This window comes from Chryseobacterium aurantiacum, from assembly GCF_003020585.1.
GTDB classification, from domain to species: domain Bacteria; phylum Bacteroidota; class Bacteroidia; order Flavobacteriales; family Weeksellaceae; genus Chryseobacterium; species Chryseobacterium aurantiacum.
On the sequence record NZ_PXUE01000006.1, the window covers coordinates 173,014 to 228,160 of the forward strand.

65 protein-coding genes and 2 tRNA genes (1 of these 67 cut by a window edge) are annotated in these 55,147 nt (G+C 36.4%); 29 read left to right on the forward strand and 38 right to left on the reverse strand.

The window, feature by feature from the left end; genetic code table 11:
* A protein-coding gene (mnmA, locus tag C7D53_RS18190; RefSeq protein WP_106917826.1) for a tRNA 2-thiouridine(34) synthase MnmA crosses the window boundary here: on the reverse strand, positions 1-574 show its start. It extends 614 nt beyond the left edge of the window; the window shows 574 of its 1,188 coding nt (coding positions 1-574); the start codon lies at positions 572-574; its stop codon lies off the left edge, out of view.
* Between the two features lie 212 nt (positions 575-786).
* Here mnmA and C7D53_RS18195 point away from each other — a divergent pair, with 212 nt between their 5' ends.
* Positions 787-1,314, forward strand: a complete 528-nt coding sequence (locus C7D53_RS18195; protein ID WP_106917827.1) for a hypothetical protein — start codon at positions 787-789, stop codon at positions 1,312-1,314.
* A 75-nt stretch (positions 1,315-1,389) separates the two neighbouring features.
* Here C7D53_RS18195 and C7D53_RS18200 read toward each other — a convergent pair whose 3' ends face one another.
* The gene (locus C7D53_RS18200; RefSeq protein WP_106917900.1) at positions 1,390-3,930 is read right to left on the reverse strand and encodes an ATP-dependent Clp protease ATP-binding subunit; all 2,541 of its coding nucleotides are present in this window, start codon (positions 3,928-3,930) and stop codon (positions 1,390-1,392) included.
* Positions 3,931-4,081: 151 nt separating this feature from the next.
* On the opposite strand from C7D53_RS18200, the gene C7D53_RS18205 reads away from it, so the two are divergent.
* From C7D53_RS18205 to C7D53_RS18220, 4 genes are all read left to right on the forward strand, one after another.
* The gene (locus C7D53_RS18205; RefSeq protein WP_106917828.1) at positions 4,082-4,306 is read left to right on the forward strand and encodes a uroporphyrinogen decarboxylase; all 225 of its coding nucleotides are present in this window, start codon (positions 4,082-4,084) and stop codon (positions 4,304-4,306) included.
* Positions 4,306-5,400, forward strand: a complete 1,095-nt coding sequence (locus tag C7D53_RS18210; protein WP_106917829.1) for a glycosyltransferase family 4 protein — start codon at positions 4,306-4,308, stop codon at positions 5,398-5,400. Before C7D53_RS18205 ends, C7D53_RS18210 begins: the two co-directional genes overlap by 1 nt.
* A 130-nt stretch (positions 5,401-5,530) precedes the next feature.
* Positions 5,531-5,950 (forward strand): SufE family protein, encoded by a 420-nt coding sequence (locus C7D53_RS18215; RefSeq protein WP_106917830.1) that lies wholly within the window; start codon positions 5,531-5,533, stop codon positions 5,948-5,950.
* Positions 5,951-5,952: 2 nt separating this feature from the next.
* Positions 5,953-6,924 (forward strand): glycosyltransferase family 9 protein, encoded by a 972-nt coding sequence (locus tag C7D53_RS18220; protein ID WP_228422429.1) that lies wholly within the window; start codon positions 5,953-5,955, stop codon positions 6,922-6,924.
* Here the strand turns inward: C7D53_RS18220 and C7D53_RS18225 are convergent.
* The 4 genes from C7D53_RS18225 to C7D53_RS18240 all read right to left on the reverse strand — a co-directional run bounded on the left by C7D53_RS18225 (position 6,914) and on the right by C7D53_RS18240 (position 9,648).
* The gene (locus C7D53_RS18225) at positions 6,914-8,035 is read right to left on the reverse strand and encodes a glycosyltransferase (RefSeq protein ID WP_106917831.1); all 1,122 of its coding nucleotides are present in this window, start codon (positions 8,033-8,035) and stop codon (positions 6,914-6,916) included. The two genes, C7D53_RS18220 and C7D53_RS18225, sit on opposite strands and share 11 nt — an antisense overlap.
* A 143-nt stretch (positions 8,036-8,178) precedes the next feature.
* Positions 8,179-8,253 (reverse strand) — tRNA-Val (locus C7D53_RS18230).
* Positions 8,254-8,286: 33 nt separating this feature from the next.
* Positions 8,287-8,361, reverse strand: a tRNA-Val gene (locus C7D53_RS18235).
* A 42-nt stretch (positions 8,362-8,403) separates the two neighbouring features.
* Positions 8,404-9,648 (reverse strand): bifunctional folylpolyglutamate synthase/dihydrofolate synthase, encoded by a 1,245-nt coding sequence (locus C7D53_RS18240; RefSeq protein WP_106917832.1) that lies wholly within the window; start codon positions 9,646-9,648, stop codon positions 8,404-8,406.
* Positions 9,649-9,831: 183 nt separating this feature from the next.
* On the opposite strand from C7D53_RS18240, the gene C7D53_RS18245 reads away from it, so the two are divergent.
* From C7D53_RS18245 to C7D53_RS18265, 5 genes are read left to right on the forward strand one after another with little or no spacing between them, the layout of a single operon-like run.
* The gene (locus C7D53_RS18245; RefSeq protein WP_106917833.1) at positions 9,832-11,154 is read left to right on the forward strand and encodes a TolC family protein; all 1,323 of its coding nucleotides are present in this window, start codon (positions 9,832-9,834) and stop codon (positions 11,152-11,154) included.
* Between the two features lies 1 nt (position 11,155).
* Positions 11,156-11,746, forward strand: coding sequence for a SprT-like domain-containing protein (locus C7D53_RS18250; RefSeq protein WP_106917834.1), 591 nt, complete (start codon positions 11,156-11,158; stop codon positions 11,744-11,746).
* Between the two features lie 2 nt (positions 11,747-11,748).
* A complete protein-coding gene (locus C7D53_RS18255) occupies positions 11,749-12,831 on the forward strand; it encodes a mannose-1-phosphate guanylyltransferase (protein ID WP_228422431.1) in 1,083 nt (360 codons plus the stop codon).
* Positions 12,832-12,863: 32 nt separating this feature from the next.
* Positions 12,864-13,529, forward strand: a complete 666-nt coding sequence (locus C7D53_RS18260) for a hypothetical protein (protein ID WP_106917835.1) — start codon at positions 12,864-12,866, stop codon at positions 13,527-13,529.
* Positions 13,498-14,031, forward strand: a complete 534-nt coding sequence (locus tag C7D53_RS18265) for a GNAT family N-acetyltransferase (protein WP_106917836.1) — start codon at positions 13,498-13,500, stop codon at positions 14,029-14,031. Before C7D53_RS18260 ends, C7D53_RS18265 begins: the two co-directional genes overlap by 32 nt.
* Positions 14,032-14,113: 82 nt before the next feature.
* Here the strand turns inward: C7D53_RS18265 and bcp are convergent, their stop codons facing one another.
* Positions 14,114-14,563, reverse strand: a complete 450-nt coding sequence (bcp, locus tag C7D53_RS18270) for a thioredoxin-dependent thiol peroxidase (RefSeq protein ID WP_106917837.1) — start codon at positions 14,561-14,563, stop codon at positions 14,114-14,116.
* Between the two features lie 33 nt (positions 14,564-14,596).
* Here bcp and C7D53_RS18275 point away from each other — a divergent pair, with 33 nt between their 5' ends.
* Entirely contained in the window at positions 14,597-15,217 is a 621-nt protein-coding gene (locus tag C7D53_RS18275; RefSeq protein ID WP_106917838.1) for an endonuclease III domain-containing protein, read from the forward strand.
* A gap of 135 nt (positions 15,218-15,352) precedes the next feature.
* On the opposite strand, the gene C7D53_RS18280 is transcribed toward C7D53_RS18275, so the two are convergent.
* Together C7D53_RS18280 and C7D53_RS18285 are read right to left on the reverse strand one after the other, a co-directional pair.
* Positions 15,353-15,802 (reverse strand): DinB family protein, encoded by a 450-nt coding sequence (locus C7D53_RS18280; protein ID WP_185126713.1) that lies wholly within the window; start codon positions 15,800-15,802, stop codon positions 15,353-15,355.
* 176 nt (positions 15,803-15,978) lie between these two features.
* A complete protein-coding gene (locus tag C7D53_RS18285) occupies positions 15,979-17,775 on the reverse strand; it encodes a DUF885 domain-containing protein (protein ID WP_106917839.1) in 1,797 nt (598 codons plus the stop codon).
* 169 nt (positions 17,776-17,944) lie between these two features.
* On the opposite strand from C7D53_RS18285, the gene C7D53_RS18290 reads away from it, so the two are divergent.
* From C7D53_RS18290 to C7D53_RS18305, 4 genes are all read left to right on the forward strand, one after another.
* Entirely contained in the window at positions 17,945-18,406 is a 462-nt protein-coding gene (locus C7D53_RS18290) for a hypothetical protein (protein ID WP_106917840.1), read from the forward strand.
* Positions 18,407-18,581: 175 nt separating this feature from the next.
* Positions 18,582-19,286, forward strand: a complete 705-nt coding sequence (locus C7D53_RS18295; protein WP_076352931.1) for a MotA/TolQ/ExbB proton channel family protein — start codon at positions 18,582-18,584, stop codon at positions 19,284-19,286.
* 94 nt (positions 19,287-19,380) lie between these two features.
* The gene (locus tag C7D53_RS18300; RefSeq protein WP_106917841.1) at positions 19,381-19,779 is read left to right on the forward strand and encodes an ExbD/TolR family protein; all 399 of its coding nucleotides are present in this window, start codon (positions 19,381-19,383) and stop codon (positions 19,777-19,779) included.
* Between the two features lie 23 nt (positions 19,780-19,802).
* A complete protein-coding gene (locus C7D53_RS18305; RefSeq protein ID WP_106917842.1) occupies positions 19,803-20,693 on the forward strand; it encodes a ferric siderophore ABC transporter substrate-binding protein in 891 nt (296 codons plus the stop codon).
* A 15-nt stretch (positions 20,694-20,708) separates the two neighbouring features.
* Here the strand turns inward: C7D53_RS18305 and C7D53_RS18310 are convergent, their stop codons facing one another.
* The 9 genes from C7D53_RS18310 to C7D53_RS18350 form a co-directional block, all read right to left on the reverse strand.
* Complete coding sequence (locus C7D53_RS18310) at positions 20,709-21,101, reverse strand: hypothetical protein (protein WP_106917843.1); 393 nt, start codon at positions 21,099-21,101, stop codon at positions 20,709-20,711.
* A 64-nt stretch (positions 21,102-21,165) separates the two neighbouring features.
* Positions 21,166-22,569, reverse strand: coding sequence for a nucleoside recognition domain-containing protein (locus tag C7D53_RS18315; protein WP_106917844.1), 1,404 nt, complete (start codon positions 22,567-22,569; stop codon positions 21,166-21,168).
* 301 nt (positions 22,570-22,870) lie between these two features.
* Positions 22,871-23,380 (reverse strand): DUF6973 domain-containing protein, encoded by a 510-nt coding sequence (locus tag C7D53_RS18320; RefSeq protein WP_106917845.1) that lies wholly within the window; start codon positions 23,378-23,380, stop codon positions 22,871-22,873.
* A gap of 54 nt (positions 23,381-23,434) precedes the next feature.
* Positions 23,435-24,289 carry an acetyl-CoA carboxylase, carboxyltransferase subunit beta gene (gene accD, locus C7D53_RS18325; RefSeq protein WP_106917846.1) on the reverse strand — a complete coding sequence of 285 codons (855 nt, stop codon included), beginning with the start codon at positions 24,287-24,289 and terminating at the stop codon, positions 23,435-23,437.
* Positions 24,290-24,387: 98 nt separating this feature from the next.
* Positions 24,388-25,458 (reverse strand): class II fructose-bisphosphate aldolase, encoded by a 1,071-nt coding sequence (fbaA, locus tag C7D53_RS18330; RefSeq protein WP_106917847.1) that lies wholly within the window; start codon positions 25,456-25,458, stop codon positions 24,388-24,390.
* Positions 25,459-25,527: 69 nt separating this feature from the next.
* Positions 25,528-26,394 carry an NAD kinase gene (locus C7D53_RS18335; RefSeq protein WP_106917848.1) on the reverse strand — a complete coding sequence of 289 codons (867 nt, stop codon included), beginning with the start codon at positions 26,392-26,394 and terminating at the stop codon, positions 25,528-25,530.
* Between the two features lies 1 nt (position 26,395).
* Positions 26,396-27,049: a CBS domain-containing protein gene (locus C7D53_RS18340; protein WP_106917849.1), complete on the reverse strand. Its 654-nt coding sequence runs from the start codon at positions 27,047-27,049 to the stop codon at positions 26,396-26,398.
* A 187-nt stretch (positions 27,050-27,236) separates the two neighbouring features.
* On the reverse strand, positions 27,237-27,767 hold the full coding sequence (locus tag C7D53_RS18345; protein WP_076352942.1) for an RNA methyltransferase: 531 nt from the start codon (positions 27,765-27,767) through the stop codon (positions 27,237-27,239).
* A gap of 358 nt (positions 27,768-28,125) precedes the next feature.
* On the reverse strand, positions 28,126-29,022 hold the full coding sequence (locus C7D53_RS18350; protein ID WP_228422433.1) for a bestrophin family protein: 897 nt from the start codon (positions 29,020-29,022) through the stop codon (positions 28,126-28,128).
* A 182-nt stretch (positions 29,023-29,204) separates the two neighbouring features.
* Between C7D53_RS18350 and C7D53_RS18355 the strand changes: the two genes are divergently transcribed.
* Positions 29,205-30,083, forward strand: a complete 879-nt coding sequence (locus C7D53_RS18355) for a cupin-like domain-containing protein (RefSeq protein WP_106917851.1) — start codon at positions 29,205-29,207, stop codon at positions 30,081-30,083.
* A 3-nt stretch (positions 30,084-30,086) separates the two neighbouring features.
* Here C7D53_RS18355 and C7D53_RS18360 read toward each other — a convergent pair whose 3' ends face one another.
* Positions 30,087-30,617 carry a GNAT family N-acetyltransferase gene (locus C7D53_RS18360; protein WP_106917852.1) on the reverse strand — a complete coding sequence of 177 codons (531 nt, stop codon included), beginning with the start codon at positions 30,615-30,617 and terminating at the stop codon, positions 30,087-30,089.
* A gap of 124 nt (positions 30,618-30,741) precedes the next feature.
* Between C7D53_RS18360 and mutS the strand changes: the two genes are divergently transcribed.
* Entirely contained in the window at positions 30,742-33,333 is a 2,592-nt protein-coding gene (gene mutS, locus C7D53_RS18365) for a DNA mismatch repair protein MutS (RefSeq protein ID WP_106917853.1), read from the forward strand.
* Positions 33,334-33,369: 36 nt separating this feature from the next.
* Here the strand turns inward: mutS and C7D53_RS21035 are convergent, their stop codons facing one another.
* Genes C7D53_RS21035 through C7D53_RS18380 form a run of 4 tightly spaced genes read right to left on the reverse strand, consistent with a single transcriptional unit; the run spans position 33,370 to position 34,122 of the window.
* Positions 33,370-33,528, reverse strand: a complete 159-nt coding sequence (locus C7D53_RS21035) for a hypothetical protein (protein WP_162926218.1) — start codon at positions 33,526-33,528, stop codon at positions 33,370-33,372.
* Between the two features lie 29 nt (positions 33,529-33,557).
* Positions 33,558-33,722 (reverse strand): bacteriocin, encoded by a 165-nt coding sequence (locus C7D53_RS18370; RefSeq protein WP_106917854.1) that lies wholly within the window; start codon positions 33,720-33,722, stop codon positions 33,558-33,560.
* A 46-nt stretch (positions 33,723-33,768) separates the two neighbouring features.
* Complete coding sequence (locus C7D53_RS18375) at positions 33,769-33,930, reverse strand: bacteriocin (protein WP_106917855.1); 162 nt, start codon at positions 33,928-33,930, stop codon at positions 33,769-33,771.
* Between the two features lie 33 nt (positions 33,931-33,963).
* Complete coding sequence (locus C7D53_RS18380; RefSeq protein ID WP_162926219.1) at positions 33,964-34,122, reverse strand: hypothetical protein; 159 nt, start codon at positions 34,120-34,122, stop codon at positions 33,964-33,966.
* Positions 34,123-34,272: 150 nt separating this feature from the next.
* Here C7D53_RS18380 and C7D53_RS18385 point away from each other — a divergent pair, with 150 nt between their 5' ends.
* The 3 genes from C7D53_RS18385 to C7D53_RS18395 all read left to right on the forward strand — a co-directional run bounded on the left by C7D53_RS18385 (position 34,273) and on the right by C7D53_RS18395 (position 35,900).
* Positions 34,273-34,761: a TlpA family protein disulfide reductase gene (locus C7D53_RS18385; protein WP_106917904.1), complete on the forward strand. Its 489-nt coding sequence runs from the start codon at positions 34,273-34,275 to the stop codon at positions 34,759-34,761.
* An 8-nt stretch (positions 34,762-34,769) separates the two neighbouring features.
* On the forward strand, positions 34,770-35,426 hold the full coding sequence (locus C7D53_RS18390) for a thioredoxin family protein (protein WP_106917857.1): 657 nt from the start codon (positions 34,770-34,772) through the stop codon (positions 35,424-35,426).
* A 78-nt stretch (positions 35,427-35,504) separates the two neighbouring features.
* Positions 35,505-35,900 carry a ribosomal maturation YjgA family protein gene (locus tag C7D53_RS18395; RefSeq protein ID WP_185126714.1) on the forward strand — a complete coding sequence of 132 codons (396 nt, stop codon included), beginning with the start codon at positions 35,505-35,507 and terminating at the stop codon, positions 35,898-35,900.
* 10 nt (positions 35,901-35,910) lie between these two features.
* Here C7D53_RS18395 and C7D53_RS18400 read toward each other — a convergent pair whose 3' ends face one another.
* From C7D53_RS18400 to C7D53_RS18415, 4 genes are read right to left on the reverse strand one after another with little or no spacing between them, the layout of a single operon-like run.
* Positions 35,911-36,828, reverse strand: a complete 918-nt coding sequence (locus C7D53_RS18400; protein WP_106917858.1) for a YARHG domain-containing protein — start codon at positions 36,826-36,828, stop codon at positions 35,911-35,913.
* Entirely contained in the window at positions 36,825-37,463 is a 639-nt protein-coding gene (locus C7D53_RS18405) for a DUF2306 domain-containing protein (RefSeq protein WP_106917859.1), read from the reverse strand. The genes C7D53_RS18400 and C7D53_RS18405 overlap by 4 nt, the downstream gene beginning before the upstream one ends.
* 1 nt (position 37,464) lies before the next feature.
* Positions 37,465-37,869, reverse strand: coding sequence for an energy transducer TonB (locus C7D53_RS18410; protein WP_106917860.1), 405 nt, complete (start codon positions 37,867-37,869; stop codon positions 37,465-37,467).
* A 31-nt stretch (positions 37,870-37,900) separates the two neighbouring features.
* The gene (locus tag C7D53_RS18415; RefSeq protein ID WP_106917861.1) at positions 37,901-39,103 is read right to left on the reverse strand and encodes a BaiN/RdsA family NAD(P)/FAD-dependent oxidoreductase; all 1,203 of its coding nucleotides are present in this window, start codon (positions 39,101-39,103) and stop codon (positions 37,901-37,903) included.
* A gap of 114 nt (positions 39,104-39,217) precedes the next feature.
* Here C7D53_RS18415 and C7D53_RS18420 point away from each other — a divergent pair, with 114 nt between their 5' ends.
* The 5 genes from C7D53_RS18420 to C7D53_RS18440 all read left to right on the forward strand — a co-directional run bounded on the left by C7D53_RS18420 (position 39,218) and on the right by C7D53_RS18440 (position 44,191).
* The gene (locus tag C7D53_RS18420) at positions 39,218-39,712 is read left to right on the forward strand and encodes an acyl-CoA thioesterase (protein WP_106917906.1); all 495 of its coding nucleotides are present in this window, start codon (positions 39,218-39,220) and stop codon (positions 39,710-39,712) included.
* Positions 39,713-39,803: 91 nt separating this feature from the next.
* Positions 39,804-40,856, forward strand: coding sequence for a thiamine-phosphate kinase (thiL, locus tag C7D53_RS18425; RefSeq protein WP_106917907.1), 1,053 nt, complete (start codon positions 39,804-39,806; stop codon positions 40,854-40,856).
* A gap of 91 nt (positions 40,857-40,947) precedes the next feature.
* On the forward strand, positions 40,948-41,769 hold the full coding sequence (locus C7D53_RS18430) for a helix-turn-helix domain-containing protein (protein WP_106917862.1): 822 nt from the start codon (positions 40,948-40,950) through the stop codon (positions 41,767-41,769).
* Positions 41,770-41,948: 179 nt separating this feature from the next.
* Positions 41,949-43,145, forward strand: a complete 1,197-nt coding sequence (locus tag C7D53_RS18435; protein ID WP_106917863.1) for a multidrug effflux MFS transporter — start codon at positions 41,949-41,951, stop codon at positions 43,143-43,145.
* Between the two features lie 137 nt (positions 43,146-43,282).
* Entirely contained in the window at positions 43,283-44,191 is a 909-nt protein-coding gene (locus tag C7D53_RS18440) for a DUF6268 family outer membrane beta-barrel protein (RefSeq protein ID WP_106917864.1), read from the forward strand.
* Positions 44,192-44,271: 80 nt separating this feature from the next.
* Here the strand turns inward: C7D53_RS18440 and C7D53_RS18445 are convergent, their stop codons facing one another.
* From C7D53_RS18445 to pepT, 5 genes are all read right to left on the reverse strand, one after another.
* Positions 44,272-45,006 carry a LytR/AlgR family response regulator transcription factor gene (locus C7D53_RS18445; protein ID WP_106917865.1) on the reverse strand — a complete coding sequence of 245 codons (735 nt, stop codon included), beginning with the start codon at positions 45,004-45,006 and terminating at the stop codon, positions 44,272-44,274.
* Positions 44,999-46,057 (reverse strand): sensor histidine kinase, encoded by a 1,059-nt coding sequence (locus C7D53_RS18450; protein WP_106917866.1) that lies wholly within the window; start codon positions 46,055-46,057, stop codon positions 44,999-45,001. The genes C7D53_RS18445 and C7D53_RS18450 overlap by 8 nt, the downstream gene beginning before the upstream one ends.
* A 77-nt stretch (positions 46,058-46,134) precedes the next feature.
* Positions 46,135-46,749: a porin family protein gene (locus C7D53_RS18455; RefSeq protein ID WP_106917867.1), complete on the reverse strand. Its 615-nt coding sequence runs from the start codon at positions 46,747-46,749 to the stop codon at positions 46,135-46,137.
* 183 nt (positions 46,750-46,932) lie between these two features.
* On the reverse strand, positions 46,933-47,499 hold the full coding sequence (locus tag C7D53_RS18460) for an energy transducer TonB (protein WP_106917868.1): 567 nt from the start codon (positions 47,497-47,499) through the stop codon (positions 46,933-46,935).
* A 5-nt stretch (positions 47,500-47,504) separates the two neighbouring features.
* A complete protein-coding gene (pepT, locus tag C7D53_RS18465; RefSeq protein WP_106917908.1) occupies positions 47,505-48,752 on the reverse strand; it encodes a peptidase T in 1,248 nt (415 codons plus the stop codon).
* A gap of 189 nt (positions 48,753-48,941) precedes the next feature.
* Here pepT and C7D53_RS18470 point away from each other — a divergent pair, with 189 nt between their 5' ends.
* Both C7D53_RS18470 and C7D53_RS18475 read left to right on the forward strand, forming a co-directional pair.
* On the forward strand, positions 48,942-49,790 hold the full coding sequence (locus tag C7D53_RS18470) for a hydroxymethylglutaryl-CoA lyase (protein WP_106917869.1): 849 nt from the start codon (positions 48,942-48,944) through the stop codon (positions 49,788-49,790).
* 154 nt (positions 49,791-49,944) lie between these two features.
* Positions 49,945-50,781, forward strand: a complete 837-nt coding sequence (locus C7D53_RS18475; RefSeq protein ID WP_106917870.1) for a sulfurtransferase — start codon at positions 49,945-49,947, stop codon at positions 50,779-50,781.
* Positions 50,782-50,877: 96 nt separating this feature from the next.
* Here C7D53_RS18475 and C7D53_RS21040 read toward each other — a convergent pair whose 3' ends face one another.
* The 5 genes from C7D53_RS21040 to C7D53_RS18495 are packed head-to-tail and all read right to left on the reverse strand — an operon-like array spanning position 50,878 to position 52,978.
* The gene (locus C7D53_RS21040) at positions 50,878-51,021 is read right to left on the reverse strand and encodes a hypothetical protein (protein ID WP_162926220.1); all 144 of its coding nucleotides are present in this window, start codon (positions 51,019-51,021) and stop codon (positions 50,878-50,880) included.
* A gap of 55 nt (positions 51,022-51,076) precedes the next feature.
* On the reverse strand, positions 51,077-51,403 hold the full coding sequence (locus C7D53_RS18480; RefSeq protein WP_076352964.1) for an SUF system Fe-S cluster assembly protein: 327 nt from the start codon (positions 51,401-51,403) through the stop codon (positions 51,077-51,079).
* Positions 51,404-51,406: 3 nt separating this feature from the next.
* The gene (locus C7D53_RS18485) at positions 51,407-52,108 is read right to left on the reverse strand and encodes a 3'-5' exonuclease (RefSeq protein WP_106917871.1); all 702 of its coding nucleotides are present in this window, start codon (positions 52,106-52,108) and stop codon (positions 51,407-51,409) included.
* Between the two features lie 16 nt (positions 52,109-52,124).
* Positions 52,125-52,472, reverse strand: coding sequence for a tRNA-binding protein (locus C7D53_RS18490; RefSeq protein ID WP_106917872.1), 348 nt, complete (start codon positions 52,470-52,472; stop codon positions 52,125-52,127).
* A complete protein-coding gene (locus tag C7D53_RS18495) occupies positions 52,469-52,978 on the reverse strand; it encodes a hypothetical protein (protein ID WP_106917873.1) in 510 nt (169 codons plus the stop codon). Before C7D53_RS18495 ends, C7D53_RS18490 begins: the two co-directional genes overlap by 4 nt.
* A 212-nt stretch (positions 52,979-53,190) precedes the next feature.
* Here C7D53_RS18495 and C7D53_RS18500 point away from each other — a divergent pair, with 212 nt between their 5' ends.
* Together C7D53_RS18500 and C7D53_RS18505 are read left to right on the forward strand one after the other, a co-directional pair.
* A complete protein-coding gene (locus tag C7D53_RS18500; protein WP_106917874.1) occupies positions 53,191-53,607 on the forward strand; it encodes an acyl-CoA thioesterase in 417 nt (138 codons plus the stop codon).
* A gap of 124 nt (positions 53,608-53,731) precedes the next feature.
* Positions 53,732-54,601, forward strand: a complete 870-nt coding sequence (locus C7D53_RS18505; RefSeq protein ID WP_162926221.1) for an ATP-grasp domain-containing protein — start codon at positions 53,732-53,734, stop codon at positions 54,599-54,601.
* A gap of 46 nt (positions 54,602-54,647) precedes the next feature.
* Here C7D53_RS18505 and C7D53_RS18510 read toward each other — a convergent pair whose 3' ends face one another.
* Positions 54,648-55,124: a hypothetical protein gene (locus C7D53_RS18510; protein WP_106917876.1), complete on the reverse strand. Its 477-nt coding sequence runs from the start codon at positions 55,122-55,124 to the stop codon at positions 54,648-54,650.
* Positions 55,125-55,147 lie beyond the last annotated feature (23 nt).

The window sequence follows — 55,147 nt, forward strand, 5'->3', positions numbered from 1 at the left end:
CAGCCGTTACTAGGCCTATTTCTTTTGCAATTTCTCTTACCTGAGGCTTCGTAAGCTCTCCAATAGGAAATAAGGCTTTAGACAACTGGTCCTGGCTTAGCTGACAAAGAAAATAGGATTGGTCCTTATTATTATCTTTTCCGGCAAGAAGATGAAAAATTTCCTTACCATTTTCATCCGAAGTTGAATTGACTCTTGCATAGTGTCCTGTAGCTACCTTATCGGCACCTAAAGACATTGCCGTTTTCATAAAAACATCGAATTTTACTTCTCTGTTACACAAAACATCAGGATTCGGTGTTCTTCCTTTTTGATACTCATCGAACATATAATCTACAATACGTTCTTTGTAAAGATCGCTCATATCTATAACCTGGAAAGGAATTCCCAGTTTTTGGGCCACCATCAGAGCATCATTGCTATCCTCAATCCAAGGACATTCATCTTCTAATGTTACGGAAGCATCATTCCAGTTTCTCATAAACAAGGCAACTACTTCATGGCCTTGCTGTTGTAGCAAATATGCTGTAACACTTGAATCTACACCTCCAGAGAGGCCTACTACTACTTTCATTGTATTTCAATTTTACGAAACTCTTAACGGGAGTTCTTAGTTTGACCCGGCAAAAATACAACTAAAAAAATTCGTAAAAAAACCATAATTTTAAACATTGATAAAAACGATAGTAGTAGAAAAGATACTATTAACGAAGTTTTCAATGACAGGATGATGGTGAAAATGATGGTGATGTATCAATATCCTTAGACAAAATAAAATATTTACATATGAAAAAGTTTATTATTTCAATGGTGCTGATGATCTCAGGATCAGTTTTTTCCCAGGTTTCAATAGGTGCTCCGATGCAAGAAAATAACAAATGGACTTTTGGAGGAGGAATCGGTTTGGGGTTTGGAAGTAACAGTTCATTTTATCTGCAGGCTTCTCCAAGAGTAGGATACCGTCTTACTGAAGATCTTGAAGCAGGAGCTGTGGGAAGTATTTCTTGGCAGACTTCAGATTATTATAGATCCACCATGTTTGGGATAGGACCTTTTGTCAACTACTATATTGCGCGCTCGTTTTATTTAAGTGCGAACTTCCAACATTACTTCATCAATTATAATGATAAGTATTATGATTACAAGTATAACAGAGAAGAAAATGCATTATACCTTGGTGGAGGCTACATGCAGAGAATAGGAAATAACTCCTTTATGCAGCTGGGATTAATGTATAATGTGCTTTGGAAAGAAAACTCAAGTGTATTTTCAAATGGATTAGTCCCTAATATCGGTTTTGTGGTAGGACTTTAATCATTGCTTTTTGCATATAAAATAAAAAGCACCGGAAATTTTCCGGTGCTTTTCTATTGAAATTAAATTAATTATTTAAGATTGAGAAGACTTTTCAGCTGCTGATGATTTCTTTGGCTTTGAAGTTTTTCCTACCAATCCGTCTTTTGCTTCATTAAGCTCAAGAACTACGGTTTCGCCTTCGTTTAATTGTTTGTTTACCAACATTTCTGCCAATAAATCTTCAATATACTTCTGGATAGCTCTCTTCAGTGGTCTTGCACCGAAGTCTTTATCCCATCCTTTTTCAGAAATAAAGTCTTTCGCTTCCTCAGTTAATTCTACTTTATAACCTAATTTTTCAAGTCTGCCATAAAGCTTGTTCAGTTCAATATCAATGATTTTCTTGATATCATCCTGTACAAGAGAGTTGAAGATCACAATATCATCAATTCTGTTTAAGAATTCCGGAGCAAATGCTTTTTTAAGGGCATTTTCAATAGTACTTCTTGCTCTTGAATCAGACGTTGTCTTTTTAGCTGAAGTTCCGAATCCTACACCATCCCCAAAATCTTTAAGATCTCTTGTTCCAATGTTGGAAGTAAGAATGATGATTGTATTTCTAAAGTCTATCTTTCTGCCTAAACTATCTGTAACGTGTCCTTCATCCAGAATTTGTAAAAGAATATTGAATACATCCGGGTGAGCTTTTTCAATCTCATCCAAAAGAACCACGGCATAAGGCTTTCTTCTTACGGCTTCAGTTAACTGACCCCCTTCTTCGTATCCTACATATCCCGGAGGCGCTCCAACCAATCTTGAAACTGCAAATTTCTCCATGTATTCACTCATATCAATTCGGATCAGAGATTCATCTGATTCAAAAAGTTCTCTCGCCATTACTTTTGCAAGCTCGGTTTTACCAACTCCTGTTGTTCCAAGGAAGATAAATGTACCAATTGGGCGGTTAGGATCCTTAAGACCTGCTCTGTTTCTTTGAATAGCCTTAACTACTTTCTTCACAGCATCTTCCTGACCTATTACTTTTCCGTTCAGTTTCTCATCCATCTGAGCTAATTTATCAAGCTCGTTTTTGCCCACTTTCGTTACAGGAACACCACTCATCATAGAAACCACTTCCGCAACACTTTCTTCACTTACGGTTTCTTTTTTCTCCTTAACATCTTTATCCCATTTTTCCTGAGCAGCATTCAGTTCCATCTGAAGACGTTCCTCTTCATCTTTAAGCTTTCTTGCTTCAAGATAATCCTGAGCTTTTACAGCTTTTTGTTTCAATTCCTTGATGTCTTCAATTTTCTTTTCAAAATCAATGATCTCAGTAGGAACTTTCATGTTTTTAATATAAACTCTGGAACCCGCTTCGTCCATAGCATCAATAGCTTTGTCCGGTAGGAAACGATCCGTAATATATCTTGATGTCAAATTGACACATGCATTAATTGCCTCAGGAGTATAAATTACATTGTGATGTTCTTCATACTTATCCTTAATCTGGTTCAAAATCTGAATAGTTTCCTCAATAGAAGTAGGTTCCACCATTACTTTCTGGAATCTTCTTTCTAAAGCTCCGTCTTTTTCAATGTACTGACGGTATTCATCTAGAGTGGTAGCCCCGATGCATTGAATTTCACCTCTTGCCAAGGCTGGTTTGAACATGTTGGATGCATCCAGACTTCCCGTAGAACTTCCCGCACCTACAATGGTATGAAGCTCATCAATGAATAAGATGACATCTCTGTTTTTCTCCAGCTCAGTCATGATGGCTTTCATTCTTTCCTCAAACTGACCACGGTATTTTGTTCCGGCAACTAAACTTGCAAGATCCAAAGTGATCACTCGTTTTCCGTAAAGAACTCTTGAAACTTTTTTCTGTTGAATTCTTAGTGCTAGCCCCTCCGCAATCGCAGATTTACCAACTCCTGGCTCCCCGATAAGAAGTGGGTTGTTTTTCTTTCTACGCGATAAGATCTGAGAAACTCTCTCAATTTCTTTTTCACGACCGATTACTGGGTCTAATTTTCCATCTCTTGCCAGGGAGGTTAAGTCTCTACCAAAGTTATCCAAAGTTGGAGTTTTGCTTTTTGCAGAGCCTAGATTTCCGGTAGGCTTTCTCATTTGCTCAAAATCCTCTCTTTCATCGTCATCATCATAAGCACTCATTTGTGGTGACTGCCCGGAATTTTTAAGCATAGTTTGGTACTCTTTTGAAACGCCCTCATAGTCTATGTCATAAGCTCCCAAGATATTTGAAGTAGGATCCTCATATTTATAAAGAATACCTAAAAGCAGGTGAACGGTATTAATTTCATTGCTTTTGTATTGTCGGCATTCTAACTCCGCACGTTTAATGGCATGATCTGCCATCTTAGTGAAAGAAATATTGGTAACCTCCTCAGAAATAGGATTAAGACTTGCTGTATTTAGAGTTTCAATTTTTCTTCTGATTTGTGTTAAATCCGCATTAAGGTTTTGAAGGATTTCTTTTGCAGAGTTTTCCGTTTTTATAATACCTAAAAGTAGATGTTCTGTATTGAGAAATTCACTTTTCAGCCTTTTAGCTTCGCTTTTGCTTTGTTTGAACACCTGGCTCAAACCTTGTGAAAACTTATAATCCATAATATATCTCATTAGAATAAAGGCAACATTACCATTTATTCATTATCTAAATTACAAATATTTTACCAAAAATCAATTAATGACTTTATGGCAGAAAAAATTTTATTATCTTATTGAAAATGATTAAGTTTGTTATTCTTAAAATTTTCTCATGAATCCTGAAATAACCACTTACGTCGGATACTCTGCCTCAGTTTTTATCGTACTGAGTTTCATATTGAAAGATGTAAGAAAAATCAGAATTGTTAATATGATCGGCTGTATGTGCTTTGTCATTTATGGTTTTTTTAGTGGACCTTTATGGCCGGTTATCATTCCAAACGGACTTATTTGCTTTATTCAGGTCTATCATTTATTGCTTGGAAAGAGGGAATAATGAAAAAAAAACTAATAACATCTGCTTTCAGTAATTTATATACAGACCAACGTATTGAAAAGGTTTGTCAGACTTTGCATGAAAATGGGTATACTATTGAACTGATTGGAAATGACTGGAAAGGAGCCGAAAAAATGCAGCGTCCTTATTCTTTTTCAAGGATCCATTTAATTTCAAAGAGCTTAAAAACAGCCTATTTTGAGTTTAATTGGAAGTTGTACCATGAATTAAAAAGAAAAGCAGATCAGAATACTATTCTTCATGCCAATGATATTGATGCTTTGTTTCCAAATTATCTTATTGCTAAAAAGCTAAATATTCCGCTGGTTTTTGACAGTCATGAAATTTTTTCAGAAATGCCTGCAGTTCAGGGCAAAATGTCACAAAAATTATGGCGTTATGTCGAAAAAACAGTCATTCCAAAACTTACATGGATGATTACGGCGAGCGGAAGCTATGCAAAATGGTTTCAAAAAACATATGGAATTGATCCGGTTGTGGTTCAAAACGCACCACGAAAAATGAATTTTGACTTCGAAATACCTGAAAATAATCCGAAAATTCTTTTATATCAAGGCGCAATCAATCCTTTTAGGGGAATTGATAAAGTGATTATGGCGATGCATTATTTGGATAATGTAGTGCTAAAAATTGCGGGTGATGGGCCGAGAAAAGAAGAATATGAAAATTTAGTGATCCAAGAAAAGCTCCAGCATAAAGTTCAGTTTTTGGGAAAATTAATGCCCGAGGATTTGAGAAAGGTTACGGTAACTGCCGATTGTGGAATGAGTATCGAAGAGAATGGGGGAGACAGCTACCTCTATTCATTACCCAATAAGGTGTTAGATTGTATTCAGGCACGGGTACCTTTAATTCTGTCAAATATTCCTGAATTACAAAATATTAAAAATCAGTTTGATGTAGGAGAAACGATTCCTGATCATGATCCAAAAAATATTGCCGTTGCCGTTGAAAAAGTTTTAAGCAAAGGGAGACAGAACTATCTGGGAGAACTTGAAAAAGCTTCAAGAGTTCTTTGCTGGGAAAATGAAGAAATAAAATTATTGGAGGTTTTTAATAAAGCAGCCCAATAAAAACAAACTAAAGTCAGACGGCCTATTCATAGTATAAGGATAATTTTTTTGTATGCTATGGACCAATCTTTTATCTTAAAATCTTAAAAGTCTAAAATTAATTATCTTTGCACAAAGAAATTTGTGAAAAATGACCATTAAAGAAAAACAGCAGGAAATAATCGACGAATTTGCGTTTCTTGATGACTGGGAACAGAAATATGAATATATTATTGATCTCGGAAAAGAATTAAAAGGACTTTCGGAAGACAAGAAAATAGAGGAAAACCTGATTAAAGGCTGCCAAAGTAAAGTTTGGATTGATGCTGAATTTAAAGACGGAAAACTTTTCTTTAATGCAGATTCTGATGGGATTTTGCCAAAGGGTATCGTTTCGCTTTTAGTGAGCATTTATAGTGGACATTCTACTCAGGAAATTTTAGATTCTGATTTTGAATTTATTTCAGAGATCGGATTACAGGAGTTTCTTTCGCCATCCAGAGCTAACGGACTGATGGCTATGACAAAACAAATTAAATTTTATGCAGTTGCCTATCAACTGAAATCATAACCGTGACCAGAATTTTAGCATATCGTTTCTCTGCATTTGGTGATGTTGCAATGACTGTTCCTGTTTTCAGGGAGTTTTTGGAGCAAAATCCTGATGTGGAAATTATTATGGTTTCCAGAAAAAATTTTGAAGCCTTATTTGCCGGTATTCCCAATGTTACATTTAAAGGAATTAATCTTGATGACTATAAGGGTCTTTTTGGATTAAGAAAACTAAGTAATGAATTGCTGAAGGAATTTAAGCCGGATTGTGTTGCCAATCTTCATGATGTGATCAGAACGAAAATTCTGGATAGAATTTACAGAAGAAAAGGATTAAAGGTTTTTAAGATCAATAAAGGAAAAGAAGAGAAAGAACACCTTACGGATGTCTGGAATCTGGATAAAGTTCAATTGAAAAAAACAGTTGAACGTTATGCTGATGTTTTCAGGGAGATGGGTTTTAAAGTAGAACTTTCTCAAAAACTTAGACCTTTTCCTGGCCATAAATCGGGAATTGGCTTTGCTCCTTTTGCTCAGCACAAAGGAAAGATGCTTCCTCTGGAAAAATCTTTTGAACTTGTCAGGATCTTAGCTCAAAAACATACAGTGTATTTTTTTGGTGGAGGAAAAAAAGAAACAGAAACCCTTGAAGAATGGGAACGTCAAATCCCTAATACCAAAAGCCTTTCCGGAAGATTAAGCCTTACAGAAGAGCTTAATAAAATTGCTGAGCTGGAAGTCATGATTTCAATGGATTCTGCTAATATGCATTTAGCAAGCCTTGTAGGAACAAGATGTATCTCAATATGGGGTGCAACACATCCTTATGCCGGCTTTTTGGGGTTCGGACAGAGTGAAGATGATGTTATTCAGGTAAAAGACCTTAGTTGCAGACCATGTTCTGTTTTTGGTGATAAGGAATGCTACAGAGGAGATTGGGCGTGTCTAGAAGAGTTTAATATTCAGAAAGTGATACAGGCGGTTAATCTTTAAAAATAACCTTTATCATCTCTTCTGCTTTAGATTCGTCTGAATGGCTTTTTTCCAGAATGGTTTTTCTACGTTCACTTCCGGTATAATCCCTTTCTGCAATATCAATAATATGTTGTCGGATTTCCTGCAGGTTGGAACCATACAGGCACAAATCTTTTAAGGAGTGGTCGTCTGTAATATTTTGGTTGATAATCACAAACCGACTGTTATATAATGAGTTAAAAAGCTTTACCTTAGTTCCGGAATTCTGAAAAGATAATAAGATATTGGCGTGGGCGTTTTCCAGAAGGTGATATAAATTTTGATTGGTTTCAATAGGTACCAGATTTATATTCTCTATGGAATTAATTTTCTTTTTAAGATCATCTGAGGCACGATCGGATGCTACAACGAGTTTGTGGTCGGGAAGCCCTTTGAATAGCTCAATTACCTCTTCTAATGCCTTTTTATTGTCTGAAATACTCAGGTCTCCATGGAAAAGGAAGTAATCACCCTGTTTGTCAAGAACCTTTACCTGATGATTGCCATGGAAAATATGAATGAGTTTGGCATTTTCGGAGTATTCTTCTGTCTCACGATATTCTTTTTCAGAAAGACAAAAGACGGACTTAAACTCTTTTAAATTCTTTTTTTGATAGCCATCATATTTGATCGCTTCAATCTTATAAATGATCTTTTTAAAAATATTCTTTTCCGAAAAAGAGAGCCCTTTGTAGTATTCAGCCTCATTATTATGAAGTCGCAGATATAGGGCGTGTTTCTTGCTTTTTATTTTGGAAATAAGGCTTGTTGTTTGTAGGCCTTCAAAAAGAATAGGAGCTTCAATTTTCTCTAGATTATGAAGCAGGTTGACCGAAGTTCTTATTGCGACAGCAAATGGCGTAAATGAAAAATAAAGAAACGGATTTTTCTTCTTTTGATAAAAAAATACATTTTCTGTAATATGGGTAATCTCCGGATCTATTTTTTCTGGAACCTGATTCACGAAACAATGTAGATGAATCTTTACTCCCAAATCAGATAAAGCCTTGATTTTGTAATAAACATCTATAACACCCCCATAAGAAGGAGGATAGGGGTAATTAAATGAAATGACATGAAGAGCTTTCAATGGTGATGAATATTAATATAGGGAGACAAAGGTAAAGAAATCCCGCGGAATCTTTTCCTAATTTAAAGTAAGGTTAACATGAGAGAAAGATTTGTAGAGTAGTTTATAAATAAAAAACTCTCAGAATAATCTGAGAGTTTTTGTGGGCCCTGAGGGATTCGAACCCCCGACCCTCTGGGTGTAAACCAGATGCTCTGAACCAACTGAGCTAAGAGCCCGATATTTTTTTTAAAGGTTTCGTTTCCTTTCTGTGGGTCCTGAGGGATTCGAACCCCCGACCCTCTGGGTGTAAACCAGATGCTCTGAACCAACTGAGCTAAGAACCCTCTAGACTTGTTCTCTTGTTTAGAGTGGTGCAAATATACGACTTATTCCTTAATCTCCAAATTTTTTTCTAAAAAATCTCCCACAACAAAGTTGCTTCCGCCAATAAAAATCATTTCTTCTTTTGTACATTGTTCTTTTGCAGATAGATACGCTTCTTGTACGGAATCAAAAATTTTATAAAAAATTTTCGCCTCTTGGAGAAGATTTTCATAATCTTCGGGGTGTCTTCCCCTGTTGATGGATGGTTTGGCAAAATAAAACTCAGAATTTTCAGGAAGCAATCCCATCACTTCATCTATGTTTTTATCATTTACAAACCCTAAAATGACATGCTTGTGCCTATCAATAGAATTTAATTGTGAAAAAACGTATTCCAGACCTGCCTGATTGTGTCCCGTATCACAAATGATAAGCGGATCTTTTGAAAATTCAAACCAACGCCCAATAAATCCTGTATTTTGATGAACATTCAGTAAGCCATTCTCCAGATCCTTGGCCGGAATGTTTACCTGTAGTTTTTTTAATTCTTCAACAATGGCCAGAACAACACGGATATTTTTTTGCTGGTAATTTCCTTTCAAATCAGAACCAAGCTCAGTATGAAGTAGGGTAGCATCTATAAAAGGTGCCTGTTCAGCCATCGCTTTTTTTCTAATGATATTTTTTACCACCTCATTCTCATCTCCTGAGATAATGGGGATGTTGTGCTTGATAATACCGGCTTTCTCTCCCGCAATTTCCTCAATGGTATTTCCCAGTATATTTTGGTGATCAAGCTGAACATTCGTTATGGCAGAAATAAGAGGCTTTATAATGTTGGTTGAGTCCAGTCTTCCACCCAATCCTACTTCAATAATAGCAAAATCTACTTTCTGCTGATAAAAATACTCGAAAGCCATAATGGTTGTAAACTCAAAGAAAGACGGACGAATCTCTTCCGGGATGTTTTTAAGTTTTTGAACAAAATCAAAGACAAATTCCTTATTGCAGTTTTTTCCATTCACTTTAATACGCTCAGTGAAATCTATAAGATGGGGAGAATTATACAGACCCACTTTATAACCCGCTTCCTGAAGTACAGAAGCCAGCATATTACTTGAAGAACCCTTTCCGTTGGTTCCACCCACATGAATACACTTTATTTTTTCCTGAGGATTTCCAAAGAAAGCACAAAGCTTGGTAATATTATCTAGTCCTGGTTTGTAGGCTTTTTGTCCATCTATCTGATAGTTGGGCATCTGTACAAAAAGCCAATCAATAGCTGCTTGGTATTGTTCATTTGTCATGGTGCAAAATTCTCAAAAGTTTTATGAAAAATGAAACAATTTTTTTCATTCTGTAACTTTTTTATATTTACTTCGTCTAATAGGGAAAAATCTTAATATGAAATCGCTGTGATTTGCAAGGCTAAATACCGATAGAGATGACACGATTCCATATGACCATTAAAAACAAATAAACATCTACATATGAAAAAAGTTTGGATTATCGTTTTTGGACTAAGTTGTCTGGGATTAAGTGCCCAGAAGAAATGGTCCTTAAAAGAATGTGTAAGCTATGCAGTGGAGCATAATCTTCAGGTTATCCAAAATCAATATACCAAGCAAAACCAAGAATACAACCTTAAAGCAGCAAAAAAAGATTATTTGCCTTCTGTATCGGGGAGTATGATGAATGGAGTGAGTTTCGGACAGGGATCATTGGGAGCAGGAAGTTATAGAAACGACAGATTCAATAACAGTATTGGGGTAAGTGCGGATGTTTTGGTTTACAATAATGGAAGATTAGAGAAGAATGTAAGAAAGCTTCAGTTTGATGTAGAAGCAAGTCAATACGATATTGAAGCGATTAAAAATGATATTTCTGTACAAATTGCACAGCAATATTTAACTGCTTTATTGAACAAAGAAATTGTTAAGATTTCTCAAAGTGCTGTAGAAAATGCTAAAAAGCAATATGACAGGGCAAAAATAACAACCCAGGTTGGAACTACTGCTCAGACGGTTCTGGCAGAATCTGAAGCAGCATTAGCCAGAGAAAAACAAAATCTTAAAACGGCAGAAGTTAATGTAGGAAGAGCTTTATTTGCTATTGCTCAGCTTTTACAGCTTGCAGACTATAAAGATTTTGATGTGGAAAATGTAGATGTTTCTGACGTATTAGACTCACAGTTGGTAACCGTTGATGAGGTTCTTACAAAAGCTTATGATTTGCAACCACAAATAAAAGCTGCCGAAAGCAGAATAAGATCTGCCGAAGCACAAACCGAGGTAAGTAAAACGGCATTCTGGCCTACATTAACAGCTAGTGCTGGGCTTAATACGTTCTACAACAAATCATTTAATGTTCCACCAGGAATTGTGCAGGGAACTTTTTTTGAGCAATATAATGATCAGTTCGGGCAAAGCGTAGGGTTGTCACTTAATATTCCGATCTTCAATAAAGGAAAGACAAAGTTACAGGTTGAACAATCTAAGTTAAATGAAAGCGTTAGTAAAATTGCCCTTGAACAACAGAAACAAACGGTAAGACAAAACATACAGAAAGCTCAGTTTGATGCTGATGCCAATTATGAAACATACCTCGCTGCTGTAGAAGCGGAAAAAAGTTCCAAACTGGCACTCGATTTTGCTGATAAAAGCTATGCCGCAGGGAAAACTACCATTTATGACGTGAATGTTGCAAGAAATAATTATGCAAATGCACAGGGATCAGTAGCACAGGCGAAATATAATTATCTTTTTAGTCTTAAACTATTGAATTTCTATGCAGGAATTCCATTAAGTTTGTAAAATGCCGATCCAATCATTAGAGAAATATTTACCACAAAATACACTTAAATATTTAAGAATTTGGTTTTCAGACTACTATATTCATATAAAGGTCACAAGGAACAGAAATTCTAAACTGGGAGATTATAGAAAGCTTCCGGACAACTCCCATGAAATTACGGTAAACTCAACACTTACCCCGCCACTTTTTTTCTTTGTGCTTACCCATGAGCTGGCACACCTTATTGCTTTTGAAAAATATGGAAGAAAGATTTCGCCTCATGGCAATGAGTGGAAAGAAACTTTTAGAAATATGCTTATTGAAAGCCTTGAAATTTATGATGAGGACCTGAGGCCCATTATCGTAAAGTTTTCAAAATCACCAAAGGCGAACTTTATGGCCAGCCCCGATCTTGTAAGATATTTTCATACTGAGAAACAAGATGATAGCCTGCGTTTTATTGAAGAGCTTCAGAAGGGTGAGTTTTTTATATATCGCAACGAAAAGTATTTATTAGAAGGTCTGATTAAAAAAAACTATCTTTGTAAGAACCTGGCTACTGGAAGAAAGTATTCTTTTAAGCCATTAGCAAGGGTAGAAAAATGTAGCTAAGAATGTTAAAATCAGATAGATACTGTGTGATAATGGCAGGAGGGATCGGCAGCCGATTCTGGCCGATGAGTACACAGAAATTTCCCAAACAGTTTCAGGATATTCTAGGTACCGGACGTACTATGATTCAACAAACGTATGACAGAATCAGTAAGCTAATTCCTAAGGAGCAGATATTTGTCATTACGAATAAAGAATATGTAGCGCTTTCCCACCAGCAGCTTCCGGAGATTCCGGAGGAGAATATTGTGGGGGAACCTTTGATGAAAAATACAGCAGCCTGTAACCTTTACATGGCTAATAAGATTGCTGAAATTAATCCCAACGCCACCATGATCGTTCTTCCTGCAGATCATCTGATCCTGAAAGAAGATGTTTTTCTGGAAAAAGTAGAGCTGGCTTTTGATCTGGCTTCTAAACATGACTATCTGGTTACTCTCGGAATTACTCCTACGAGGCCCGATACGGGTTATGGGTATATTCAGTTTGTCGAAAAGAAGAACTCAGAATATTTCAAGGTAAAAACATTTACAGAAAAACCTATTCTTGAGATTGCTCAAAGCTTTCTTGAAAGTGGGGATTTCCTTTGGAATGCAGGGATATTTATCTGGAATATGAAAAGTATTCATCATGCATTTGAAATGTATCTTCCTGAAATGACGCAGCATTTTATGGCTTGTGAGTATAACTCCGAAAAGGAAAATAATTGTATAGAAACAATTTATCCTAAAGTTCAGAAAATTTCTATTGATAACGGAATCCTGGAAAAAGCGAAAAATGTATATGTAATTCCGTCAGATTTGGGTTGGAGTGACTTAGGAACCTGGACCTCAGTGTATGAAAATACAGAGAAAGATAAGAACGGAAACGCAGTGAAATTAAAACATTTACTGACTTATAACGCAAAAGGAAATATCATTCGCCTAAGGAACAATAACAAGGCAGTTATTATTGACGGACTTGAAAATTATATTGTTGTAGATACAGATAAAGCCCTTTTGATTTGTCCTCGAGATAACGATCAATTGATCAAAGACTACGTTCTTGATTTAAAGAACTTCAAGAAGGGAGACAAGTTTATGTAAAATTTGGTATCTTTTATGCTGATTTTTAAGCTATGATTAAAATTGCATTCCGATTAACGACTTTTATATGTTTATTTTGGGCAATTCTGGGATATTCTCAGGATAAAAAAAAGTTTTCAAGTATTCCAAATATTCTACAAAGAATTACTCCCGATGATAGGGTAGATTCCTGGACATTGGTTTACAATAGCTACGGAAAGGGTGAGGAAATAAAGATTTCCGGAGGAAAAATGAGCTACACGCCTCAATTCTCAGGATTTAACCTCTTCCCAAGCGAAGACAGCTTTTATTACATAGCCTATTCTTTAGGAGGAAAGATAAATTACATTCTTGATGTGGAAGCGCTGAAGAAGTTTGTAGGAAAGATTGATAATCCTCAGGAAGCTGCTATTTTATTGGCTTCAGACGGTTATATCGTTGATGAGGAATTTAAGGATCTTGCAGGTAACTATCACGAAGATCAGGCCAATTACTATCTGGATCTTGGAAAAGTAACCTCAAGGGAATGTCCTTACCAGAAAACACATTATACTTTAACGGTAAATAAAGCCACAGGTCTTGTTTCTAATGTAAAAGACAATGGTACCTATATTGAGCTTTACAATAAAAAATGTGCTAATAACCCGAGACTTTTAAAAATCGAAAAAAAGGAAGAACCCAAGAAAGATGAGCCTAAAAAAACAACCAAACGCAGATAAGGTTTACGAAACCGAACGTTTAATTCTTCGTCCGATGTTGCCAGAAGACAAGGATTTAATTTTTGAACTGTACAACGCACCCAAATTCATCCAGTATATTGGTGATCGTAATATTAAAACGATTGAAGATGCAGAAAACTACATCAGAAATAGGTTTATGCCACAGATCGAAAGATTGGGTTACGGGAACTATCTTGTGATGACCAAAGAAGGAAATAAAAAAATAGGTGGAGTTGGTATCTTTGAAAGAGAGGGTCTGGATATTGTAGATATAGGATATTCTCTTTTGGAAGAATTTGAAGGAAAAGGATACGCCTTTGAGGCTGCTCAAAAGGTAAAATGGATTGGTATGGAAGAGTTTGGGCTGCCAAAAATTTCAGCAATCATTTCAAAGGATAATGTTTCTTCCCAGAAGCTGATTGAAAAATTAGGATTGAAATTTCAGAAACACGTTACACTTCCTGGAGAAAATGAAGAATTGAATTACTACGAAACAGAGTAAAAATAAGCTTGCAATATAAATAAATCCACAAACAGACAACCTTTCTATTTGTGGATTTATTCTTTTTATCAGGGTTAATAAACTATCCCTCTAAAATCTGTTCTGCTGCTGTTTTTGAAGTTACTTTCTCAATAACTCTTGTGCAGATGCCCTTTTCATCAAAAATAAAAGTAGTTCTTACAATTCCCATATAGGTTTTGCCAAACGTCTTTTTCTCTTTCCAAACCCCAAATTTTTCAATAATATCATGGTTTTCATCAGCGATAAGATCGTAAGGAAATGCAAATTTGCTGTGGAAGTTTTTTTGCTTCTTGATAGTGTCCCCGCTCACTCCCAACAACTGGAATCCTGCTTTTTCAAGCGTAGAGTAATTATCGCTCAGATTGCAGGCCTCTACAGTACATGTTGGAGTACTGGCTTGCGGATAAAAGAATACTACAAGCTTTTTTCCGATTAGTTTAGAGGAAGCTACTGTTTCTCCATCCTGATTTATTCCTTCAAATTCAGGTAATTTGTCTCCAACTTTCATCATAATAATTTAATTTTGTTCAAATTTAAGGGTAAAATGACAAAAAAGCAAAGGGCTGAACTTGTTCAGATAGAACTGGATAAATTATATCCTACCACACCTATTCCGTTGGATCATACTGATGAGTATACATTGATGGTTGCTGTAGCACTTTCTGCGCAGACTACAGATAAAAAGGTGAATGAGGTTACCCCCAATCTTTTCGAGGTAGCCGGAACCCCACAGAGAATGGCCAGACTGGAGGAGTTTCAGATCAAAGAATTAATTAAAGAAATAGGATTATCCAATACAAAAGCCAAGAATCTAAAGAGAATGGCTGAACTTTTATTGGAAAGACATAATGGCATCGTACCGCAGACTTACGAAGAATTGGAGGCACTTCCGGGTGTGGGACACAAAACGGCCTCAGTAGTAATGAGCCAAGGCTTCGGATTTCCTGCTTTTCCAGTGGATACTCATATTCATCGCCTTATGACACAATGGAAACTTACTTCCGGTAAAAATGTTGTGGAAACAGAGCGTGATGCAAAAAAACTCTTCCCAGAGGAAGTGTGGAATAAGCTCCATCTTCAGATTATTTTCTATGGTAGAGAGTATTCCCCTGCAAGAGGTAAGGGTGAAAAAGACTTTATTACCAAGATGATGTTTGAGAAGTAAAGAATCTTATCTTTTAGCATTGTTTACATAGTCTTTATTACAAATCTGCAGATAAGAATATTGATATAAAATAACGGATGCCTGTTCATTACTGACATCCGTTGTTGTATATTCATAAATTGGAAACCATAGTCATCATGCATTATCTAATAACCTCCTATGATAGTTAATTTGGCCCAAATGATAATCCAAATGAGCAATCAGATGAATCAGGAAGAAATCTGTTGTCATTTTATCTTCAAAAACAACTAATGGGTATTCCTTTTTCAGGTCTTCTTCAGGGAGTTGGCTTAATACTGAATCAACGGTCATTATAGTTGTCTCAATTTTTGCAATAAGCTCAATTTTTGGAACATCCTTTAATGAAAACTCCAATTCACGATGCCTTACATAACCTGTTTTGCCAAGCTGTGACCCTATAAAATGGCTGAGGTTTCCAACCAAATGGAGACATAGATTCCCGGCAGAATTGGAAATGTTTTTATCTGTTTTCCAAAGGTTCTCTTCATGTTGATAGGCCTCAATTTCAGCTTTTAGTTTGTTTAAATCTCTGTTGTAAAGAGATCGTAAAGATTCTATGATCATGATAATTGGATTTCAATTAATTATATATACTCTTATAAGTTTGGGAAAAAAAATCTTTCCGAAGAAAAGAAATTAACCCTGTTAAAAGTATAAAATTAGATAGTCATTTCAAGGTTTTCGAAATAAAAAATGGGACAATTATTCAACTGTCCCATTTATATTTGAATGGTATTCTGTTACTTTTGCTTTTTAGCCCAAAGTTCCATTTTTCTGTTTAAAACCTCCAGAGGAAGACATCCTTGGCTTAGCACTTCATCATGGAAGCTGGCCAGATTAAACTTGTTTCCAAGCTCTTTTTGATACTTCTCTCTTAGCTCACGAATTCTTAAAGATCCGATTTTATATCCTAAAGCCTGTCCGGGCATTGCCATATATCTTTCTACTTCCGCAGTAGCAGCACCCTCATCATAAGAAATATTGCTTAGGAAATACTTAATGGCTTCCTCTCTGCTCATTTTACCAGTGTGTATGCCTGTATCTACCACTAATCTTACCGCTCTCAGCATTTGATCGCTTAGGTACCCCATTTTTTGGTAAGGATCGGTGTATAGACCAAACTCAGGGCCTAAAGTCTCACAGTAATGTGCCCATCCTTCACCGTATGCTCCAAACCATCCGAATCTCATGAATTTAGGAAGTTTTGTATTCTCCTGTTGCAGAGAAACCTGATAATGGTGGCCAGGGATAGCCTCGTGTAAGAAAAGAGACTCCATTCCGGAAGTTACATTGAACTTAGCAGGATCAGGAATCGGAACATAGAATATACCTGGTCTTTTTCCATCAGGAGTTCCCGGAATATACTCCGCACTTGCGCTGGCTTCTCTGAATTTTTCTGTCTGTCTGATCTCAAACTTTGTTTTAGGCGTAACATTAAACATCGTTTTCAGCTTCGGAGTAATTTTAGTCAGAATACTGTTGAATCCATCTAAAACTTCCTTGGAGGTCTTATAGGCCATCGCTTTTTGATCTGTTTTCACAAAAGTGATAAACTCTTCAAGTGTTCCGGAGAAACCAACTTGTTGTTTCACTTTTTCCATCTCTGCACGAAGCATGGCCACTTGTTGAAGCCCAATTTTGTTGATTTCTTCAGGTGATTTCTTAGTCGTTGTCCAGCCTTTTACATAATAGCCGTAAATTTCATTTCCATTAGGAAGACTGTTGTATCCATCGGTATCTCGTCCCTTAGGTAAATATTCTTTTTCCAGAAATGCACCCATTTTGGTGTAAGCAGGAATGATTTTTTTGGTGATAGCCTCTTTATAAAGAGCAGAAAATTTATCTTTTTGAGCCTGAGTAAAATCTTTTGGAAAGTTCTTTACAGGTCCATAGAAAATATTCTTATCCATATCAGAAGATGTGATTTCCTCAGATTTCATTTGAGGAATCATTTTGATAATCAGTTTTTTAGGAAGAACTACTTTATTGTTAATCCCCTCACGGAAATTATCTGTAGCAGCATCCATCCATTCCGGAAATTTTTCCATTCTTTTCAGCCAGTCACTGTAGTCTTTTTCAGTTTTAAAAGGTTGGCTTCCCTGTCCGCTTCCAAATAAAGGAAAGCTTAACGGAAGACCTCCAAACTGTGTGAAAGGAATATATTCGGGGTGATAGGCATACGCCTCAATTTTATCTTTTAAAGTATAGTCCAAAACATCATATACTACTTTGTCATCATCCGAAAGAGCTTTATAATCTACACTTTCCAACTGTTTTTGTACAGAATGGTAGAAAGCAACCTCTCCTGAGATAAAATCCTTGTCAATATTGATGGGAAGTTGATCATTGTATCTCAGATCTCCTTGCGAAGTAGCATCTAATGGAAATAGTTTAAGATACTGTTCATAGTAATTGGATGCAATAGAATCCAGATTGGTAGGAGTCACCTTGGTGAGGGGAGAATCAGTTTTTTTGCACGAGGCAAGACCAATCATTAATCCTAGTCCCAGAATACTTTTCGATAAAATATTTTTCATTTTCAGAATCTTTATGTAACAAAAATAGGTATTATTGGGTGATTCCTATCATTGATATGATTGATTTTAAAAAAATAATTTTCAAAATCCTTTTCACATTAAATCAATTTTTTATCTTTGTTGAAAACGTTTAACAATCATATTATTACAGTTCTTTTTTTAAGAAATAATGAAAGGGATTTTAAAAATTTACCATCCGGACGAAACGCTAAAGTACAATATTAGAAATACTTATTGTAAAGCAGTTTACAGCAACCAGCAACATTTTTTAGAGGTTGAAATTATAACGGATGACGGGTTGGATCATGTAGATGATGATTCATTACAATACAATTTTCCTCAGCTTTCACTTGAGGTTTTCGATTTTCCTATTGACTCTGGAGAGATAGAGGGAAAAACTATTACAATCAATGACTCTGACGACGAAACCTACACGGAAGTAAACCTGTTTGACGATGAAGATGCTTATATCTATGATAATGAGCTTCTTTTTGAGAAAAATGAGGATGGTGAGCTTCAGGTAATCTGGAAAGGTACCATTGATGACTTCTATACCGGATCAGATACGCCGATTCCATTTAGATTAAAATGCGAATTCAGGCAGGATGATATTGTGGTAGACGAAGACTAAGAACGGTCTCAAATCTTTTTATAAAATCAAATTTCTTTTCAAAATTGCTTTTGGAAAGAAATTTGCTGTTTACCAATTCTAACAAAATTTAAGTTGTTTTTAAGCAATTTTTAAGATATCAATTCATAATATTCCACTACATTTGTCGTTGAAACTTTAATAAAATTCACATTTAATGCTGTTAACGGAACTTTCTCAGATTTTATTTGCACAGATTGCTACACCCGCTGTTGCCACAGACAATTTAGAATTTTCATTTTGGAAAATCATGTTCCATGGAGGAGCTTTCGCTAAAATAGTGATGGGGACTGTTTTGGTGCTTGGAGTGTTTTCATTGTACCTGTTCTTTGAAAGGTTCTTCTTTATCAAAAGATTAACTTCAAAGACCGATTCTAATTTCATGAATAATATTGAAGACTTTATCAAAGAAGGAAAGATAGAAGCCGCTGCAGATTACTGTAAAACACAGAATTCTCCTGAGGGTAGAATCCTTGAAAAAGGAATCTCAAGATTAGGACGTCCGGTTTCTGATATCGTAAGTGCTATGGAATCCCAGGCTCAGGTAGAGGTAGCCAATATGGAGAAAAACCTGAATCTTTTAGCGGTAGTTCCAAGTATTGCTCCCATGTTGGGGCTTTTGGGAACCGTAATCGGGATGATTATTGCTTTCTTTAATTTATCTCATGCAACGGGATCTTTCTCACCAAAAACACTTTCTGAAGGTATTTATACTGCACTAGGGCAAACTGCGGTAGGTCTTGCTGTGGCAATTCCGGCTAATTTCTGTTATAATATTCTTTTAACAAAAATTGACAAGTTTGTATTAAAGGCTCAGAATATGTCAGGTGAATTTTTAGACCTTATCAACAAACCTTTATAAATCTTTCTTATGAAATCGCTATGAGAAAAGCTCTTTTTAGAGGATTATTATTTGAGCGATTCCATCTGACCATTAAAAATATTAGAATAAACAGATGAAAATTCAGAGAAGAAATAAAGCGAACCCGGAGTTCAGTTTAGCAGCGATGACAGATGTTATCCTGTTGATGCTGATCTTCTTTATGATCACATCATCTGCGGCCAATCAGAGTGCAATAGATGTGAATCTGCCAAAAGCCGGAGCCGTTGATGACAATATTCCGAATCCTTTGACAGTGAGCATTAAGCAGGATGGTTCATATTTTGTAGATGATAACCCTGTGAATAAGGGAGAACTGGAACAAATTATCGTTAATAAGTTAACCAGCCAGACTAATAAGTCTTTCACGATCAGAGCAGATGAAAATACCATGCATAAAGATGTGGTTTTTGCAATGGAAATCGCTGAAAAACATAAATTTAACATTGCGATTGCAACAGTTAAGGATAAATAATAAATAGTAAGAATCATTTTTAGATGAGAAGCTATACAGCAAACAAGAACGAGGAAAACCGAGACAGGATAAAGAGTGCAGTACTCTCTATTCTTATTTGGTGTGCCATTTTGCTTTTTGTTTTTTTATATAAATTAAAACCTGAACTGGATAAAGATCCGGAAGTTATTACTACAATGCTGGTAAACTTCGGAGACAACAGGAACGGAAACGGTATTGAAGAACCTGCCGAACAACCGGGTAGTTTAGCCGCAGCCACGGAAGAAGTAACACCGGAGCCTATAGAAACTCCCGTTACTGAAACGAAAACTGTAATAAAGCCAGAACCTGTACCAGTACCCGAACCCAAGAAAATTGAAACCAAGGATAAGGTAATTACTGGAAATAATTCAAAAAATACAGTTCCTAAAAAAGAAGAATCCAAAAAGACGGAAAAGAAAGAGGCTACCACTACAGCGGCTTCTAAAAATACTAAAAAAGCAGGAGCGGCAACTGCCAACTCTAAAACAGGAAGTGGTGACGGAAAAGGCAACGCAGCCATTGGAAACCTGATTAAAGGAAGGGGAACAAAAGCAGGAAGTCAGGGAACCGGAGACGGAATTGGTAATGCAGGAGACCCTCTGGGAGGTGATGGTAATGGAGATAGTAAAGTGGGGATTGACAGAAAGCTTGTTGGGTATATTCCGGGAACAATGGGAAGAGGAGGATCACAACCTTCTCACAGTTGTACGGCAAGCGGATCTATTACAATAGCTTACACTGTAGATAAGGCTGGAAATGTGGTTTCAGCAAGAAGGTCGGGCGGAGTTTCAGATCCTTGTGTATCATCTACATCTGTATCTTGGGTTAAGAAGTATGTAAAAGCAGAAAAAGCCAATACATCCTCTACAGGATCTTATAAAATTACATTCTAAAAATAAAAAAGCACTTTATTCAAGTGCTTTTTTCAATTCATTTATTCTGTTGATAATCGGTAATGCAAAGATACCACTGGTCTGAAGATACAGCTCATAGAATGTCTTTGCTTTGTCCTGAAAATCTTTGTTATGATCATGCCTACTGTTGAAGTAGAATAGATTTCCCAGCATTTCATAATAATCTTTGTGATCTCTTTCCTGTCTTTCATTGACAATGGCAATTATTTCTTCCTTAGTTTTAGAGGAAACCTCCGTGAAGCTCATCTTGAAAATATCTCTCATCAGCGTATCAAAATCCAGCTCTTTCTGCATCAGGCTTTCTTCAGGTTTATCCAGTATAAGCTTTTCTAATGCCTGGGTCAATTGGCGGATAAGCCTTAGTGTGAATTCTTTATCTGTAATCATAATGGATTTAATGTTTTGAATTTAAGTTTAAAGTTAATTGAATCTGCTTAACGGGATTACTTTATTAAGCAAAAAATAAATAAGCTAAAGCAATTGCCGTAATAACGCCTACCAAATCGGCTAATAGCATGGCAATTACCGTATATCTGGTATTCTTAATGGCTACGGCCCCAAAGTATACTGCGATCACATAAAATGTCGTATCTGAGCTTCCCTGAAGTACCGCGGCTAATTTCCCTTGGAAGCTATCTGCTCCAAAAGTAGCCATGGTATCTACCATCATTCCTCTTGCTCCGGAACCCGATAAAGGTTTAATTAAGGCTGTTGGAAGACCGTCAACAAATCGAGGATCAAGGCTTGCGACATTGGCAACCCATTTCATCCCATCAATGATAACATCAAAAACACCGGAAGTTCTTAAAAGTGAAATCGCAATCAGCATTCCTACCAAATAAGGAATAATCTTGACACAGGTAGTGAATCCTTCTTTCGCACCTTCAATAAACGCATCAAAAACGTTGATCTTTTTATAAACGGCTCCAAGTATGATGGCAAGGAAAATAAAAAGAATAAGACCGTTGCTTAGTATCTTGCTGAAGTCATCCAGTTCATCCTTGCTTAATTGTACCAAATAAACGACCAATAATCCAATAATTGCTGAAATTCCGCCTACATAAGCTATAACAACGGGGCGGAGAAGATTGATCTTTTGGTATATTGAAACAATGATCATTGCAGCTAAGGTTGCGGCAAAAGTAGCAATCATGCACGGCAGGAAAATATCGGTAGGTGTTTTAGAACCCATCGATGCCCTGATGGCAATAATGGATACAGGAATCAATGTCATTCCGCCTGCGTGGAGGCAAAGAAACATGATCTGCGAATTGCTGGCTGTATCTTTATTGGGGTTGAGGGTTTGTAGACTTTCCATCGCCTTTAATCCAAATGGTGTTGCCGCATTATCCAATCCCAGAAGATTGGCGCTGAAGTTCATCAGCATATGCCCGAATGCCGGGTGGTTTTTGGGAATATCCGGAAATAGTTTGGAGAAAAAAGGTTGAATAAATCTACTTAAAAGATTGATTCCGCCTGCTTTTTCAGCAATACTCATGAAACCCATGAAAAGTGTCATGATTCCGATCAATCCAATACAGATTTTTACAGCTGTTTCTGAGGTTCCGATAACACCATCTGCTTCCTGAACCCGGTAAACGTTTACATTCTGCTTTAGTGAATCTGTTTTATAATGGATTCTGCTCTCTGCAAAATCATTCTTTTTCATCAGGCTGTCCTTTACCATAGGAGAAAGGGTAGTCATGGGTTGGGATGCAATCTTCACCGTATCCCCGCCTTTTCCTACCACCATATCATTGAAAATGGTTTTGTAATGGCTTGACGAAATGTACTTTATACTGGCAATGGTAATGGCAATAATAATAAAAGCCGACCAAATTCTGCTGAGAACCATTCGATTGATTTAATTGTTTAAACTTATCAAAAATACTTTAAACCACAAAAATAACTAAAGTCTTTTGTTATTCTGCTGTGAAAGAAAACTAATGATGGATTATTGATTTTAGATGTACTTTGGCGCAATGTCCGCAAAAGATTCTAATAATTATGTATGATTTTTTCGTTCGCGAAGGCGTTAGCACTAAGCAAATAGAACTTTAATTACATAACATTGCTGAATGAAATGCCCTTGCGCACGAAAAATTTGCACAAAGCTTTATAATTCCTTTGCGTGTTCGTTGCGTTAAAGGATAAAATTACTCTTTCAGATAGACAAGCTGTCCTTCAAAATCATCATCCAGATTTTTCAGAACTTTGGCATCATTCATTTTTTTAACTAATGCATCTACAAAGAAGCTTTTCTCAAAAAACTGGCGGTGAATTCCCGGGAGAATTTCCATGAAATAATCCATTCCTATTTTATTGTTATGAAGATCCATTTTGGTTTCCAGTGGTTCATTTGGGAACAGTTCTTCATGCATGTCCGTTATTCTTTTACAGAAATCAAGTGCCTTTTTAGGAGAAGAAATTTTGCAGCAGTACATCATAATAAAGCAGCACCACAAGGCGTGTCTGAAAGCATTTCCTATCCCGTTATTGGATGCTGTGGCAGGGAATTTTTTCTGTGCTATTGTAAATGCTTTTACGGTGGCGTGAAAGCTGAGAATTGCGAAAAGAGGATGGGGAAGAATAAGTGATAAAAGACGAATAATCTTTTTAAAACTCATGCTTCGGATGGTATCGAAAAATATCTTAAAAGTCCTCATAAATAAAAATCTCTCCCTAATTAGAGAGAGATTGTATTGTTTTTGTTACAGAGATTATGCTTTTACAGCTAATAAATTAACTGTTTTTGCAACAACATCCTGAATTTCAGTTCTTTTTACGATGAAGTCTACAAATCCTTTTTCCTGTAGGAATTCTGATGTCTGGAATCCTTCCGGTAAATCTCTACCAATGGTTTCACGAATTACTCTTGGTCCAGCGAAACCAATAAGAGCTTTCGGTTCAGCCATAATGATATCAGCCGTCATAGCAAAAGAAGCCGTGATTCCTCCAAAAGTAGGGTCACATAGGTAAGCGATATACAAAAGTCCCGCTTCTGAAAGCTGAGCAAGCTTGGCCTGTACTTTAGCCAACTGCATCAGGGAATAAGTTGCTTCCTGCATTCTAGCTCCTCCAGACTGGCAAATGATCATGTACGGAAGTCTGTGTTTGATACAATAATCAATTGCTCTTCTGATCTTTTCTCCCATTACAGAACCTAAAGAACCTCCGATAAAAGCAAAATCCATACAAGAAACTACCATTTCAGTTCCTTTTACAGTTCCTACTGCGTTTCTGATAGAGTCTGTAAGTTTTGTCTTTGCTTTTACTTCCTTTAAACGGTCTTTATAAGCCTTTGTATCCTTAAAGTTTAAGATATCAATACTTTCAACATTGGCATCCAGTTCGGTAAATTTACCGCCGTCAAAAAGGATGTCAAAAAATTCCGCACTTCCTATTCTCACATGAAATCCGTCTTCAGGAGAAACATAGTTATTTCTCTTTAGTTCATCGTGTTCCACAACTTTTCCAGATGGAGTCTGATGCCATAGGCCTTTGGGAACGTCCTTTTTTTCATCAGTAGAGGTGGTAATGTTTTTTGCTTTTCTTTTAAACCAGTCGAATGCCATTTTGTATTGTATTAATGTACAGTGTATAATGTAAAATGTATAAAAAACAAAGCATTATAAATTACCTTGAGCTTTATACATTTTACTTTTTACAAATTTTATTTTAAAGTATCTATATTATTTAAATCTTCAAATGCTTTCACCAATCTTGTAGAGAATGTATCTTCACCTTTTCTTACCCAAACTCTTGGGTCATAGAATTTTTTGTTAGGTTTTTCCTCTCCTTCAGGGTTTCCGATTTGAGTTCTTAAATAATCAATATTGTTTACCATATAATCTCTCACTCCTTCTGTATATGCAAACTGAAGGTCAGTATCGATATTCATTTTGATTACTCCGTAGTCAATTGCTTCTCTGATCTCTTCTAAAGTAGATCCTGAACCACCGTGGAATACAAAGTTTACCGGCTTAGCAGCAGTTCCGAACTTCTCCTGAACATACTTTTGAGAATTGTCTAGGATTTTTGGAGTAAGAACCACATTTCCTGGCTTGTAAACTCCGTGTACGTTACCGAATGCAGCAGCAATAGTAAAGTTGTCAGAAATAGCCTTTAGTTTTTCATAAGTATAAGCTATATCTTCAGGCTGAGTATATAATTTAGAGTTATCAACGTCTGAGTTGTCAACACCGTCTTCTTCACCACCGGTTACACCGATTTCTACTTCCAGAGTCATCTGAAGCTTAGCCATTCTTTCGAAATACTGAGCTGAAATCTCAAGGTTTTCCTCTAAAGATTCTTCAGAAAGGTCTAACATATGAGAAGAGTAAAGAGATTTTCCTGTCTGCTTGAAGAATTCTTCGTTAGCATCCATCAATCCGTCGATCCAAGGAAGTAATTTCTTTGCACAGTGGTCTGTGTGTAGAATTACCGTTGCTCCGTAAGCTTCAGCAAGAGTGTGAATATGTTTTGCACCCGCGATAGCTCCTAAGATTGCAGACTTCTGTCCGTCATTGCTTAATCCTTTTCCTGCATTGAAAGCAGCTCCACCATTTGAAAACTGAATAATTACAGGAGAGTTTAATTTCGCTGCAGTTTCCATAACAGCGTTTACGTTGCTTGATCCAATTACGTTTACTGCAGGTAGTGCAAATTTGTTTTCTTTAGCATACTGAAAAATATCAGTAACTAACTGACCTGTGGCAACTCCTGCCGGAAAAATTCTGCTCATGTTTTACTTTTTATTATAAATTTATTAGGTGCTTAATTTCGTGTAAAGGTAATCATTTTTAAGAAATCATTAATTTCTTTTGTCTCGTCCCCAAAGTAGCTTCTGGCGGATGGTTTCGTAGAAACTCAAATTGTTGGGCTGTACCAAAAGAAGCTGAAAATCGGCTTTTTTGATGATGATTTCCTTGTCCGTTTCAATGTGAATAAGTCGGGAATCTAGGGAAAGAGAGTATTGGGATACCCGGCTTTCCACTCTGAATTTTATTTCTACTTTGTCATTTACTACTAAAGGTCTCACATTCAGATTGTGAGGAGCAATTGGCGTGATGACGAAGTTTTCATTATTGGGAGAGATGATAGGTCCTCCACAACTTAATGAGTAGGCTGTAGAACCGGTTGGCGTTGAGATAATCACCCCGTCTCCCCAGAATACATTTAAAAACTCATTATTAATATAAGAATCTACCGTGATCATAGAGGTTGTTTCTTTTCGGGAAACTGTTACATCATTCAATGCATAGGGGAAAAATCCTTCCAGATTTGGAGAAACCACCTCAATTACAGAACGGCGACTTGTTTTTACATCTCCTTTTAGGATAGCGTCCAGTTCTTTAAATGCTTCTTCTTTAGTGAAGAAAGCAAGAAACCCCAACCTTCCGGTATTTACACCTACTACAGGAATTTCAAGATCTTCAATAAATGTTAAAGAGTTTACAATGGTTCCATCTCCACCGAAGGTAAAGAAAAGATCCACCTCCTTGTCCAAAAGGTCCTGTTTGCTGTTGAAAGTTTCAAAGATTTTCGAAAATTGAAGAGCTTCAGCCATTTCATCATACAGAACAGATTTTACACCTCTGGTTTCAAGTTCAGAGATAAACTTGCTTAAATATAAAAAAGTATCAAGATCTTTTTTCTGAGAATATATAGCTGCCTTCATGTTATATTTCTATGAATTTTTGGAAAAAACCAAATCGGTCCTTAAAAAGGTCGGTTTTCTCATCAGAATAATATTTTTCAACAATTCTGTAGTCGTACCGGTCAAACGTTGCATCTATCGAGGCCAGATTTTCATTGCTGATCTTTATGGTGACATGAATTACCTCTTCAGACATAAAGCTGATGAATCCACCATAAAATTTCGAGTTATTACTCTCCACAATATTGGCAATCTCCGTCATTGAATATTTTCTGGCAGGGGCTTCTACAGTAAGAATAGCTCCTGATTCTGAAAATAAAGGATAACGGGAAAGATCCTGGAAAATATCTTCACAGGTAATATAGCCCAGATACTTTTCATTCTTGTTAATCACGGGGATTACATTGGAATTGAATGTATAAAAAAGGCGGATACTATCCATGATATTATTATCCTCCAGAATGGCAAACCGCTCAATCTGATGCTCAAGATCCTTCAAGGTTCCTCCATCTTCTTCATATAAAAAGTCCTTGGCAAGGGCTCCATAGAAGTGATGGGATTTTTTGATGAATACATGAGAATATCCGAAATCTTCCAATGTATTTCTGGCCGACTCGATAGAGTCCGACAGGTTAAAACATGGGAAATCTTTTGAGATATAGTCCTTGATAAACATTGTGCTAATTTATAAAAAATTAAATGAAACTGTTTCTGAAAACACGACTTTTTTTAAGATCTAACAAAAAAAATGACGTCAAAATTTGTTTGTAAGGAAAAAAAAGGTACCTTTGTCGCCTTTCATTTTTACTTTTTATTAGATTTATTTCAAACTGCACTGTCTACTAATGACATATGCAGTTTTTTTATTTTAGGGCCTTTGCAAACTCCCACATCACAATTCCACCACATACACTTACGTTAAGGGAATGCTTTGTTCCAAGCTGAGGAATTTCCAAAAATACATCAATATTAGGCAGTACTTCATCGCTTATTCCTTCTACTTCATTTCCTAAGACCAGGGCATATTTTTTTGATTTATCAATCGTGAAATCTGTAATCATTTGGCTGCTTGTAGTCTGCTCAATACCGATCACTTCATAACCCTTGCTTTTCAGATCAGAAATAGCATTGTTGGTGTCTTCTTCATGAGACCAGTCTACGCTTTCTGTTGCTCCCAGTGCAGCCTTGTGAATTTCACGATGAGGCGGTTGTGGGGTGATTCCGCAAAGGATTATTTTTTCAATTAAAAACGCATCTGCCGTTCTGAAAGCCGCACCTACATTGTGCATACTTCTGATATTGTCTAAAATGATGACCAACGGAATTTTTTCAACTTTCTTAAATGTTTCTACATCTATTCTGTTAAGTTCTTCCAATTTTAGTTTCTGTACCAATGTATTATTTTGTTGAGATTAATTTTCCGTCTTTATAGACCTCTTTGTTTCAATGTTTCTGCCCTTATGGGAGTAGATTCTGTGGTCTTCTATTATTGTTGACTCACTTTATTTCCTGATGGCAAGACCATTTTCATAACTGTCAATCTGCCTTATGACTTTTTTGTTTTCATAAAACAATCCGGTTTTTCCATGAAGCTTTACAAAATTCGAGTAAAGCTATTGTCGCGGATATTTTTATTTCAAAAATAGTAAAATACTTACTATTCACAAGCTTATTTTGAGAAGCTTTATGCATGAGAAAAAACCATGAAAAAGCCCGTGAAATAAAAGAAATGGATCTTTAAAAGCCTGTTTTTTATTTTTTACCCATGATCTGATGAACATTTTTTTCAATATTTTGAGCTATAGTCTCCATTGGAATGTCATTTTCATCATTGTTGAAAGGGTCTTCAATTTCTTCAGCAATAAGTTCCAGACTCATCAGAACATAATACACAAAAACTGTAAGGGGGATCATGAAAAGCCCGATTGTAATAACGTACGCAATAGGCAGAGCAAATACATACAGAATGATGAACTTTTTAATAAATGATGAATAAGAATAGGGAATAGGTGTATTCTTAATTCTTTCACAGCCTCCGCACACCTCCAGAAAACCAGAGAGCTGATTGTCTAAATACAGCATTTCTACCTCAGTGATTTTGCCCTCTTTTTTTAATTGATTCAGTTTGTGAGTCAAAAGAATGATGATTTCACTTGGACCGTGGTTCTTTAACGTTTTCTCAATTTCAGAATAATCTTCGTCCAGCGCCAAGCGGGTAGATTCTTTAGAAAGGTGCTTCGCTAAAAAATGAGGGAAATACTTTAAATATCTTGCAATTTGTTCTGCGTCCTGACGATTATCTCCAAGAATAGTATTAATCTTTATGGCAAAATTTCGGGTGTCATTGACTAATTTTCCCCAAAGTTTTCTCCCTTCCCACCATCTGTCATAGGCGGTATTGGTTCGAAAAACCAATAACAAGGAAAGCACAAAACCCAAGAGAGAGTGGATCATTCCCACATTGCTGACCGCGGATTTTGAAGTAAGATGAAGATATTCCACTTCCAGATATTCAATTCCCCAAGAGTATACTCCCACAAGGATCATGCTTGGAAAAAGAATTTTTAGGGTATCGCTTTTATGTAAACTGAAAAGGATCTTAAGGAAATGTTTAGTATTGTAGACTCTCATAAATTCGCTTAATAACACAAATATAAATTTTTCATTTGAGCTCTGCTTTATAGAAAGCCTTAAAATTATTTTAAAATCCGAGTTCATAAAATTTTATCCGATGAAAGAATTTATAGGAATCAGTTCTTTCTCTCTTCATTTAAAAGTTTCCGCAGTTTTCAAAAAAACACTATTTTTATTTCGCATAAAATACAAAATACATGATCCTCGAAAACGTAGATGTTGTTAATGATATCAGTAAAGAAGATTTTCAGAAGAATTATTTCAAGAAGCAGAAACCTCTTTTGATCAAAAATTTTGCGAGCCGATGGGATGCTTTTGATCAATGGAATCTAGCCTATATTCGTGAAAAAGCAGGGGATCAGGATGTTCCGCTATATGATAATAAGCCTGCTGATGCGGCTAAAAGTACTGATGCTCCGGTAGCCCATATGAAGATGAAAGATTATATTGACACCATCAAGAGTAGGCCGTCAGACCTTCGTATTTTTTTCTACATTATTACAGACAGACTTCCTGAGCTACTGAAAAACTTTACCTATCCGGATCTGGGGATGAAGTTCTTCAAAAGACTTCCTACTTTATTCTTTGGGGGTAGTGAAGCTCATGTTCTGATGCATTATGATGTTGATCTTGGGGATTTTATGCATATTCACTTTGAGGGTAAGAAAAGGATTCTTTTATTTGATCAGGAGCAGTCTCCTTTTCTATACAAAGTTCCGTTATCTGTTCATACCATTTATGATGTAGATTATGAAAACCCTGACTATGAAAAATTTCCGGCACTTAAATACGCAAAGGGATATGAAATTTTCATGGAGCATGGGGATGCCCTTTTTATTCCGGGTGCATTCTGGCATTTCAACAGATATCTTGAGCCTGGTTTTTCATTATCATTAAGAGCGCTTCCCAACAAGCCCGTCGTTTTCGCTAATATGCTGTACCATGTTTTTATCATGAGGTATACAGATAAGATTATGCGCAAGCTTTTTAAGGCTAAATGGGTACAATATAAGCAGGATTGGGCCTACAAAAAAAGCTCTGAAGCCTTAGACAGGCATTTAAAATCTGAGAAATAAGTCTTATTTGTTAATCAGCCCAAAGAGTTTAGCATCTACAAATTTTCCTTTCTCAAAAAAGTAATCTCTCATGGTTCCTTCTTCCTGAAAGTTGAGAGAAGACAAAAGCTTTTCGGAGGAGATGTTTGCCGGATCAATAAATGCGTCTATCCGATGTAGCCTCATGCTTTCAAAACCAAATGTGAGAATGGGAAGTAGGGCTTCTTTCATAAAAGACCTCTGCCAATATAAAGGATTAAGCTCATATCCAATCTCGGCTTTGAAATGCTCATGATACCAGTTGTGATAGCCACAGGTGCCAATTACTTTCTTTTCAGCCCTTAGTTCCAAGGCCCATCGAAAACCCTTTCCTTTTTCAAACTCGCTGTTGAAATGTTGGATGATATGTTGTGCATCTTCCAGTGTTTTGAAAGTATCAAGGTCATAATATTCCATAACTTCATCCTGTGAAAAATACTCAAAAAGATCTTCCGAGTCATTCAGGGTGAGCTGTCGCAAAATAAGTCTTTCAGTTTCTAAAACAGGAAATTCCATGGGTTTGATTTTATGGTGAAAATACAATTAATTCCTGATAAGGAAAAGAGCATTCAAGCATAAACCATGAAACAATTCTGAAACCCTGAATTTATTTTTCTAAATTTGGGGTTCATTTTTTACTATGGCAAAATCGAAGAAGGAAACCCCGCTAATGACCCAGTATAATACCATCAAGGGTAAATATCCTGATGCACTTTTACTTTTCAGAGTAGGGGACTTTTATGAAACTTTTGGGCAGGATGCCGTGAGAACATCTCAGATTTTAGGAATTGTTCTTACTAAAAGAGCCAACGGAGACGGACACATCGAGTTGGCAGGATTTCCACATCATTCAGTAGATTCTTATCTGCCAAAATTGGTAAGAGCAGGCATGAGAGTGGCTATCTGCGACCAGTTGGAAGACCCGAAAATGGTGAAAGGCATTGTGAAAAGAGGGGTTACGGAATTGGTAACTCCCGGAGTGACATTTAATGATCAGGTCTTAAACTCCAAAAAGAATAACTTCCTGCTTTCTTTGCACAAGGAAAAAGAGAAATACGGAATCGCATTAGTAGATATTTCTACCGGTGAATTCCTTGTGAGTGAGGGGAATATCGAAAAACTGCTGCACATTGTCAATACCTTTGATCCGAGTGAGATTATTTTCCAGAGAAGTGTGCAGATTCCTGAACAGATCAAGAATAAAAATGCCTTTAAGCTTGAAGACTGGGCTTTTCAATACAATTTTGCCTACGAAAAACTAACAAATCACTTTAAAACCAATTCTTTAAAAGGTTTTGGGATTGAAAATTTACCACTGGCAATTACCGCTGCCGGGGCTATTTTTGCGTATCTCGTAGAAGATACCCATCATAATCTTCTTGCACATATTACTAAACTTCAGGTTATTCCTCAGGAAGATTACCTGATGATGGATAATTTTACATTAAGAAATCTGGAAATTGTTTACCCAAGCAACCCACAAGGGAAATCGCTTCTGGATATCATTGACAAGACATCTACTCCCATGGGGGGAAGGTTATTGAGAAGAAGAATTATTCTTCCTCTGAAATCGGTGGATGAAATTGCCAGAAGGCTTTCGCTGATTGATTTTCTGAACGAAAAAGATGCTCTTAAGTATGAAATAAGCCAGCTGTTAAAATCCATTTCTGATCTTGATCGATTGATGGGAAAACTGGCAGCAGAGAAAATTTCACCAAAAGAATTGGGGTATCTGCGTCAAAGTTTAATTAATATCCATAAAATCAAGTCGTTATTACATCCTCATGCCGATGTGTTGGCTTGGCTTGAACCCTTATTTGATCTTGAAGAACTTATTAAGTTCCTGCAGAATTATCTTAACGAAGAGCTTCCGGTTAACATCGCCAAGGGAAATGTTATTAAGAATGGTGTTTCTGAAGAACTGGACAGGTTAAGAAATCTCCAGAGCAAAGGCCGAGGATTTCTGGATGAAATGTGCCAGAGAGAAATTGAAAGAACTGGAATTTCAAGTCTGAAGATTGATTTTAATAATGTTTTTGGATACTATATTGAAGTCCGAAATACCCATAAAGATAAAGTTCCGAGTGATTGGTTAAGAAAGCAGACCCTTGTGAATGCTGAACGATATATTACAGAGGAGTTAAAAGAATATGAAAGCCAGATTTTAGGCGCCGAAGAAAAAATTGGTGTTCTGGAAAGTAAGCTGTACAGAGATGTATGTACTGAAACAATGGTTTATATAGATCAAATTCAGGGTAACTCCAATATCATTGCACAATTGGATGTTGCTGCCGGATTATCTGAACTGGCTGTTTCCGAGAGCTATACAAAACCTATTTTAAATGACGGTTATGCAATTGACCTGAAAGAAGCAAGGCATCCAATCATTGAAAATGCTCTTCCATTGGGAGAAAAATATATCCCGAATGATATCTTTTTAGATAAAGATTCTCAACAGATCATTATGGTTACGGGACCCAACATGGCCGGTAAGTCTGCTATTCTACGTCAGACGGCTATCGTATGTCTTCTGGCTCAGATTGGAAGCTTTGTGCCCGCAAAACACGCAGAGATCGGTTTATTGGACAAGATCTTTACTAGAGTAGGAGCCACAGATAATATTTCGGCAGGTGAATCTACATTCATGGTAGAAATGAATGAGGCGGCCAACATTCTGAATAATATTTCTGAACGAAGCCTTATCCTTCTGGATGAAATTGGTCGCGGAACATCAACTTATGACGGAGTTTCCATTGCATGGGCCATTGCAGAATACCTTCATCAGCATCCTACACAGGCAAAGACCTTATTTGCCACCCATTATCACGAGCTGAATGAAATGACGGTGAATTTTGAGCGTGTAAAGAATTTTCATGTATCCATTCAGGAAAACAAGGGGAATATTATCTTCTTAAGAAAGTTGGTTCCGGGAGGTAGTGAGCATAGTTTCGGTATTCATGTTGCCAAACTTGCAGGGATGCCTGCTAAAGTGGTAAACAGAGCAAACGAAATCCTTAAAACCCTTGAAGCCAGCAGAACGCAAGGAAATGGCAGCACATCTGAAAGTATTAAAAGAGTAACCGAAGAAAATATGCAGCTCTCTTTCTTCCAGCTGGATGATCCTGTTCTGGAGAATATCCGTGAGGAGCTTACAAAGATTGACATCAACACGTTAACGCCTATAGAAGCTCTAATGAAGCTGAATGCCATAAAAAAAATGATTGGAAAATAATCCAATCATTTTTCTTTTCACAAGGTTGAAAAATAGCTAGCAACAGTATCCGTTTTTTCCAACAGGACCTATAATAAGGAAATGGCCAACTCCCCGAAGTTTACATAAACCTTCTGCACAGTTGGCGGCACCGCCATTAATTTCTTTCAGTTCGCTTTTGGTAAGCTTTCGTTTCTGAATACTTAACTTTTTCATATGATTTTGAATTTGGTTGCAGATGTTTTTTAGCAACAAGGTCCATCCTGAATTCCGGGAACTCCTGATCGTTCTATTCCGGTCCTCATATCTGTACAGCTTATTACGACAGGACAGACAGGTCTAAGACCTCCACTTATTTCCTTTAATTCCTTTTTGGAAAGTTTTCTTTGTGGAATGGTTGATTTTTTCATAGTGGTTTTAATTTTTGAGTGTCAGATGTTAATAAGTTATCGTCTATTAGCAGCAATAGCCATCTCTATCTAAACGGCCAATCTGCATTTCATCAGACCCACGTACCATACAAAATCCTTCTATACATATATTAGGTCCGCCACCTCCGTTAATATTTTTCAATGCTTTTTTTGTCAGTTTCTTTTGTTGAATGTTTAATTTTTTCATAGTATTTTTCGTTTTGGTTGATTTTTAATTAGATTAACAGCAGTATCCATCTTCTCCTATAAGACCTCGTACCAGTTCATCAGATCCGGGAACCATACAGAAGCCTCTTAGGCAGAATACTCTGTTGCCACCATTAATTTCCTTTAACTCTTGCTTTGTCAATTTTCTTTGTTGAATGTTTGATTTTTTCATGATAATTTTAGTTTGGTTGTAAGCTAATTTACATTTTATTTTGAATAATTCAATAGGTGGTGAATGAAAATTATACAATAATTAAATATTATTAACAAATTTTAACAGATTGATACTCACGGGAAAAGAATGCAATTGGTAAATTTGAGTATGAAGAACTTAATAAAAATATTGGCCATATTTTTGTTCTGTACAGCTTATAAAGCTCAGCAGACTGAGGTTTCTGTTATAAAATATGAAGATCTTGAAAAAAGGATTCAGCAGGAAAAAGATAAATTTCTGGTCGTTAACTTCTGGGCAACAACCTGCGCTCCATGTGTGAAAGAATTGCCACACTTTATGGAAGTCAATAATAAATTTGCAGGAAACCCTAAGTTTAAGATGATTCTGGTTTCATTGGACAGACTGGTGGATAAGGACAGGGTTTTAAAATTTATAAAAAATAAAAACCTGACTGCTGAGGTTATTCTGCTGGATGATATTAAAAGAATGAACACCTGGATTCCCCGGTTTGAAAAGAACTGGGATGGAAATATTCCGGTAACTCTCTTCTATAAGAATGGAGAAAAAGTGTTTTTCAATGACGGAGAAATGAGCAGGGAAGACCTTGACAAAACAATTAGTGAAAATTTACAATAAATAATAGTATGAAAAATCTGAAAATTTTAATGACAGCATTTGTCGTTGGTTTAGGCTTAATGAGCTTTACAACAACGGATCACGATAAAAATATACCTCAAAAAGAAAAAAAGACTGCCGTAAAGGGCTATGAAGTAGGAGATGAGGCGGCTGATTTTAAACTTAAAAATATTGATGGAAAGATGGTTTCCCTAAGTGATTTTAAGACTGCAAAAGGATTTATTGTGGTCTTTACATGCAACCATTGTCCTTATGCAAAGAAATATGAAGACCGAATCATAGAGCTTGATAAAAAATATAAAGATCAGGGATATCCGGTCATTGCCATCAACCCGAATGATCCTAATGTACAACCTGAAGATGGTTACAAACAGATGATTGACAGGGCAAAACAGAAAGGGTTCACGTTTCCGTATTTAGTAGATGAAGGTCAAAAAATTTATCCTCAATATGGCGCTACAAAAACCCCGCATGTCTTTGTATTGGAAAAAGAAAACGGCAAAAATATCGTAAAATATATAGGAGCCATTGACAATAATTATGATAATCCCAATGATGTGTCTGAATATTATGCTCAGGATGCAGTAAACGCTTTGATAAAGGGAGAGCCTGTAAAAATGACAAAAACTGTTGCCATCGGGTGTACAATAAAGGTAAAGAAATAATATATTTGCTTAAATAATGATCGGCGTTTTTCTAAATGCCGATTTTTTATGCCTTTTTTATCTTCAAAAACAATCATGATGAAATTACAATTTAGCCTGAAATACTTTCTGATCTCCATCTTCATTTTTCTTATAGAAGTTTTAATTGCCACCAAGCTGAAAGATATTTTTTTTGTGCGGGCTTATCTGGGTGATGTCATTGTTGTTATCCTTCTTTATACAATGGTGAAAAGCTTTTTCAGGGTAAATAATCAAAAACTTATTGGAGGGATTTTAATTTTTTCCTGCATGGTGGAGTTTGCACAATACTTCAATATTGCAGAAAAATTAGGCTTCCGAGAGGGAAGCCTAATGTATATTGTTATCGGAAATTCATTTTCCTGGATAGATATTCTGTGTTATGCTGCAGGGTGTCTGCTAATTTATCTTTTTGTAAAAGTGACAGAAAATAAAGCTATAACGGCTAATTCCTGATTCCTGCTACCTATCTCCCAAAACTATCATATTTATCCTCTGCATACTTGATAAAGCGATTCAATAAAGCTACATTTTCCTTTTCCATGGAAGAAAGCTCATTGTCCACATTTCCCGAAACAGGAATATACCAATCCGTCTGTTCGAAGAAATTTCTATAGGTTTCTTTTTTAAAGGAATAACCGTGCCTTGCAAATACAGAATTTTTGATAATCTCGAGATCCAGTTTTCTTAGATTTTTAATTTCTTTTTCATTCAGTTTTTGTTTGGATGCGTTAAGCTTGAATACCGCATCAGAAGCCACTCTGTTTTTGGATGTAGTGTAGCTTTCCGTCTTTCCCTCACTATCTGTATATTTCTCTACAAAATCCTTCGGATTTGTCCAGTCAACCAAGTTGGAATCCGGATCCAGCATGAAATTAGGGTTATAAACAAATTCTTTTTTGGTGAGCTTAAGGGTTTTCAAAGGAGCCTTTACAGCCGTCTTATTAAATGCATTCCACTTTCCGGTAAGGCTGTCACCGCTTAGTTTTACCTCAAATCTACCATCCGTTTTGTCATTTCCGGGTTCATCCAGCACAAAAGATTTTGAAGATTCATTGAAGACTCCTCTGATGGGGCGCTGGTTTCCATTTACAATACTTTGCCCGTAAACACTGTCCTTTGTAATTCTATTGATTTTCAGGGAGATTCTTTTGTAGACGCTTCCGTCATATTCTGAACCATCAGATTCATCAATCATTTTTTCCATACCGGCAAACTCTCCGGTGTAGATTCCATAGTATTCCTGATGAAGTTCCGGAATGATAACAGAATCTTTTTTTGCGGTTAGAGAATCATTTCCTGATCCGTTGGTTTTCCCATCTTTTTTACATCCTACCAATGAAATGGTAAGTAGGGAAATAAGCGTGTAATTTAAAATTTTCATAGATGTTTTTTTGTGATTAAGTATTCAATTAAAAGGAGATTGGGGATCCAGCCCAGCCACGCAATGATTTGGTAGACATCCATGGGGTTGGGGTGAAATAAATATACAATAATAACTTTCCACATTCGTAATGTGATGGCAGATAAAGTAAGAGCAAAGCTTCTCCACATCCATTGTTTATGCTCCTTAAATCTTTTTTGTCTGGCCAGTTGATAGGCCTTATAGGTAGAAAACCACCATAAAACCCCTAAAATAATAAATGAAACCTTTGAAGAAAATCCACCATTAGCAAAGAATCCCATATACATTCCGGAGGGAGCAGCAAAAAGAAGAATGAGAAAAATATAGACCTTTCCCATGTTTCTGTGAAGATTTCTTAACCCAAAATCTTTCCTTATGACAGCTAAGAAACCGGAAAGTAATACAAAAATGCTTGTATAAACATGAGTATAAAAAAACGTAAGATATTCCGGGCTTTCTACTACTTCTGTTTGTTTAATCATCAGAAAGCTAACATTAGAATCCAATGGAATATATTCCAGCGTGATTGTAAGCATCAGCCAAAAGAAATACCCAAATCCCAGAACTAAAAGGATTGTGAGAATTTTTGAAACATTTCTTTTGGCCGAAACCATATCAGAGGTTTATAGTTGTTGGAACTGTAACCCAATATTTTACAGGACGGCCACTACTCTGAGCGGGCTTCCATTTAATTTTTATGGATTTTATAACACGTTCCATTTCCTGATTCATGTCCTTATTATCCCCTTTAGCAGAGACAGATTCAATATTTCCATTAGTGCCCACTACAAATTTTGTTACTGATGTAAGTACTCCAGAGCTTTTTATGTTTGAAATATTGATTTCTTGGTAAATATATTTTCTGAGAGCATCCATACCGCCGGGGAACTCTGCTGGAGTTTCTACATTGACATTCTCTGTAGAGACAACAGATTTATTGTTTGCCAATCCTGTTTGTATTGTTTGGGCAAAAATAAAATGAGAGACTAATAGTAAGATAAATAAACCTGCTTTTTTCATAGTTATAGTTTTTATTAAAAGTAGTGTTTTTTTATAAGTTGTTGAGATCCTGAGCAATCAGCCATCCCTCGCTCCAGCAAGCCTGAAAATTAAAGCCACCAGTTACCGCATCAATATTTAAGACCTCTCCTGCAACATAAAAATTAGGTAGAAGTTTCGAAGACATGTTTTTGAAGTTAATCTCCTTTAAATCAATGCCTCCAGCCGTTACAAATTCATCCTTAAATGTTGATTTTCCGGTTACCTGAAACTTTTTAGCGCAAAGATTTTCCAGAATTTTCTGCATTTCCTTCCCTGAAATATTGGCAACCTGCTTGTTGAGGTCAACCTTTGAAATTTCCAGGATTTTCTGCCAGAATCGGTTCGTTATATCAAATATTTTGGACTGTCCCACTGTCTTTTTAGGGTTGCTTTGTTTGAAGTTCTGAAAGGCTTCCTCTGCTTCTTCCACGTCCATTGAGATAAAATTAACCTCAATTTCAAAATTGTACTTAACCTTGGCAAGGCTTATTGCTTCCCACGCTGAAATTTTCAAAACAGCAGGTCCGGAAAGTCCCCAGTGGGTAATCAGTAAAGGCCCGCTTTCTTCTGTTTTCAGTTTTGGGATTGAAATACCTGCATTTTCAAAACTTGTTCCCGGGAGATCTTTTAGAAGCTCATCCTTAATATTAAAGGTAAAAAGGGATGGAACAAGGTCTACAATCTTATGTCCCAGATTTTCAATCATTTTCAGAGATTTGGGAGAGCTTCCGGTTGTATAAACAATATAATCTGCTTCAAAGTCTCCGGAATTAGTTCTTACCACGTACTTTTCATCCAGTTTTTTAATCTCCTTTACTGTACATTTTGTTTTTACCGTCACATTTTTCTTTTGAGTTTCATTCAAAAAAGTATTGATGATGGTCTGTGAAGAATTGCTTTCAGGGAAAGTTCTGTTGTCATTTTCAATTTTCAACGGAACGTTACGCTGATCAAACCATTCCATCGTATCTCCCGGCTGGAATTTGGTGAAAACACTTAATAATTCCTTGTTTCCGCGAGGATAAAACTGAACAAGCTCCCTTGGATCAAAGCATGCATGGGTAACATTGCAGCGTCCGCCTCCGGAAATCTTTACTTTCTGAAGAACATCAGAGTTCTGTTCTAAAATTGTAATTGTATATTTCTTTTCGTCAAGGTTCGATGCGCAGAAAAAGCCTGCAGCACCGCCTCCGATTATAATGATCTGTTTCATGTATGTGTAATCCTATGCTGAAGATTATTTTTTCAAAAGTACAATTTTTATAAACCATCTTATTTGAGTATTTTTGAAGATTATAATTTTAATTATACCAAAAACGATTTTCATATGATTTTCTACCATAAATTTGAAGTGAGATGGAGTGATCTTGATGCCAATAAGCATTTGGCCAATTCATCCTATGTACAATATTGTGCACAAGCCAGAATGGCTTTCATGACCAAAGAGAAAATGGGTGTTACCCAACTGAGCAGATGGGGAATTGGTCCGGTTATCCTGCATGAAAGATACTCTTTCTTCAAGGAGATCTATGCAGATCAGATCGTAATTGTAAGTGTAGAAATAGACGGATGTTCAGAAGATTCTTCTATCTATCGTTTTGTACACAAATTCTATACACCAGATGGAATGCACTGTGCTACAGCAGAAGCTACAGGCGTATGGATTGATATGATGCTTAGAAAAATGACAACTCCACCAGACGATGTAGTGGAGGCAATGAATAAATATAAAAGCCCGGAAACTGTGGTGCTGTCAAAAGAAGACTTTAAAAAGTTTCCTTTCCACCCACAAAATATTGATCCGGCAGAATTGACGAAATAATTCAAAGTTTAAAGTTTAGGGTTCAATGTTATGAAGGACTTTTAGGTCATTAATACATTTTACTTTGAGCATGGTACAAAAAAGAAATTTTATGTTTGAAGATAAATCACAGGAGCTTACGCCCATTTCAAAACTGGGAGAATTCGGTCTTATTAAACATTTGACAGAGCATTTTCCATTATCCAATGAATCTTCAGAACTTGGAGTAGGAGATGATGCGGCAGTTGTTAATCCTGGTAATAAAAAAGTGGTTCTTACCACTGATGTTTTGGCTGAGGGAGTGCATTTTAACCTGGGCTATGTTCCGTTAAAGCATCTTGGTTACAAAGCGGTTGTGGTAAACCTAAGTGATATTGCTGCAATGAATGCGGTTCCTACCCAAATTTTAGTGTCTCTGGCTGTTTCCAACCGTTTTCCGGTTGAGGCTTTGGAGGAGATTTATTCAGGAATTCAGGCGGCATGTGCAAGATACAAAGTTGACCTTATTGGAGGAGATACAACGAGTTCTAATGCCGGATTGGTGATGAGCATTACTGCTGTAGGAATTGAAGCTGATGAAAATATTGTCAAGAGAAGCGGAGCAAAGGCAAATGATCTTCTTGTAGTTACAGGAGATCTGGGTGGAGCTTATATGGGGCTTCAGATTCTGGAAAGAGAACATGCTGTTTATCTTGCAGACCCGAATATGCAGCCGGAGATGGAGGGCTACGATTATATCCTGGAGAGACAATTGAAGCCTGAAGCAAGAACAGACGTTAAAAATATTTTAGAAGAATTGGATATTAAACCAACTTCCATGATTGATATTTCTGACGGTTTAGCTTCCGAGATTCTTCACCTTTCCGATCAGTCAAAAGTAGGATTCAGATTGTATGAGGAAAAAATTCCTTTAGATAATCTAACGATCTCTACGGCAGATGAAATGAACTTAAATCCTGTAATGACAGCATTAAGCGGAGGAGAGGACTACGAATTGTTATTCACCATTTCACCCAATGACTTTGATAAAATTAAAAATCATCCGGATTTTACCATTATCGGACATGCTGTTGAAAAAGAAGATGGAAACTTTATGGTAGCGAGAGGGTCTAATCAGCTGGTTGCTCTTACCGCCCAAGGATGGGATGCTTTTTTAAGCCAGTAAAATTGAAAAATTATATTTAATTTTAAATATTGTAAGAAGACCGCAGCACTTTTTTTGCTGTGGTTTTTGTTTATAGCTAAATAATTTAGTAATGATTACGCCAGAAAAAGAAATTCCGGTTCATCACCTGACTTCCGAAGAATTTCAGATGAGTACTCTGACTGATGCCGGTCCAGAGAACTTTCATGATGTTCACCGTCATAATTTTTTTGAAATCATCTGGTTTAGGGAAGTATATGAAAACAGTCTATTAGAATTGGATTTTGAAAGGTATAAACTCAAGAACAATCAAATCTGTATCATTGCGCCGGGGCAGGCATTCAACATGAAATTAGACGGAGAGAAAGGGTATGCCATGGCAATAAGCAGGGAAATTTTCAACGAAGCCTGTACCATAGAATCGGTGCTTACGGGAGGAGAGCTCCCCTTTTTTTTAAATCCCCAAAATGAAAAAACCTGCAGAACAATTATAGCGTTGATGGAGCAGGAATATAAAACAACCGCAAGAACAGAACTCTTAAAAGCTTATCTGAAAGCATTTTGTATCATCATCGGAGAACAAATTATTCCTCAGGAACCTTTATTGAATGACCGTCAGCGTATTCAGCAACTGATAAAACTAATTGAAGAAAACTATATCACTCACAAAAATACATCCTTTTATGCTGAACATTTAAAAATAAGCACTCATCACCTGAATGATATTGTTCGTTTATCAAGAGCAACCACTGTAAAGAAAATGATTGCCCAAAGACTTATTCTTGAAGCCAAAAGAGAACTTAGTTTTGGAGCCCTCTCCATTAAAGAGATTGCTTTCAAACTTGGTTTTACTGATACTTCATATTTTTCCCGATTTTTCAAGAAACATACAGGGCAAAACCCCGATTTTTTTAAAAATAAAGAAAAAGAATAATCTTCAATATGTACAATCTGATTGATTTATATTTGTACTTATTGTTTGTTTCCTGTTCGTAAATCTTCAGTTTGTCCTGTTATTTCTTCAGTTCTGTTATTGAACCGTCTGCTTTTTTGGAGGACCTTTGCGCTCCATGAAAACCACATGAGTAGATCGTTTAATAATTAATACTATTTATGAAAAACCTAGGGGTCGTTATTTTTATTTTAGCCTTGCTTAATACATTGGAATCGTTAAGTATAGACCTGTATTTACCTGCATTCCCAAGTATGGCTCAAATTTTCCAGACGGATATCGGGCACATACAGATCTCCATTTCTGTATTTTTTGCAGGATTTGCCATTGGACAACTTTTATGGGGTCCTTTATCAGATCATAAAGGAAGAAAACCGATGTTGTACTGCGGGTTGCTATTGTTTATTTTAGGAGCAATAGGAATCTATTTCACAAAAAATATTTATATGCTATGGGCGATGCGTTTTCTACAGGCGTTCGGGGGAAGTGCCGGAATTGTGATAGGAAGAGCCATCATTATAGACCTTTATGATAAACAAAAATCTGTTGCCATATTTTCCCAGCAATCTCAGATAAGTGGGGTAGCCCCTATTGTAGCGCCTTTACTGGGAAGTGTATTCCTTAAATTTTGGGGATGGAATAGTTCTTTTGCCTTCCTTGTAATATTAGGATTTATAACACTCATTTTGGTTTACAAATGTGTTCCTGAAACCAATGCCAGACTTTTATCCAAAGACAATGATGTTGTAGAGGAAAAAATAAATCTGATGGAACAGCTTAAAGCAATTCTGTCCAACAGAGACTTTGTAAACAATACGATGATCGGAAGCATTGCTTTTGCCTCCCTGATAATCTATATTTCCAATGCTCCTTTTCTTTTTATGGAGTTGCATGGTTTTTCCAGTGAAGTCTTTGGGTTTATCTTCGCATTCAATTCTGTAGCTTTAATTTTGGCGGCCTATATCACTCCAAGATTGATCAAGAGGTTTGAAGAAACACGAATTAAGTTCTGGGCCACAGTTATTTTATTATCCTCCTGTTGTCTTCATATTCTGGTTTCAATGTATCAGTTGTCTGTAGGGCTGGAAATTGTATTATTGCATATCTCTTTATTAGCTATAGGAATTTTATTCCCGATCACCTCTGCCCATGCCCTGTCGCCATTTAAGGAAGGACGCGGTACAGCGGCAGCATTAATGGGCTTTATGCAGCTAATGGTTACCTTTTTAATCTCAGGTGTTGTAGGACTTATGGAAGCAGACTCCATCATACCAATGGTGGTTACAAGAGCCTTAATAGGATTAATTGCCGTATGGTTTGGTTATCGTTCATTGAAACGAATCAAAGTATTTGCATAAGAAAAAGCAGAGTGTTTGGAGGGAGTTTTCAAAATATGATCCTGCTACTATTCCTGTTGGTCATCATAGACGTACACTTAATCAAGTAATTTTTGAAAGAAATAGTCAAAAGGTTCTCTTTGCATAAAATTTAGAATATGAAAAGAAACCTTTTGACGGCTTTTTGCTGCCTATTGCCGTTAGGATATTGGATCCATGCACAGACGGGAATATCTGCAGAATTGAAGACAGAATACACCCCATTTTCCAACTATATTCGTCCGGAAGACAGTGTTAAAACCAACTCTAAGAGTGATTTTAAAAGAGTAAATCTGAATCTGAGTATTCCATTGTCTATAAAAAAAGACAGTAACGGAAAGATAAAAGCCTGGTCAATGCTCCTTAGCGGATCCTATGCAAGAATATCACACAAAAACTACGAAACTCCGTTATTTCCGGATCAGATGTTGAATGCTCAGGTTGGGCTGCAGCATATAAGACCTTTGGGAAAGAAATGGAGTATAATGATGATGGCTTCAGTAGGGCTGTATACTGATCTTGAAAGAATAAGTTCTGATGATATATTAGGTCAGGGAGGAGTTCTGTTTATAAGACATTTTAATCCGAACCTTGCTTTGGGTGGAGGCCCCGTTCTTACCACAGCATTTGGAACACCAATGGTTTTGCCGTGGATTTATTTTGATTGGAAAACCAACGGAAAGGTCAAATTCAAGATTAATTTCCCTGAAGGAGCAGAGGCGGGATATCAGTTTTCAGATGCCCTTACCCTAAAAGCAGTAGTCAACCTCAGCGGAATGTTGGTAGAAAGAAATAAAGACGGAAAATCTATTATGTTTGGATATCAGCAGATCACGGCGGGGCTAAGACCGGAAATAAAAATCAATGACAAATTGAGCCTCGGTATTACGGGTGGATCAACTCTGGTGAGAAATTTCAGTGAAAGCGAACGAAAAATCTCAAGCATTTTTAAAGATAAAAAAATCGCAGATCCCAAGTTTACAAGTACATTCTATGCTGCCCTTGCAATACGCTGGAATCTACCTTAAGAAAAAGGCTGGAAGAAAGAAGTTTAACCGCTTAATTGCTCTTCAGATTATTATAACTTCTCTCTTCCAGACCTTATTCTTTATTTACTAATCAGCTTCTTATATACCACCTGGTTAAGCAATTCTTCTTTTCGGGTCCGGGAAATGGGAAGCTCTATTTTATTAATGAACAAACGCCCTCCGGAAATCATGTCAATATGGGTAATATTGATTAAAAAAGACTTATGAATCCTGAAGAAATGATCAGTGGGCAATGATTCCTCAATAGCTTTCATGGTTTGATGGATTACCAGAGATTTATCCTTAAAATGAAGCTTGGTGTAATTCTGCATGCTTTCGATAAATAAAATATCTACCCAGGAAATCTTGATGAACGTATCAGACTGCCTTACATACAGAAAAGGATCATCCAAAGGGGTGTTTTTTCTTAGTTTCTCGTTGATAATAAACTGTTGCTGGGCCTTATTCACCGCCTGATAAAAACGATTAAAGGCTATAGGTTTTAAAAGATAGTCAGCGACTTGCAGCCGGAATCCCTCCAGTGCATATTCTGAATAAGCCGTTGTAAGGATACATAAAGGTGGATTTTCAAGTTGCTCCAAAAACTCAAGACCAGTAAGGTAGGGCATATTGATATCCAGAAAAAGAAGATCTATTTCACTTTCTTTTACCTTGGTGTCTGCCTCCAACGCAGTAGCACAGGCACCCTCCACGGATAGAAAATCAATCTGATCTGCCAATTCCTTAAGATGGAATCTTGCCAACGGTTCGTCATCTATAATCAGGCATTTCATTTTAGGAATCGTATTACTCATTTCTTTCAGAGAGTTTTAAGGTTAAAGTTACTTTATAGACAATACCATCAGATTCAATTTTCAAATCATGGGAATCCGGATATTGTAGTTTTAATCGTTTTTTTACATTTTCAAGGCCAATTCCCCCGGCTCCGTCTTTCTTTTTGTACATGGCCACATCAGAATAAGAATTTTCTACATAAAAAAAGAGATTTCCGTTTTCCTCCTTATAATTGATTTTAATGTAGCCTTTATGTCCGGGAAGTCTGCAAACATATTTAAAGGCGTTTTCAATAAAAGGAACCAAAAGTAGGGGGGCAATGAAAGCCTTTCTGCTTCCGGTTTCCCAGGTTGCCCTTACATCCAGCTCATTTCCCCATCTTAGCTTTTCTACCTCAACAAGATTTTGAAGATATTCAATTTCCTTATCCAGCGGAACCAGATTTTGATTGCAATGATAGAGTTGATACCGCAAAATATCAGAGAACTTCATCAGCAAAAAATCGGCAAGCTCCGTATCCCGTTTCATCAGGATATGAATATGATTCAGGATATTGAATACCACATGCGGATTGATCTGATCCTGAAGAAGCTTAAGCTGATTTTCCAGATGGGCTTGCTGAAGAAGGATGTGGTCTCTTTCTATTCTTCCGTGTTCTTTATAGAATTTGATGCCGCAGGCAGACCCATTGATCAAAAAAGAGGCAGGTAAAGACATATAAAAGCCTTTCCATAAAAAAGGAAGATGATCCCAAAAGTTTGGAGGAAGCTGGTTTTTGGGAGAAACTTCGAGATAAGTGAAAATAACAGAGAAAATAAAGCTCAAAAGAAAAATAACCATTACCGTATGGATCAGAAATTTTTTCATTTTTTTTGCCCGTAACGCTTTTGGAAGAAGTTTATTGGTTAAAAAATGAGTAAACATAAAAGAACTGATAGCAATGATAACAGCTTGAATGATGGCGAGATATTTATCTGTCTCAGTCTGAAAATTGCACCATAATACAATCGTAAAAACAAGCCAGAAAATAAAGGTGAATATGTATTCTCTTAAAACAAATGGTTTTGTCATAGAAGCTTAAAATAATTTAATAAAAAAATAGAAACTGCAGGTCCGCAGTTTCTAATGAGTAAAGATAATTTAAGTTTTTAGAATAGAAAATAACCTATTCCAAGGCTAAAGCTGTGAGGTTTGGATTTAAACTCCTTACTAATGTTTGAAAGTCCGTTTTCATACCTCAGATCTATCGTAAAATTCTTGTAATCTACACCCACACCTCCTGTTATACCGATATTGGATTTGTCAAATTTTTGAAAACCCTCCTGAAGAGCCTGTGAGCTGGATATATTATTATTATTATTATTATTATTATTAAAAGCATAGCTGTAGACTCCACCGGCAAAGACTCTTACATTAAAATCATCGGTCTTTACCAGTTTATAACCTATTACCACGGGAAGATCAATAGCATTCCATGTAAGCTTTGCGGAACCTCCATCTTTTGTGTCGTAGGATGTTTTTCTTTTGTTGAATAAAGCTTCTCCTTGTACATACAGGCTTCCAATGTCTAGTCTTGTCATTACCCCTGCCTGATAACCGAAACCGTATTTCCCTTCCAAGGAAGAAGACTCCGTTGAGGTTTTTGTAAAATTTGTACCTCCCTTTACCCCAATGTGAAAAGCAGGTGTTTGTTGTGCCTGAGTTTTAATGGAACAGGTGATGCATAAAAATAATGAGCTTAATGCCAAAAATTGTTGTTTCATAAGTTGATTGCTGTTAAAAATCTGATGCAAAACAACAACTCTGGCAAAGAGTATAAAATTTTATTTGACGAATGGCAACAAGGCTGTGACGAGGTGTGCGGATGAAGATGGAAAATTACGTGACATCAGAAAGCGGGGATGAATAAAAAACAAACCCGGTAAGATCTACCGGGTTTGTTTTTGTTATTTTTTAAATGTTAAAACCAAAGGAATCGTGATCATGGATGATATCGGTTTTCCATTGCTTTCTGTAGGTTTCCACTTGCCTTTTTCCCTGATACGGTAGAAAGCAGCTTCAATAAATGCATTTACATCATCATTATTTCCCTTTACCTGAGCATTAAGGGCATTGCCTTTTGAGTCAACTGTAAAGCTTAAGGTTGCTTTGTAAGAATCTGAAGCATAGTTTAAGAAAGTAAGATCCACAGCTTCATACAATGACTTTTGAAAAGCTGCTTTTCCAGTCTCATATTCTGCTTCTTTGCTCACCTTTGTCTTAATGGGCGGGTCGTTAGCTAATGCTTTCTTTTCGTCTTCAGAGATTTTCTCAAGGGCATTTTTATAGGATGTTATTTTGTCCTCTGTAAGAAGCCACTCTAGCTTAGTTCTTAAATCATTAGGCTTCGGATATTTGTTATACAGGGCCTTTTTCTTTCTTTCATATTTAGAGTCTGCTTTTTGAAACCCCGAAATCTGGGCGCTTCCGAAAGCAAACGAGAATATAAATGCTAATGCTAAGAGTTTATTCATCTTAATTAGGCTTTTACAATATTAATAATTACTCCAGTTGCCTTTTCCATACTTTCCAGGGCTACATATTCATAAGGTCCGTGGAAGTTGATTCCTCCGGCGAAGATATTTGGACAAGGAAGGCCCATATAAGAAAGCTGTGCGCCATCTGTACCTCCTCTGATTGCCTTTATTTTAGGTTCAATACCAGCTTCAGTCATTGCCTTGGCGGCAAGATCTACAATGTGCATTTTGCCTTCGAATTGCTGCTTCATATTTCTGTATTGCTCCTTGATCTCTACTTCAGCGGTTCCTTCACCATGTTTTTGGTTAAATTCAGCTACTTTTTCCTCCAGAAATTTCTTTCTTGCCTCGTATTTATCAGCGTCGTGGTCACGGATAATATATTGAAGTTTAGCTTCTGAAATATCAGCGGTAACATCCATTAAGTGATAGAAACCATCAAAACCTTTTGTAGTAGACGGCGTTTCGTTGGCAGGAAGCATTTGGATGAACTCAGCAGCTAATAACGCCGCATTTACCATTTTACCGTAAGCATAACCAGGGTGTACACTCAATCCGTGAATTTTTACAACAGCTCCTGCAGCATTGAAGTTCTCATATTCCAATTCTCCAACTTCTCCACCATCCATTGTGTAAGCCCATTCAGCACCGAACTTAGCTACATCAAACTTGTGTGCTCCTCTTCCGATCTCTTCATCAGGAGTAAATCCTACAGCAATTCTTCCATGCTTGATCTCTGGGTGTGCAAGGAGATATTCAGCGGCAGTTACAATTTCTGCACAACCCGCCTTATCATCCGCCCCTAGAAGAGTAGTCCCGTCTGTTGTGATTAATGTCTGACCGATATATTTTTTTAAACTTTCAAATTTTGAAGAAGATAATGTGAATCCGGTAGCCTGGTTCAGCAGAAGATCATTTCCGTCATAGTTTTCCCAAACCTGAGGTTTTACATTTTCTCCATTGAAGTCCGGTGATGTATCATAGTGTGAAATAAACCCAATGGTAGGTCTGTTATCATTTTCCAGGTTAGATGGAACATATCCCATAATATACCCGTTCTCATCAATTGAAACATCTTCCAGACCGATCGTTTTCAGCTCTTCTGTAATGTAATTGGCGATATCCCACTGGCGAGGAGTAGAAGGAGTAGCCTCACTTTCTGCATCACTCGTTGAATATATCTTTACATAGCTAAGAAAACGGTTCAGTAATTTCTCTTTCCATAATGGATTGAATTCTATTGTACTCATCAGATTGATCATAAATTTTAACAAAGTTAGCAAATTTGACGCTCAGAATACGTTATTTGCGACTGAATATCAATTATTGAAATTATAAATCAGATATAAATATTTGAAAATCAAAATAGTGTTAGATTTGTATGGACAGTATACGAACTAGTTTAGTTTTATTATATTTGAGAAAATCAAAAAGTAAAAATGTTTCTTACCGAATGTCCTAGAGATGCCATGCAGGGATGGGGAGAGTTTATCCCTACGCATAAAAAAATAGATTATATCAACTCCTTAATGGATGTTGGCTTTGATGTATTGGATTGTCTGAGTTTTGTTTCTCCAAAAGCAATTCCACAGATGGCTGACTCTGATGAGGTGGCTGAAAATATTGATAAATCCCGCTCCAAAACAAAGGTGTCTGCCATTATTGGAAATTATAGAGGTGCTGAAAAAGCATTGAAACACCCATCGGTGGATATTCTTGGATTCCCGTTCTCTATTTCCGAAACCTTTCAGCATAGAAATACCAATAAAAGTCAGGAAGAGGCTTTTGATGAAATCATTAAAATGCTGGAACTGGTGAAAAGTGAAGGAAAACAACTGAATATTTATTTTTCCATGGCTTTTGGAAATCCGTACGGTGAAATGTGGAAGTGGGAAGATGTAGACCAATGGGCACAAAGGTTTTCTGACATCGGTGTAAAGGATATTCTTCTTTCTGACACCACAGGAGTGGCAACCCCGGAAACAATTACTCTTTTATTTGAAAAAATTCCATCAAAATATCCTGAAATTAACTTTGGAGGACATTTCCATAATCGTTATGAAGAATCTTATTCAAAATTAAAAGCGGCTTATGACAAAGGTTGCAGAAGATTCGACAGCGCGATTAAGGGAATTGGAGGATGTCCCATGGCCAAGGATGATCTTGTAGGAAATATGCCTACGGAACAGGTGATTAACTTTATGAGTGTTGAAAAAGCAGACCATAAACTGAACCTGCTGAATTTTGAAAGTTCTTATAACAAGGCTAAGGATATTTTTCATTTTTAAAATAATTGCAGAATATATCTCTCGCAGATGTGCAATGTTCTATATGATTTGTGAGAGATAAAAAGATAGTTTAGGAGCGGACTTTAGCCCGCTTTAATGTATTTAAAAACAATTTAGCCAAAATTTAATTAAAATCAATCCAAAAATTAATACAATGTCTCCAATAATTTCATCATCCGAGTTAAAAAATCTTTCTTCAGAAAACCTCATCATCCTTGATGCAAGAGTCGGAAAAGATATCATACAAAGCTACCTGGAAAAGCACATTAAAGGAGCAAGATTCATTGATCTGGATAAAGATCTGGCTGAGATAGGAGAAAATGCTGCTTTTGGAGGAAGACACCCGCTACCAAGTATTGAAAAATTTGCAACGACTCTTTCTAACCTTGGGATAACTGAAAGTTCTCACATTGTTATTTATGATGATAAAAATGGTTCTAATGCAGCTGCAAGAGCCTGGTGGATGCTAAGATCATTTGGGTTGGAAAACGTACAGGTTCTTAGTGGAGGGATACAGTCTGCCGAAAAGGAAAACATAGAATTTTCATCAGGAGAAGAAACATTTGAAAAAGCTCCATTGATTAAAAAAGAGGATTGGATATTTCCAATTTCAAGCCTGGAAGAGGTTGAAAGTCAATTGAAAAGTAATTCCTCTACAGTTATTGATGTAAGGGATGCCTATAGATACAGAGGAGAATCTGAGCCTATTGATTTGGTTGCAGGCCATATTCCGGGAGCCATTAACATTCCTTTTTCTGAAAATCTTGATGAAAACGGATTGTTCTTAAACCCGGTAATTTTAAAAGAAAAATATCAGGAACTATTGAAGAATACCCCTGAACACCTGATTATCCATTGCGGATCTGGGGTTACGGCATGTCATACTATTTTAGCAATGAATTATGCCGGATTTCCAATACCGGAGCTATATGTAGGCTCATGGAGTGAATGGAGCAGGAGAGAGGGAAAAGAAATAGCAAAAGAAATTTAAAATTATAAAATTCCAGGTTCTGGGTTTCATTATATAAAAAAGGATGTCTGGTTATGACATCCTTTTTTGTATGAATATACTAATTGTTTTAGTATTTTACTTTTTACCTAAGTGAAGTAAAGAAATAATTATAAATCCTATTCCTGTAATAAAAGGAGGTTGCGCTTTCATCTGAGCTCCTAAGTAAAGCATATAAATTCCGAGAAAAGCAAGCAATACCGCTCCAATTTTTCTTACCATAATTTTAGAATTACGATTGTAGTATAATTTTTTCTGCTTAGGAAATACCTTAATTTTATAGCATTCCTAGTTCAAACTTAGCTTCTTCACTCATCATGTCCTTATTCCAGCTTGGTTCGAAAGTAAGTTCTAAATCAACACTCTTTACATTCTCTACTTCTGCTACCTTATCCTTTACTTCCTGAGGAAGAGTTTCTGCCACAGGGCAGTTAGGAGTAGTAAGGGTCATTATAATTTTTACGTCAGCATCATCGGAGATCTGTACATCATAAATAAGCCCTAATTCGTAAATATCTACCGGAATTTCGGGGTCATATACGGTTTTTAGCACGCTGATGATTTCCTCACCAATGTCAGCAATTTGATCGTCTGTAAATTTCATTTTTTAATCTAGATTGATATTCCTTTTCAACAAATCTTCCTGACGCATACGTCGGAAAATATTTGCCAAAGTTAAGACATCTTTTTCACAATAGTCAACAATTCGCTGCAAGTCTTTTTCTATGTAGTAAATTGATGAAACCATTGAGCCGTCGATATCATCCTTTGGAGTAGGAATACCAAAGACATGAGCCAATAATTCTAATGATACAAAACTTTTATAATCTCCAAACTTCCACAGTTCCATGGTATCTATATGAGGAATCTCCCACGGTTTTTTTCCAAACATTTGGAACGGCGCAGGAGGCTGCATTCCATTGATGAGGTATCTTCTGGCAATCCATGGAAAGTCAAATTCTTTTCCGTTGTGGGCACAGAGAATTACATTATAAAGCCTTGGGCTGTTGAAGATTTCTCCAAACTCCTGAAGCATTTTTTTTTCATCATGTCCAAAAAAACTTTTGATCTTCAGGGTTTCATTCTTCTCCAGCATTCCGATGGTGATGCAGATGATTTTTCCAAATTCAGCCATAATTCCGGCCCTGTCGTAAAATTCTTCTGCAGAAATATCTTCCTTTCTCTGAAATTTTGTTTTTTTATCCCAGAGATATTGCTCCGTTTCTGATAACTCTTCCCAAGATCCTGCCTGTGGAACTGTTTCAATATCAAGAAATAAGATTCTTTCTAATGGTATGTTTTGTATCATGTGTGTTTTTTATTTGCTATCCTACCTGCATTCCGTTTTTGGTGGGTAATGAAGGGCTTAAAAGGGTGACATCTTTTTTATCTTCTCCATATAATCCTAAGACCAAGCATTCACTAAAGAAGTTGGCAATCTGTTTTTTAGGAAAATTTACTACTGCTAAAATCTGCTTTCCCACCAGTTCTTCTTTTTCATAAAGAGAAGTAATCTGTGCAGAAGATTTTCTAATTCCTAGGTCTCCAAAATCTATTTCAAGTTGGTAAGATGGATTTTTTGCCTTTTCAAAATTACTTACTGAAAGGATGGTTCCACATCTGATGTCTATTTTTTCAAAATCTGCCCAAGTTATGTCTGGTTTTGTGGTCATGGTAATGTGTTTATTAAACGTTCTACTTCTGTTTTCTGTTCTTCATATTTTTGTTGTAATACTGAGTTTTCACCCATTCTTTTATAATATTCCAAAGCCTTGCTTCCGAAGAATTTTTTATGAAAATCCGATACCTCGGGTACCTGTGGGAAAACCTTATGAAAAAGCATTTCATAATACGCCTGAAACTCCCGTTCATTTTTGTCTTCTATCACCTGTCCGGGGGCCTTTTGCCTTACATGAAGCATTTCATGGGCTACCATATTGAGAACAAGGTTCAGATCAAAATCAAATAAATTTCTCGGAATCATCACTGTTTGCGGACCTCCCAATTCTCCCTCAGCTGTAAGAAGCATAGAGGTTGGAGAAAGCTCTTCCCTGAATCCAAATCCTGCAAAGTTTTCATGTTCCAGATTAAAGGAATGAATCAGATACTTTGCTGCGTCCAAAATTTGGTTATGTTCCTTGTAGGCATCAAGGTGTAAATGGATTTGCTCGAAATTCATTTGGAATAAGTTTTATAACAAATGTATTAAAATATTGAGAATATTAGGAATTTTTGATGACTATGGTTTAAGTTTTATGTTCATATTATCTCCTATTATTGAGACTGAAAAGTCCATTGAATGGGAGAATATGTCCATTCTAATAATACGGTTTAAATTGTACCTTTATCCTAAATAAATTATATTAGATCATTATAAACAAAGTTATTATTATGGAATATTCAAAAGAATATCGGGTTAAAGATGAGCATATTGATGTTCAAGGGATTATGGATGGTTTATATTATCCTTTTTATATGGAGTATTGCCGACACTCATTTATTGATGAGGTTCTGGGATTCAATTTTGAAGATGAAGCAAGAAAGGGAGTTAATATGGTCCTTTCAGAATACTCAATCAATTTTCTTAGGTCACTTAAAAAAGATGATGTGATTACTGTAACATGTGAGTTGTTTCAAAATAAGGGAGGAGCCCCTAAGCTACATTTTAAACAATCAATCCTATTGAATAAAAAAATTGTTACCAAAGCTGTTTTTACCGGAACATGTGTTTTATCTACAGGTGGAAGACCTTTTATTCCTGACACCCTTCAATCGATTATTGATAAAGCTCCGGTGTTAGAAAATTAAGATTATTAAAGAGATTATCTTTTAATCCCTTTAATTGTATCCATCCAAATAAAAAAATCTGTGTCTGTGCTTATCCATGCCATCTTCCGAACTTTACTTAAGATAAATGCATAATAACAGAAACATGAAAATAACGATCGTAGGTTATAAAAAGGAAGAAAGACTTTCGCAGGGAGTTGTCAATGATGAGGATACAGAACTGATTAATTTTTTAAGTAGCAAAGGCTTAGACGTTGTTCCCACAATCTGGAACGATGACAAGATAGATTGGAGCAGCTTTAGTGTGGCAATTATCAAATCTCCATGGGATTATCATAACCATTTGCACGAGTTTTTACATTGGCTGCAATATATTGAAAGTCTAGGAGTTAAAGTTTTAAATCCTGTAGAAATCATTAAGTGGAACAGTGATAAACATTATTTAAAGGATATTGCTGAAAAGGGACTTCCGGTAATTCCGGCCGAATATCTTGAAAAAGACTCAATTTTTGACACTCATTTTTTTGATCTTTTTAATACTGATAAACTGGTGGTAAAACCTTGCATAAGTGCGGGAGCACAAAATACAGTAACGGTGAGCAAAAGTAATTTTGATGAAAGATCCTCAGAAATTAACCAGCTTCTGAAAGAGCAGGATTATATGGTGCAGCCCTTTGTAGAGGAAATTAAAACCGGAGAATGGTCGTTTCTTTTTTTCAATGGAAAATATAGCCACTGTTCCTTAAAAACGCCTAAACAAGGAGATTTCAGAGTACAACATTATCATGGTGGAAGCATTAGCTATCCAACACCCGAGCCGCTGCATATAGAACAGGCTGGAGCTTATTTAAAAAGCTTGTCACAATCAACACTGTATGCAAGAGTGGATGGTGTTTTAATTAATAATTCATTTTATTTAATGGAATTAGAGCTGATAGAACCCTATTTATTTTTGAATGGAGATCATCACCTATTGGAAAACTATTATGAAGCATTAATGGAACTGGTTTCTTAAAAAAAGACTTGCCAACTTCCGTTTGAAGTGTTTTTCTATTGAAAAACTAGTTCATAATTTCAAATTTCATGATAGGCATCACAGGTGTATCATCTGCTGGATCGGTACTACTTAAAAAAGACAATCCCTCACGTGTTGCTTTTAAGATAAAACCGTTTTGGGGATAAACTGATTTTGGATTATTACTTTTTACCATATAGGTTATAGTTCCTGAAGTAATATCTTCATTCATATTACACTTAATTTCCTCAATGATAAAGTTGGTTACTGTCTTTTCTTGTTTATTCGGTTTCTGAACATTGGTAATGATGGTGGATTGAAGCGGGTCTATGATTATTTCGGATGGAATATACATTTCAAAATTGTTCTTAGCTAAAATAATTTTATCTGAAACCAGCCGCATCTTTTGCATACATTGCTTGCCGATATCTTTCTGTACTTTAAAATTTTGGGCTGATAATGAGTATCCAATAAATAAAACGAAAATAATAAGATATCTATGAGAACGAAAAAGATGGGACATAATGGTTATTGTTGTTAATTAAA

Excerpts from the sequence above, each read along its gene's own strand:
- C7D53_RS18205 (WP_106917828.1), top strand. The coding sequence starts at position 4,082 with ATGAATCCTGAAATAACCACTTACGTCGGATACTCTGCCTCAGTTTTT.
- C7D53_RS18315 (WP_106917844.1), bottom strand. The coding sequence starts at position 22,569 with ATGGTTCTCAGCAGAATTTGGTCGGCTTTTATTATTATTGCCATTACC.
- C7D53_RS18250 (WP_106917834.1), top strand. The coding sequence starts at position 11,156 with ATGCCGATCCAATCATTAGAGAAATATTTACCACAAAATACACTTAAA.
- C7D53_RS18340 (WP_106917849.1), bottom strand. The coding sequence starts at position 27,049 with ATGTTTATCAAGGACTATATCTCAAAAGATTTCCCATGTTTTAACCTG.
- C7D53_RS18240 (WP_106917832.1), bottom strand. The coding sequence starts at position 9,648 with ATGACAAATGAACAATACCAAGCAGCTATTGATTGGCTTTTTGTACAG.
- C7D53_RS18310 (WP_106917843.1), bottom strand. The coding sequence starts at position 21,101 with ATGATTACAGATAAAGAATTCACACTAAGGCTTATCCGCCAATTGACC.
- C7D53_RS18195 (WP_106917827.1), top strand. The coding sequence starts at position 787 with ATGAAAAAGTTTATTATTTCAATGGTGCTGATGATCTCAGGATCAGTT.
- C7D53_RS18295 (WP_076352931.1), top strand. The coding sequence starts at position 18,582 with ATGCTGTTAACGGAACTTTCTCAGATTTTATTTGCACAGATTGCTACA.
- C7D53_RS18505 (WP_162926221.1), top strand. The coding sequence starts at position 53,732 with ATGAAAATAACGATCGTAGGTTATAAAAAGGAAGAAAGACTTTCGCAG.
- C7D53_RS18510 (WP_106917876.1), bottom strand. The coding sequence starts at position 55,124 with ATGTCCCATCTTTTTCGTTCTCATAGATATCTTATTATTTTCGTTTTA.
- thiL (WP_106917907.1), top strand. The coding sequence starts at position 39,804 with ATGTTTGAAGATAAATCACAGGAGCTTACGCCCATTTCAAAACTGGGA.
- C7D53_RS18200 (WP_106917900.1), bottom strand. The coding sequence starts at position 3,930 with ATGGATTATAAGTTTTCACAAGGTTTGAGCCAGGTGTTCAAACAAAGC.
- pepT (WP_106917908.1), bottom strand. The coding sequence starts at position 48,752 with ATGAGTACAATAGAATTCAATCCATTATGGAAAGAGAAATTACTGAAC.
- C7D53_RS18400 (WP_106917858.1), bottom strand. The coding sequence starts at position 36,828 with ATGAAAATTTTAAATTACACGCTTATTTCCCTACTTACCATTTCATTG.
- accD (WP_106917846.1), bottom strand. The coding sequence starts at position 24,289 with ATGGCATTCGACTGGTTTAAAAGAAAAGCAAAAAACATTACCACCTCT.
- C7D53_RS18405 (WP_106917859.1), bottom strand. The coding sequence starts at position 37,463 with ATGGTTTCGGCCAAAAGAAATGTTTCAAAAATTCTCACAATCCTTTTA.
- C7D53_RS18500 (WP_106917874.1), top strand. The coding sequence starts at position 53,191 with ATGGAATATTCAAAAGAATATCGGGTTAAAGATGAGCATATTGATGTT.
- C7D53_RS18290 (WP_106917840.1), top strand. The coding sequence starts at position 17,945 with ATGAAAGGGATTTTAAAAATTTACCATCCGGACGAAACGCTAAAGTAC.
- C7D53_RS18435 (WP_106917863.1), top strand. The coding sequence starts at position 41,949 with ATGAAAAACCTAGGGGTCGTTATTTTTATTTTAGCCTTGCTTAATACA.
- C7D53_RS18255 (WP_228422431.1), top strand. The coding sequence starts at position 11,749 with ATGTTAAAATCAGATAGATACTGTGTGATAATGGCAGGAGGGATCGGC.
- C7D53_RS18480 (WP_076352964.1), bottom strand. The coding sequence starts at position 51,403 with ATGAAATTTACAGACGATCAAATTGCTGACATTGGTGAGGAAATCATC.
- fbaA (WP_106917847.1), bottom strand. The coding sequence starts at position 25,458 with ATGAGCAGAATTTTTCCGGCAGGAGTTGCCACAGGTCAGTTAGTTACT.
- C7D53_RS18370 (WP_106917854.1), bottom strand. The coding sequence starts at position 33,722 with ATGAAAAAATCAACCATTCCACAAAGAAAACTTTCCAAAAAGGAATTA.
- C7D53_RS18320 (WP_106917845.1), bottom strand. The coding sequence starts at position 23,380 with ATGAGGACTTTTAAGATATTTTTCGATACCATCCGAAGCATGAGTTTT.
- C7D53_RS18415 (WP_106917861.1), bottom strand. The coding sequence starts at position 39,103 with ATGAAACAGATCATTATAATCGGAGGCGGTGCTGCAGGCTTTTTCTGC.
- C7D53_RS18490 (WP_106917872.1), bottom strand. The coding sequence starts at position 52,472 with ATGACCACAAAACCAGACATAACTTGGGCAGATTTTGAAAAAATAGAC.
- C7D53_RS18260 (WP_106917835.1), top strand. The coding sequence starts at position 12,864 with ATGATTAAAATTGCATTCCGATTAACGACTTTTATATGTTTATTTTGG.
- C7D53_RS18445 (WP_106917865.1), bottom strand. The coding sequence starts at position 45,006 with ATGAGTAATACGATTCCTAAAATGAAATGCCTGATTATAGATGACGAA.
- C7D53_RS18440 (WP_106917864.1), top strand. The coding sequence starts at position 43,283 with ATGAAAAGAAACCTTTTGACGGCTTTTTGCTGCCTATTGCCGTTAGGA.
- C7D53_RS18470 (WP_106917869.1), top strand. The coding sequence starts at position 48,942 with ATGTTTCTTACCGAATGTCCTAGAGATGCCATGCAGGGATGGGGAGAG.
- C7D53_RS18280 (WP_185126713.1), bottom strand. The coding sequence starts at position 15,802 with ATGATCATAGAATCTTTACGATCTCTTTACAACAGAGATTTAAACAAA.
- C7D53_RS21035 (WP_162926218.1), bottom strand. The coding sequence starts at position 33,528 with ATGAAAAAGTTAAGTATTCAGAAACGAAAGCTTACCAAAAGCGAACTG.
- C7D53_RS18385 (WP_106917904.1), top strand. The coding sequence starts at position 34,273 with ATGAAGAACTTAATAAAAATATTGGCCATATTTTTGTTCTGTACAGCT.
- C7D53_RS18335 (WP_106917848.1), bottom strand. The coding sequence starts at position 26,394 with ATGAAGGCAGCTATATATTCTCAGAAAAAAGATCTTGATACTTTTTTA.
- C7D53_RS21040 (WP_162926220.1), bottom strand. The coding sequence starts at position 51,021 with ATGGTAAGAAAAATTGGAGCGGTATTGCTTGCTTTTCTCGGAATTTAT.
- C7D53_RS18245 (WP_106917833.1), top strand. The coding sequence starts at position 9,832 with ATGAAAAAAGTTTGGATTATCGTTTTTGGACTAAGTTGTCTGGGATTA.
- C7D53_RS18375 (WP_106917855.1), bottom strand. The coding sequence starts at position 33,930 with ATGAAAAAATTAAACATTCAACAAAAGAAACTGACAAAAAAAGCATTG.
- C7D53_RS18360 (WP_106917852.1), bottom strand. The coding sequence starts at position 30,617 with ATGGAATTTCCTGTTTTAGAAACTGAAAGACTTATTTTGCGACAGCTC.
- C7D53_RS18395 (WP_185126714.1), top strand. The coding sequence starts at position 35,505 with ATGAAATTACAATTTAGCCTGAAATACTTTCTGATCTCCATCTTCATT.
- C7D53_RS18420 (WP_106917906.1), top strand. The coding sequence starts at position 39,218 with ATGATTTTCTACCATAAATTTGAAGTGAGATGGAGTGATCTTGATGCC.
- C7D53_RS18305 (WP_106917842.1), top strand. The coding sequence starts at position 19,803 with ATGAGAAGCTATACAGCAAACAAGAACGAGGAAAACCGAGACAGGATA.
- C7D53_RS18495 (WP_106917873.1), bottom strand. The coding sequence starts at position 52,978 with ATGAATTTCGAGCAAATCCATTTACACCTTGATGCCTACAAGGAACAT.
- C7D53_RS18275 (WP_106917838.1), top strand. The coding sequence starts at position 14,597 with ATGACAAAAAAGCAAAGGGCTGAACTTGTTCAGATAGAACTGGATAAA.
- bcp (WP_106917837.1), bottom strand. The coding sequence starts at position 14,563 with ATGATGAAAGTTGGAGACAAATTACCTGAATTTGAAGGAATAAATCAG.
- mutS (WP_106917853.1), top strand. The coding sequence starts at position 30,742 with ATGGCAAAATCGAAGAAGGAAACCCCGCTAATGACCCAGTATAATACC.
- C7D53_RS18455 (WP_106917867.1), bottom strand. The coding sequence starts at position 46,749 with ATGAAACAACAATTTTTGGCATTAAGCTCATTATTTTTATGCATCACC.
- C7D53_RS18215 (WP_106917830.1), top strand. The coding sequence starts at position 5,531 with ATGACCATTAAAGAAAAACAGCAGGAAATAATCGACGAATTTGCGTTT.
- C7D53_RS18410 (WP_106917860.1), bottom strand. The coding sequence starts at position 37,869 with ATGAAAAAAGCAGGTTTATTTATCTTACTATTAGTCTCTCATTTTATT.
- C7D53_RS18355 (WP_106917851.1), top strand. The coding sequence starts at position 29,205 with ATGATCCTCGAAAACGTAGATGTTGTTAATGATATCAGTAAAGAAGAT.
- C7D53_RS18450 (WP_106917866.1), bottom strand. The coding sequence starts at position 46,057 with ATGACAAAACCATTTGTTTTAAGAGAATACATATTCACCTTTATTTTC.
- C7D53_RS18285 (WP_106917839.1), bottom strand. The coding sequence starts at position 17,775 with ATGAAAAATATTTTATCGAAAAGTATTCTGGGACTAGGATTAATGATT.
- C7D53_RS18265 (WP_106917836.1), top strand. The coding sequence starts at position 13,498 with ATGAGCCTAAAAAAACAACCAAACGCAGATAAGGTTTACGAAACCGAA.
- C7D53_RS18430 (WP_106917862.1), top strand. The coding sequence starts at position 40,948 with ATGATTACGCCAGAAAAAGAAATTCCGGTTCATCACCTGACTTCCGAA.
- C7D53_RS18390 (WP_106917857.1), top strand. The coding sequence starts at position 34,770 with ATGAAAAATCTGAAAATTTTAATGACAGCATTTGTCGTTGGTTTAGGC.
- C7D53_RS18485 (WP_106917871.1), bottom strand. The coding sequence starts at position 52,108 with ATGATACAAAACATACCATTAGAAAGAATCTTATTTCTTGATATTGAA.
- C7D53_RS18380 (WP_162926219.1), bottom strand. The coding sequence starts at position 34,122 with ATGAAAAAATCAAACATTCAACAAAGAAAATTGACAAAGCAAGAGTTA.
- C7D53_RS18300 (WP_106917841.1), top strand. The coding sequence starts at position 19,381 with ATGAAAATTCAGAGAAGAAATAAAGCGAACCCGGAGTTCAGTTTAGCA.
- C7D53_RS18475 (WP_106917870.1), top strand. The coding sequence starts at position 49,945 with ATGTCTCCAATAATTTCATCATCCGAGTTAAAAAATCTTTCTTCAGAA.
- C7D53_RS18460 (WP_106917868.1), bottom strand. The coding sequence starts at position 47,499 with ATGAATAAACTCTTAGCATTAGCATTTATATTCTCGTTTGCTTTCGGA.
- C7D53_RS18210 (WP_106917829.1), top strand. The coding sequence starts at position 4,306 with ATGAAAAAAAAACTAATAACATCTGCTTTCAGTAATTTATATACAGAC.